This is a genomic window from Olsenella sp. An293 (assembly GCF_002159495.1).
Lineage (GTDB): Bacteria > Actinomycetota > Coriobacteriia > Coriobacteriales > Atopobiaceae > Thermophilibacter.
Window position 1 is genome coordinate 1 of sequence record NZ_NFIT01000013.1, and the last position, 56,145, is coordinate 56,145.

Sequence of the window (56,145 nt, forward strand, 5' to 3'; positions counted from 1 at the left end):
GAAGAGGTCGGCAGCCTTCCTTCTCAGGGCAACATCGTATTTGACCCTCATGTCCTGCGCCATGAAAAACCTCCCATTTCTCGTTGTCCAAGAAATGGGAGGCAGTTCAAAGAGCTCCGGGGCGGCGCCAAGACGAAGGTTCCTCTCGCCCGCTAGCAGACGCCCTGGGCCATCATGGCCTCGGCGACCTTGGTGAAGCCGGCGATGTTGGCGCCCATCACGAAGTTGCCCTCGTGGCCGTAGGCGCTCGCCGTGTCGGCGACGTTGTGGAACATGCCGCGCATGAGGCTCTCGAGCTTGCCGTCGACCTCCTCGAAAGTCCAGGAGAGGTGCTCGGCGTTCTGGCTCATCTCGAGGCCGGAGACGAGCACGCCGCCGGCGTTGGCAGCCTTGCCGGGCATGAAGGCCACGCCGTTCTCCATGAGGTAGGTGGTGGCGTCGGGCGTGGTGGGCATGTTCGCGCCCTCGCCGACGACCTTGCAGCCTCCCGCCACGAGCGCCTGGGCGTCCTCGAGGGTGAGCGTGTTCTCGCGGGCGCAGGGCAGCGCGATGTCGCAGGGGAGCTGCCAGACGCCGCGGCCGTCGCCCTCGTGCCAGGTGGCGTCGGGGCGCGCGTCGACGTACATCGCGAGACTCACGCCCTGGTCGTGGCCGGAGCGCTTCTTGTTGTAGATGTCCTCGAGCACCTTGTAGTCGATGCCGGCCTGGTCCTCGACCCAGCCCTTGGTGTCGGAGCAGGCGATGACGGTGCCACCGAGCTGCGCGACCTTCTGGATGGCGTAGATGGCGACGTTGCCGGAGCCGTGGACGACGACCTTCTTGCCCTCGAAGGAGTCGCCGACGCTCTTGAGGTACTCGTCGACGAAGTAGACCAGGCCGTAGCCGGTGGCCTCGGTGCGGGCGAGCGAGCCGCCGAAGGTGAGGCCCTTGCCCGTGAGGACGCCGGTCCACTCGTTCTTGAGGCGCTTGTACTGGCCGAACATGTAGGCGACCTCGCGGCCGCCGACGCCCAGGTCGCCGGCAGGGACGTCGGTGTTGGGGCCGATGTGGCGGAAGAGCTCGGTCATGAAGGACTGGCAGAAGGCCATGACCTCGCGGTTGGACTTGCCCTTGGGGTCGAAGTCGGCGCCACCCTTGCCGCCGCCCATGGGCAGCGTGGTCAGGCTGTTCTTGAAGATCTGCTCGAAGCCGAGGAACTTGAGCATGCCCAGCGTGACCGTGGGGTTGAAGCGCAGGCCGCCCTTGTAGGGGCCGATGGCGGAGTTGAACTCCACGCGGTAGCCGCGGTTGACCTGGACCTTGCCCTCGTCATCGACCCAGGGCACGCGGAACATGACCACGCGCTCGGGCTCAACGAGGCGCTCGAGCAGGGCGTTCTCCTCGTACTCGGGGTGGGCGTCGAGCGCGGGCTGCAGGGTCTCGAGGACCTCCTTGGCCGCCTGGATGAACTCGGCCTGCTCGGGGTAGCGAGCCTCGAGGTCGGCGATGATCTTCTCGGAATACGTCATGGGATCTCCCTCCTCCTGCGGCCGCGGCCGCGACGAAAGTTCCGGAAGAGAGAATACGTGCGAGAAACGCGTCTGTGCAAATTGAGCATGCGAAGCGTAACGGCATCGAACCTCGAACGAAATCAGCCGTACACACGAAACACAGGCGCAATCCACACGCGCTTTTCTGTTAATTGGGGACAGTCCCCAACGTGCAGGTAGCCTGTCCCCCATAACAGAAAGCCCGGGCGCGAGGCCCGGGCCTTGTCTCGAATGGAGCGGGTGACGGGAATCGAACCCGCGTCATCAGCTTGGAAGTGTGCGGATGTTTTGCGCTAGCGCGTCTAGCTGGAATTATGCAGACAATCTACCTGCGTCTAATTAGCCTATTGAGTCTATAAAGACCGTGATTTAACATGTAGTCAGGCCGATATTGCGCACGTATTGCGCACGCCATTGCGCATTTTTTGGAGGTGCAAAGATGCAGGTAGAGGACAAGTTTACGAGCGTATCGATAAGACAATACGGGGACGAAAAGTGGCGCGCTCAGCTCATGTACAAAGATGAAGAAGGAAACTGGAAGAAAACGAGCCGCGTTCTGGAGACCACGGGGCGCGACACCGGGCGCAGCAAGCAGGTCTGGAAGGCCGCGAGCTACGAGGCGGAGGAGCTGCGGCGTGCGCTAAACGAGGAGGCGCGAGCCGCGCAGGAATTGGCCGCGCTTGGCATCAGGCCGGGAGAGACCGTCTCCGACTACGTGAGCTTCTACATCGAGGGGAGGCGACCTCACGTCGAGCGCTCAACGGCTGCGGAGTACGACCGAATCCTCAGCAAGCTCATTGCTCCGGGCATTGGTTCGATTGGGCTAGACGCCCTCACACCGGACGATGTGCAGGGGTGGATTAACGCCCTTGCGAAGCAGTTCGCCCCCGTGACCGTTCGCAAGGCCCTCGTCCTTCTCCGCTCCGCCATGACTCAGGCAGTGGAGCGCGACAGGCTCGCGAAGAACCCGACCCGTACCGTCAAAGCGCCGAAGCTGGAGGCACCGAAGCCCAACGCGCTGGACGAGAAGGGCCGAGCCAAGGTCGCTCAGTTCATCGCGATAGACCCCGCCACAAAGACCAACATCGGGTTTGCGCTCGCCCTCTACATGGGTCTGCGCGAGGGCGAGGTCTGCGGCCTCAGGTGGCGCGCCGTTGACCTCGAAGACAAGACCCTCACCATACGCGAGACTATCGGCCACGAGGGAAGCAGGTGGTATCCCAAGGAGCCGAAGACGGACGGCAGCGCGCGGACGCTCCCCATCCCCGATGTTCTCGTCGCTGCCCTCAAAGCGCGGCGCGCTCAGATGAACGAGGAGCGAATGAGCACCGGGCGCGACCTCTCGATGCTGTACGTCATCGGCGGGGCCGACGGCTCCTTCATGCAGCCGCACTACCTATCTAACCGATGGAGAAGGACGGCGGACGCGCTGGAGCTAATCGGCACCGAGGGTAAGCGGCCGACCTTCCACGACCTGCGCCACACCTTCGCGACGGCTGCGATTGCTCACGGCGTGGACGTTAAGAGCGTGTCGAGCATGATGGGCCACGCAAACGCAGCAATGACCATGAACACCTACGCGAGCGCCGACCCCGACGCGAAGCGGCGCGCCTCCGACGCCGTGGCAAGGGCGATTGAGGCGGAGGTCTCCCGCCACGCAAACGACGGGCAGATTCTGACGCTGGGCAGGACGGGGACGGAGGACTAGCCATGACACGAGCAAGGGCAACGCGGAACTGGAGCGAGCGCGGAATCGAAATGGTGCGCTCGACGGACGAGGACGCGCGGATTGGCTTTCTGGTGAACGCCTACATGGCGAGTGACCCCAAAGACCGCAACGTGTTAATTGGAATGGCTAGCGACATGGCTCAGATGAACGCAGAGAGACAGGCGACAAACCCCGCCGCCGTCCTCCATTTCAGCGGGACGGAGGCGTAACCATGGCACAGACTCATTTGGTGCGCGAGGGCATGCGGCCGCTCACGCAGGGATTCGCCGACGCCTACCGCGCATGGCTGGACAACTGGACCAAACGGAACAAGAGATTCAATCCGCTTGGCAAGGACGTGACTCCCGAGCAGTTCGCCGAGGTGCTGGACGCGCTGGGAATCGAGCGGGAGGGCAGAGCGGAGTCTCTTGGCGAAGTTCTGGGCATCAGTAGTAGACAGGCGCGAAACATCTTGAGTGATCCATCCGTGTTGACAGAGGAGAGGCAGAGGATACTTCTCCGGCACGCTTCGCGGGCGTTCGCAGAGTCGTTTGGTGAATTCAGTTGTGCCAAGCAGGCTCTTGACGAAGACGAGCGATGCGGCGTGGATACGAGCGATAGCCAAGCGTGGGTTGATTGCTGCGACGAAAGGCTAAAAGCTATCGAGTCCGCAGCGGAACTCCTTGGCTGTGACCATCTCCGCACAAGGGCCCAGGAGCGCGCCCGCGCCGAGTTCGTCGGTCGCGCGACAATCGAGGCGATGCACACAATGGACGCCCGCGACCGGGCGACGCTGTTCCGCGTGATGATGGGGATGCTCGACTCGTACAAGGGCAGCTCGGAGCGCGACCGCCGCGCGCGCCAGATAGCCGACGCACTGCGAAAGACAGCATACGGCACGCATGCGACGCTTGGCGACCTTGCCGACCTAATCGCATACGACTATGACGGCTACCTCGACCATCTGGAGAGAGTGGAGCAGCAGTTGGATGAGGAAACCGGCGCGAACCTGATTGGCAGTCCATCACTCTTCGATTACTACGGGGCGGCAGACTCCGCAATCGAGACAACGGTCCTTAGCGAGTACTTGGGGCTGGACGGCTAACATTTCGACAACGTAAAACGTTGGTTGAGGCAGAGACTTATTTTCAAGCGCGGAGGCGGAAGCGAGAGCCTGAGAATGCGGGCAAGTCGCTTCCGCCTCTCTCAATGTGTGGGCGAGTGTGGCCAACTGACGGAAATATGCATCAGCGAACGGACCAACATCGTTTCCGAATTGGCGATTTCATGCCTATCTACCTGCGTCTTTACAGTCCTCAACAACCGCTAAGCTCCAACTAGTCGCGACAAATCAAACATGGCGGCGAGGCCGGACGCGGCCAGACCGCAACGACTAGTTAGGAGTATCACCATGAGCGTTTCCACCGTGACAAACGACGTTGAGTCCAAGTCCCCTGTCCGCAACGACACGAGCCTCCGCAGCACCCTCCCCGACCTCCTCGACACCAACCAGGCGGCGGCGATTCTCAACGTCACGCCCCGCACCGTCACCCGCATGTGCGAGCAGGGCAAGCTCAAGGCCGTGCGCGTCATGAGCCTGTGGCGCATCAACCGCGACCGCCTTCTCGATTTCGCGGGCCTCAACTAAGGGCGGGATATGACAGGACGCGAGAACAAACACGCGGACCTTCCTAAGCTTCTCGCCGCTATCGACCCCCAAACGCTCACCTATGACGAATGGCTCAAGATTGGGATGGGGCTGAAGTCGGCAGGGTTTGGCGTCGAGGAGTGGGATGAGTTCAGCTCCCGCGACCCCGACCGCTACGAGCCCGGAGTGTGCGCGAGCAAGTGGGAGACCTTCACCGCCGACGGAGGCATCAAGGGGGCAACCGTCGCTAAGATCTGCGCGGAGCGCGGCGTCAGCATCGGGAGCGCAGCAATCGCCCCGGTCAAAAAGCCCGAGCTGAACAAGTACGGTTTCACCGCAGAGGAAAGCCGGGCGCACCATCGCACGCTTATCGAGGAGTCGCGGCGCACTCTCCGGGACAGCGACGAGGCCAAGCGCCTTGCCGCACCCTACCTCTCCGCCCATTGTGGGATGACCGTCGAGGAGGCTATCGACGCGGGCCTTGGAGTGGTTGACGCCGACACCATCCGCCGCGCGGGATCATATAGCGACTTTACCGGGATGTATCGGGACGGCTACACCCGCCTTGTCTTCCCGGCGCGGGGCAGCTTCGATTACTACCACATCGACCGCGACATATCCGAGGGCTACGAGGAACGCGGCACCGATGAATATAAGACGGCGCACCGTGGTTATCGCAAGTACTCCAAGCCGCCCGCAATGAAGCAACCCAACCCGCTGAACCCTGACGCAATCCACGGGAAAGACGGCGTTTGCTTCGTTGTCGAGGGGTGGCCCGACGCGCTCGCCGTCGAGGCCGCGGGCTACCGAGCGACCCCGGTCCTGTCGAGCAGCAGCAATGGCACGCTTCGGGCAATCGAGGCGCACAACGAAATCGAGCAGATGCGAGTTGTCCTCATGCTCGACAACGACGAGACGGGACGCCCCAGCACCGAGAAGGCCGTCGCTAGGCTGGAGAAGAAGGGCGTTATCGCAATCCCGTTCGCGTGGCCCGAGGGCGCGCCCAAGGACGCCGGGGAGTGGCGCGCCGAGGACCCGGCGGGCTTCGCCTCAGCGCTGGGGGTGGCGCACGCCCAAGCGCTCGCCGCGCAGCCCAAGCTCAGCGTCGAGCCGATAGACGGCTACTCGTTCTTTGACGAGGAGAGGCAGCCGCGAATCGAGGAGCTTGTCCAGTGGATGAAGGGAAGCACCGAGCTTGTGGCCGCCCTCAAGCTGAACGAGTGTGACGGAGAGTATTGGAAGCTCGCCCCAACGTCATGGGACCCCGACCCCACCCCACGCCCTTGGGACGATTCCCGCGACGGGGCGGCGGTCCGAATGGTGGTGGAGCACTACAGCACCAAGAAGGCGGACAGGCACAGCATACGGGACGCGATGGGCGTCTTCACGTCGGCGGTCGAGCATCGGTTCAACCCGCTTCGCGACGCAATTCTCAACCTCCCAAAAGTGGAGAAGAACACTGGCGGCGGGCTGAACGTGACCGAAACGGGAGAAGGGCCGTTCGGCATGGCCCCCCTCTACGATGGCGCTCCCACATGCCTTGGCAGCGTCTCACCCGCACCGCGCGGGATGGGCTACGCGCTCACCGACGAGGCGGGAAACATCATCGAGAACGTTACATGCGTGGCGGGGTGGACGCTCGCCCGATTCCTTGGCGCTACGCCGTGCCGATACACCTACGAGGTTGAGCGGGTGACGTTCCGAGCGATTATCGCCCGCGCGCTGTACCCGGGGTGCGACTTCCAGCTCATGCCGATACTCTACGGGGCACAGGGCATCGGGAAGGACACGTTCTGGAAGGCCTGTGCGCTCGCGCCGTCGCTGTTCGTCACGCTCGCGCGCGGCATGGACGAGAAGTCAATCTCGCAGGTCGCACCCGGACACTTGGTGGCCGATGTGGAGGAGCTAGCGGCGATGAAGGGGACCAAGAGCCTTGAGCAGCTCAAGTCCGCCGTCAGCCGCAACAGCGACGTTAGGCACGTCAATTACCGTGGCGACTTCGACCTCTCCCGCTCATTCGTCATGGTCGGCAGCACCAACAGCCGCGACGTTCTGAGCGACGAGACGGGAAACCGGCGCTTCCCCATCATCGAGTGCCACGCGACCAAGCGGCTTGCCGACAGTGAGCGCGAAGAGATGTTTAGGGCCGTGAGAATCGGAATCGCGGAGATGCTGGAGGAGCACGACCGCATCGGCAAGGATGGATTCCTCCGCCGACTCAGACTCCCGGACGCCGTTCTCCCAGACATGGCGGCCGCACAGGCCACATTCACCGAGGCCGACGAATGGGCAGAGAGCATACGCGAGTGGCTGGATAGGGCAAAGCCGGAGATCACTTGTCGCGAGATGGCGGCAAAAGAGGCGCTTGGTATCCTCGCAGATGACTTCAGGACGATGCGACGGCCTGAGCAGAACAGAATCTCGCGAGCGCTCGACTCCAGCCCATCCTATCGCCGAACGGGCAGGCAGAGGGTTCCCGGCTACGGAACCCTGACAGCGTGGAGGCGTAAGTCTTAACCTCAGAAAATACGCGAGCGCCGTTACAGTTGTTGCAGTTCCTGTTGCAGTTCTCAGCGAGGGAACTGCAACAGGTGTTTTTGCAGGTAAAGCACCGGATTTATCCCGCTTGTTACAGTTGTTGCAGTTCTTTTTCTAAAAAGAGGATAGGGATAGAAAACGACAGTGGAATACAAGGCAAAAGCATGTTGTTTCCGTATCTCATATGGTTTTCGAGAAAACAACTGCAACAACTGTAACAACTGCAACGCATGGTCAGCTACCTGCGCTTTTGTCGCTCAAGCTGTTACACACCTGTTGCAGTTCCTGTTGCAGTTCTCAGCACTTTGGGGATGAACCCACCCTGGGTGGACACGCGCGAAAGGCGGCAGATTGGACGGAGGTAATCGCTAAGCGGCGCAGAACGCCGAATGACGGCGGTTCCCGGCCCCTCGGGGCATCCGGTCGAGGTCGCCCGTTCTAGGGCCTCATACGGCGTTCTACGAGGCCGCTTTCTCGTTCGAGGCCGCCTTCTCGCGCTCGGCGGCGCGGCGCTCAAGTTTCAGGGCGTTGTTGAAGTTGATGCGGCAGTCACGCGAGCAGTAGTCGGCGCTTCTCTCGCGCTTGCGCACAGGCTTCGCGGGGCGAGGCGTCCCATCGTCCGCATACGGTTCGTAGCGCTGGTATTGGAACGGCTCATGGCAGAACTTGCACGGCTTCACCGGCTCGGGGTCTAGCGCCACGCGGCACAGGTCGCCGAGGGCGACGGCGAGCGCCGGGGCCGAGCCCTGCGAGTCGGACCAACCGCCGAGGGGCATTAGCGGCATGGCGTAGCGCGAGAGTGCGCGGCTAACGTAGCGGCACGCCTGCCCGAGCACATTCTCGCGGTAGCTGCCGGGTTTCGGGTAGCATCCCTCCATCTTCGCGTCTATCACGGTGCGCGCGGCCCATTGGCAATTCTCAAGGGCCGCGCGGGCCTCTCTCTCGGCGACGAACGAGCCGCCGAGCGCCGCCGTCTCCCCCACGGCCTCAGCCTCATACAGCGCGGGCTCATACATGACGAAAACCCCGGTCATAAGTGGATCGCAGAGGTCGAGGGCTAGGCACGGATCGCTGTTCGGGAAGAACGGCGACACGCGGGCAAGGGACGTGGCGAGGCCCCACGTCTCCATGAAGTCGAGGCACGCCCCGCGGTCGGAAACGTCGAGATGGTAGAGGTCGCTGAGGACGCCCGAGCGGAACAGGTCATATATCGGCGTCTCCTCGCGCTCCACCTCCTCGCGCCCGGTCACGCGAAAGGCGGCCACGCCCCCCACGTTGTCGGGCTCGAAGGTCAGCCGGAGCAGCTTCGTCGCGGCGTCAATGCCCACGGGGGAAGAGAAATGCGGCTCCTCGCGGTGGCGGTTTTCGTCCTTCTTGCTCACGTTTTGCCTCCTAGATACCTGTATTTGTAGACGCGCTACTGTGCGTGTACAAGTTCATTCTAGCATTAGTCATGGGCACGACCACGAGAGAACGGAGGCAGGGGCATTGGCAGCAACCACACGTTGCGGCGACTTCTTCGCGGATCGCGTAACGCGACTGAGGTTCGAGCGCGAGAGGCGCGGGCTCACGATCGCGGCGCTCGCCCGCGTGGCATGGATGAACAGCGCGGACGTTTCCAAGATGGAGCGCGGGCGCGTCCTCCCGTCGAGGGAGCAGGCGCAGCGCATCGCGGCGGCGCTTCGCTGGGAGGGGCCGCTCGAGGAGCTGTTTGAGCCCATCGGCGCCGGGGAGGCGAGCGCCTAGTGGCAGACCTTCGCGGCATCGGGGCCGAGGAGCGCCGGTTCATAGCCGAGTGGCTGCGCGTGAGCCTCAGGGGCTACCGCGTGGCCGAGGGCTTCGCGGACGGCGCTCCGTGCGTATACGTTCAGGTCATGCGCCCGGACGATTGCGGAAACGGCCTTGTCTGCTTCGAGGTCTACGTCTCGTGCTCCTACAGGCGCAAGGGGCGCAGGGAGGCGGCCACGCGCGAGGTTACGGCTGCGCTAAGGGCGCTCGCTCACGTCGGGCGCTATGAGGAGTGGGGAGTCTACGAGCCTACCGAGTTCGCGGGCGAGTCCTCAGTCCTCGCTATCGGACACCGCCGAATGGGCGGGCAGGACTTCTAGAGAAAGAGGCACGAATGAGCGTCAACAAGATCATGGGCGAGGTTCGCGGCAAGCTCGCGGAGGCCGAGAAGGGCGTCCGCCTCAGCCAGTGGCCGGACACGGACGAGGGCCGCGAGAGCGCCGTCTCGTTCCTTGAGGCCGTGGACGCGGACGTTCGCGGCGCTATCTCCGCGCTCAAGGGCGAGGAGGGCTAGGGATGTTCGACAAGGGGCGCACTAACGCGCGTCTCTCCATCATCGCCGAGCAGTGCGCGAGCGCCGCGCTCGAGGTCGCAAGGCAGGATTACAGGGAGTACATGGCCGCGCTCAAGCCGGGGCAGACGGTCGAGCCCATGGGCAAGCTCAAGGGCCGCGCGGGCCAGGAACGTCTCTACGCATCATGCGAGGAGTTCCGCGAGAAGGCCGCCGCCGTCCTCGCTCAGGCGGAGCGCGAGGCGGGCGACGAGATGGCCGAGGCGCCGAGCGCCGCCGCGCTCGCATACGTTCAGGCGCTCGGGGCGCGCTCGCGCGTCACAAAGACCGAGCTTGAGGCCGCGTTCCGCAACTATGGCGACAACTGGTCGATCTATAGGACGCTGCGCGACATCGAGGCGCGGCAGGCGCGCGAGGGACACCCGGCGTTCGTCACAGGCATCAGCAGCACGCTCGACGGGGCCATGGAGTACGTGGAGGACGCCAAGAAGGCGATTGACCGGTTCATCGACGGCGTTCGCTTTCAGGAGTACAAGGACGAGAACGACCTCAAGAGCCGCCTCTCGTTCCTCCAAATGGCGCTCAACGGCATCGCGGACGGCAACGCCTTCGCCGGAATCGTCGGCGGCATCACGGGCGGCCACGAGGGCGGCGAGCCTTCGGGCGACGGCGCTTCTCAGGGGGAGTAGCGCATGGAGTTCGAGGACTTCGAGGAGAGCGAGTTCAAGGAGGTCGCGGAGGCCATGTTCTACTGCATGGCCGCCGGTGGCCGAGGCGAGGACGGCGAGTCGTGGAGTCCGTGGCGCGGCAAGGCCATTGAGGCGTGCGACAGGGCGCTAGAGCGCATCGGCAACGACATGGTTAGGCCCATGAGCGCCAACGCCGAGCGCTACGTGGCGCTTCTCAGGGAGCGCGAGAACGTGACGCCCGACGAGGTTTCGCGCGCGCTCGCGTCGTGGGGCAAGAACCATCAGGCCGCGCGCGCCATTATCGACCGGGCGCACGAGCTGGGCTTCAAGGGCTTCGATGCGACGCGCGACGAGCAGCTTTACCACGCCTTCGAGATCATCAAGACCGATTGCAAGACCATGAGGTTCAAGGAGGAGTCCGGCAAGGTCGAGGACCGCGAGGGATACAAGCGGCTGGGCGTCGCGCTCAGGGACTGGGCGAACTACCTAAAGGGCTACGAGTCCATTCTCGGCAACGCCGTGGAGCCGCTGCGCGTGCCGCGCGAGGAGGTGGGCGCGTGACGCTGCCGCCCGTAGCCGCCGAGCTAGAGCCGGACTTCAAGGCCGCTTGTATGCACATGTTCGAGGCCGCCCGCGCGGCGTGCCGTGGCGAGGCTGCGGACAGGCTCAGGGCCGCCGCCGTCGAGACGTGCGAGGCGGCCGCCGAGTACGCCGAGGGGCAGGGCGACCACGCGACCGCCGGGGCGTTCCGGCGCATCGCCGGTGAGTGCGGGAGCCTGCCGCTAGATCGCGGGGAGCTTGCTACCTACGCGCTCCTCAAGACGGCTGCCCACGACTGGGCGAACTACCTCACGGGGCGAGACAGCTTCATGGGCCGCGCGTGCGGCCCCATCGGGAAGGGGGCGGACAATGGCTAGGAGCGTTGAGCACGAGTGCGGCGGGAACTGGGAAGCCGCAAGGCGCGCCCTCTCGCTGGTGAAGCGCGCCCTAACGGACTTCGCCGCGAGCTTCGACGCGCTGGGCGAGCGGCACGAGGAGGAGCGCGCCGCCGTGGCTCAGGTCGCCTACGGTCGCCTTGACACCGCGTGCCGCCTGCTCAGGGAGGAGGGCGGCGAGGACTTCGACGCCGAGGCGGTGACCGAACCCGCGCGGCGCTTCGTGGGCGACGTGGAGGGCTACGCGATGGGCGCGCCGTACAGCGTGGAGGGCGCGGCCCTGCTCGCGCTGGCAAAGACGGACGCGCTTCTCCACGAGGCGTGGAGGTTCGTCCCCTACAGGTTCAGCCCTGAGCCGTGCCCGACGCCTAGCGAGGTCGCCTAGCATGGGCGGCCACAACCCGCGCGTATCCAACGGCACGAGGCGGCGCGACCTGAGAAGGCGCGTCGCTTCAATGGGTCTGCCCTGCGCCCTGTGCGGCGCGCCCATAGACTACTCGCTTCCCGCCGGTCATCCCATGAGCTTCGAGCTTGACGAGATCGTTCCGGTCAGCCGCTTCGAGGAGGGCGGCTACGCATCGGCCACGGCCTGCGCGCTCGACCCGCGCAACGTGCGTCCGGTGCATCGACAACGAATCTGCAACCAGAAGCGGGGCAACGGGCTTCGCAAGAGCAAGGGCGAGAAGCGAGAGCAAAAGCCATTGAAGCACTCGCGGGCTTGGTGAGGGTGTGGGGGGCTTGCCCTCCCAAGGCCGACGGCACGCCCGGCGGCGCATAGCGCTGCCCCCCCGCTAGTTCCGTTTCCGTCAGTGATAGGAGGTTTTTCCCACCATGGGAAAGCTTGTTTCAGCAGCTAAGAGGGGCAGAAAGCGCGACATGCTGGTTGCCCTGCGCGACGAGATCGCGGAGCAGATAGAGGCCACGAGCAGCGGGCGCGACATGGCGGCCCTGAGCAAGCGCCTTATCGAGGTCGTGGAGCAGATAGAGGACATGGACGCCGCCACGGCGCAGACGGCGAACCCGCTGCAAGCCGCCCGGAAGGCCGTGGCCGATGGCGACTAGGTACGGCAGGCAGGAGCCTACGTTCGAGGTCGTGGGCGGCTTCTCCTCCTCTAGGGGAGGCGAGGCCGTGGGGCTGTTCGAGAGCTACGGCGTGCGCTTCATGCCGTGGCAGGCGCGCCAGTTGGAGCTTTACCTAGCCCGCGACGGCGCGGGGCGCGCGGCCTCTAAGACCATCGGCCTGAGCGTCCCGAGGCAGAACGGGAAGAGCTACGCCGCCCGCTTTTACGCGGTCTGGTGCGCCGCCGTCGAGGGCAGGGCCGTGCTCTACACGGCCCACCACGGCGTCACCACGCGGGAGATGTTCAAGCGCATCAAGAGCTTCGCGGAGGGTACGCCGGACTTCGCCGCCGAGCTTGCGCACAACGGCGTGAAGCAGGCGCAGGGGAACGAGGCGGTCTACTTCGCAAACGGTGGGTTCATCGAGTTCAACACGCGCACGACCTCCGTTTCGAGGGGCAAGACGTATGACGTTATCGTGGTTGACGAGGCGCAGACGTTGGACGATTTGGAGGCGTCCGCCTTGCAGCCCACGACGCTCGCCACGGACAGCGGCGACCCCCAGATGATCTACATAGGCACGCCCCCAGACCCCAAGTGCAAGGGAACCGTTTTCCGCGACCTCCACAGGAAGGCCCACGCGGGGGAGCTGGGCGGCGGCTGGTGGCTCGAATGGGCGGCCACGGAGATAGGCGACCCCCACGACGCGGGGCGCTGGTACGAGTGCTGCCCCGCCATGGGGTACCGAATCAGGGAGGACGTTATGGCCGACGCGGCGGACAAGACGGCGGCGGACAGCTTCGCGCGGGAGTACCTAGGCTGGTGGGGCGCGGAGGTCGGCGTCCTACAGCACGTCATAGACCGCAGGTCGTGGGACCTGTGCGAGACGGACGAGCCGCCGGAGGGCGGGCTTCTCACGGTCGGCGTGAAGTTCAGCCCGGACGGCACGCGCGGGGCGCTGGCCGTGTGCCTGCGGCCCATGGACGAGCGCTTCAGGGCGACCGGTGAGCCGCCATACGTCGAGGTCATAGACGTTAGGCCGCTATCCCACGGCGTCTCATGGTTCGCCAAGTGGGTTCTAGACCGGAAAGACAAGGTCGCCGCCGTCGCCGTTGACGGCAAGGCGGGTTCCGGCGTCCTCATTCAAAAGCTGGTGGACGGCGGCCTCGCCAAGGGGAAGATAGTCACGCCGAGCGCCGGGGACGCCGCCACGGCGAACGCCATGATCGTTGACGCCGTGAGGGAGAGCGCCCTAACGCACTACGGGCAGGAGCAGCTAACCGAGTCCGCAACCGAGACGGTCAGGCGAAAGCTGGGTAAGGACGGCTTCGGCTTCGAGGACACCGAGAAGGCGGACGCGACCCTCATTGAGGCGTGCGCCCTCGCGTACTGGCAGGCCATGACAACCAAGAGGCGACCGGGGCGAAAGGCCGTCGTGTACTAGCGACCATCGGGCGAGCAGACGCCGCATAACGGCTCAGGGCCGCCGTGGGGCGTCCTTCTCTCGTTCCCGGCACTTCGGGTACCGAGGCGCTGGGAACGGGCCTAGAAACGGCGCTCAGAGGCTCAGAGAGGGGCGAGGCGTGGGCAAGGACTACGCGACCATGAGCACGGAGGCGCTGCAACGCCGCAACTGCTTCCTCATAGGCAAGCTGGGCAGGGCGCGTCGCGGCAAGCTCGAAGCACCGCCAGAGAAGGTGGAGGCGTGGCGGCGCGAGTTTGACGAGGTGACGGAGGAGCTGTTGCGCAGGGCGCGCAGGGGATAGGGGGAGTCTAAAAGTCCGGGCCATGCCCGCGTGCGAGTCCGCCCCGTCTGCAATATCTCCCTCTCCCCTGACGCGACGGGGGGAGGTGCGAACGGGCGACGTGCGTCTATCGCTGAGGTCAATCACGCCTATATTGCGCATTTTTTGCGCATCGTCATTGCGCATAAAATTGATAAAAGAAAACAGGTCAAACCATTTTGTAGGTTTGACCTGCCGTTTTGTCTGGAGCGGGTGACGGGAATCGAACCCGCGTCATCAGCTTGGAAGGCTGAGGTTCTACCATTGAACCACACCCGCGTGCGTGGTCGGGGCGACTGGATTCGAACCAGCGACCCTCTGCTCCCAAAGCAGATGCGCTACCAAGCTGCGCCACGCCCCGGTCGCAAGTGCTAAGTATAGGCGAGCGTCGCCGGTCGGGCAATCTGTTAATTGGGGACTGTCCCCAATTTACAGACGCAAGACAAGGCGTCTGAGCCTCCCGCACAAGGGTATAAAGCACAGTAACCGCAGGAAGGAGGCAAGATGGACGGCCAGTTTCTCGTCGACTCCCTTGCGATGCTGTGGGTCCCGGCGATCGTCATCCTCATGCTGAGCACGATCGCCGGCAGGTGGGTCGTCCTCGGGAAGATGGGCAGGCGGCGCTGGGCCGCCATCATCCCGGTCTTCTCGACCTGGGAGGTCTGCTCGGGCGACTCAGGCAATCGCGCCCTGTGCGTGGTCGCGTCCATCGCGAGCGCCGCCCAGCTCCTCTCGGTCCTTCTCGGCCTGGGGCGCTACTACGAGTCGCAGTGGCTCGCGGCGCTTTTCCTCGCGCTCTGGTTCGTGACGCAGCTCGTGGTGAGCGAGCGTCTGGCGCGCGCCTTTGGAGCGGCGCCAAGCTATGCCTATGCGGTCGGCCTCGTCCTTCTCCCCTACGTGGGCTATCCCCTCCTCGTCGCGGAGAACAAGGTCTATCTTGGGCCAGTTGACGGCGCTTCGGCCTAGTGCCGGACTCGACGCCGCGTGACGTACAATCGAGGCGAGAAGAACCTCGAGAAGGGTCCCGCATGGCCGAATCGCCGCTCGGACGCACGCTCCTGATCGCCAACCCCGCCGCCCACAGCGGCAAGGGCGCCGCGGGTGCCGACTTTGCGCGGCATTTTCTCAACAGCTTTTCCTCCGCGACGCGCGGCTACGAGGTTCGCCTCACCGAGGGGCCCGGGGACGCCGTCGACATCGCCGCGGGGGCGGCGGGGTTTGACACGGTCCTCGCGCTCGGCGGCGACGGCGTCATCCACGAGGTCGTGAACGGCCTCATGGGGCTGCCCACCCAGAGGCGCCCTCAGCTCGGCGTCATCCCGCTCGGCTCCGGCAACGACTACGCGCGGACGCTCGACATGCCCAAAAACGACGTCGAGGGCGCCTTCGTGCGTCTCGTCCGCGGGCGGGCGCGCGAGCTGGAGGTCGGGCGCGTCAACGGCACTCACTTCATGGAGACGCTCTCCTTTGGCCTCGACGCCGCGATCGCGATCGACACGACCGAGCGGCGCGCCGCCGAGACCTCACAAGAGGGCGAGGCGCTCTTCATCACCTCCGGCCTCAAGGTCATCTCTCGCGCGCACGCGGGCTATCCCTGCACCGCGCGCTTTGACGATGACGAGCCACTCGCCCTCAGCGCGCTCATCTTCGCCGTGCAGGTGGGGCCGACCTATGGCGGCGGATTCAGGGTCTGCCCCGACGCAGATCCCCGTGACGGCCTGCTCGACGTGTGCTACAACGTGCGGCGCCCCTCGATCCCCCACTTCCTGGCGCTCTTTGGGCTGGCTCGCTGGGGCAGGCACGCGCTCACCGGTGCGGTCAGGATGCGGCGCTTCCGTCACGCGACCGTCGACTTCTCAGCAGAGCCGCCCTGTCAGGTCGACGGCGAGCGGCTCGTGGGCACGCATTTCGAGATCGACGTCATCCCCCACGCCCTCCGCGTCGTCTGCTAATCCGACCAGCACGTTGGGGACAGTCCCCAATTTGCTGCACGTTGGGGACTGTCCCCAATTCACACACAATTTTGATGTATTGCCTTTTCGATGACATAGCGGCCGAGCCCCGTTAGCCTCCCAATCTGCTTCAGAGAGAGGCCCGCCTCGGCGAGACGGTGCAGATGGGTCGCACGCCTCTGCGGTTCCATCGTCTTCAGGCTATCGAGAGACTCCGGCCAGATCGCAGCGGCTGCCGCTTCGATCGCGTCCTCGTCCGGAACTCTCACCGAAGTCCTCGGGTAATAAGGGGCGGCTTCAGGGTCATCGATAAACCGGCAGAATCCGGGCACGCCTCCGACCATTTCCAGAATCAGGCCCGTCTCGGATATATCTGGGGTTCCGAGGTACTCGGAATAGCTGCTCCACCTATATGCGCCGGGTTCCGACAGCCCCGCCTTGCTCGGATTGCAGATGATGTACCTCATCGTCACGAGCAGCTGTTCGTCTGACTGAACGGCGACGCTCGTGAAGCGCGACGAAAACACATGGCCCACGTGCCCCCAACGATCATTGAAATGACGCGCGTACGTTGTCGTCACGAGGTGCACGAAAGAACTCAGCTCCCCCTTTGAATCGTCCACAAGAAGGTGCACGTGGTTGCTCATGAGGCACCATGCCAAGACAGAAACCGAGTACTTCTCCCGCGCGCGTCTCAGCACCTGAAGGAACGCCTCATAGTCGGCGTCGTCCTCGAAGATGACCTGGTTTCCCGCGCCTTTCATGATGATGTGGTAAAACCCCAGCTCCGACAGCTTCCTCGGTCCCCTCGGCATGTCTCCCCCAATCGACAGCGTGCGGAGATTCATACCCAACCCGGCGAGCACAAAACGATGCCGCCCGCCGGCGGTTCGGCGAGCGGCATCAAACTTTTGTGTTAATTGGGGACTGTCCCCAACGTGCAGCAAATTGGGGACTGTCCCCAACGTGCAGTTAGCGGGCGGCGGCCTGGAGCATGGCCTTGACCTCGGTGACGGTCTTGAGCTTCATGACCTTCTCGGTCAGGGCGTCGGCCTCGGCCTTGGTCCACTCGGAGATGATGCGGCGCGTGCGCAGGATCGACGGGGCGGACACGGAGAACTCGCCCAGGCCAAACGAGATCAGCACCGGGATCAGCAGCGGGTCGGCCGCGGCCTCGCCGCACATGCCGACCATGATGCCGGCCTTGTTACCCTCCTCGATGATGCGCTTGAGCGAGCGCAGAACGGCGGGCTGGTAGACCTCGTAGAGGTAGCCGACCTTGTCGTTGCCGCGGTCGGCACACATCGTGTAGCCGATGAGGTCGTTGGTGCCGATGGAGAAGAAGTCGCACTCGGCGGCGAGGTCGTCGGCGATCAGCGACGCGGCGGGCGTCTCGATCATGGTGCCGATCTCGATCTCCTTGTTGTAGGCCACGCCGCGGGCGTCAAGATCGGCCTTGCACTCCTCGACGAGCGCCTTGACCTGGCGAATCTCGTCAATGTTGGTGACCAGCGGCACCATGATCTTGATGTCGCCAAAGGCGGAGGCGCGCAGCAGCGCCGTGAGCTGGACCTTGTACTGGTCGGGGTTGTTCAGGCAGTAGCGCACCGCACGGTACCCCATGAAGGGGTTCTCCTCCTTCTGGAGATTCATGTACGGGATCTCCTTGTCGCCGCCCACGTCGAGCGTGCGGATGATGACCGGCTGGTCCTTCATGCGCAGCGCGACCTTCTGGTACGCGGCGAACTGCTCGTCCTCGCTCGGGAGCTCCTTGGCGTCCATGAACAGGAACTCGGAGCGGAAGAGGCCGACGCCCTCGCAGTCGTGCTCGGACGCGACGTTGGCGTCTTCCGGGTTGCCGATGTTGGCGACGAGAAGGACCTTCTCGCCGTCGCCGGTGATCGTGGGCTTGCCGCGATAGGCCTCGAGCGCCTGCTTCTCCTCGGCGAACTGCTTGGCCTTGGTGCGATAGTGCGCGAGGTCGTTGTCGGCGGGGTTGACGAGCACGCGGCCGCGGGAGCCGTCGACGATGACCATGTCGCCGCTCTTGATGTTCTTCGTGACGTCGGCCACGGAGAGCACGGCGGGAATCTCGAGGGCGCGCGCGATGATCGCGGAGTGGGAGGTGCGGCCGCCGGTCTCGGTGACGATGGCGGCGACGTTGTCCTTGTCGATGTCCGCGGTCATGGACGGCGTGAGCTCGTGCACGACGACGACGGAGTTCTCGGGCAGCGTGGAGAGGTCGACGACCTCCTTGCCCAGCAGGTCGGCGAGAAGACCGGTCTTGACGTCGGCGACGTCGGCGGCGCGCTCGCGGAACAGCTCGTCCTCCATGTTGGAGAACATGTTGTAGTACATGTCATAGGCCTCGGAGACGGCCTGCTCGGCGCACATGCCGGACTCGATGGAGCCGTTGACCATCTCCTGGATGCCCTCGTCCTCGGCAAACTCGATGTGGGCGCCCATGATGGCGGCGGCCTCCTCGCCCACGGTCTGCGTCATGCGCTCGATCTGGGCGTTGGTCTGCTCGATGAACTTGGCGACGGCGGCGGCATAGCGCTGCTTCTCGTCACCCGCATCGTCGGGCTTGTGCGGCGTGAAGCTCAGGTCGGGCTCGACGGCGACGCGCGCGACGCCGATGCCGATGCCGTCAGATGCGTTGACTCCCTCGTACATGTTACCCCCTACCTTCGGGCCGCCGGGGCGGCCGTATCCCAACATCGCTCACGTCCCACGGCGGACCGGGGACGGGAAGCCCGAACGACCCAGGCGCTACTTCCCCTCGGCGGCCGCGGCTGCGGCCTCTCGGTCCTTGTTGGCCTGGATGTCACGCGCGATGGTGCCGGGGATCGCGCGACCCATCTTCTTGTAGAGCGCCGTGACGACGCGGTCGATCGTGGAACGCTTGGCGATTCCCTTGCTCGCCGCCGTGGCGGTGCCACAGGCGGAGGCAAAGATGAGCGCCGTCTCGTAGTCGACGCCGCGGGTGACCTGGGAGAGGAAGCCGCCGACCATGGAGTCGCCGGCGCCCGTGGCGTTGACGAGCTTGATGCGCGCGGTGGGGACCACGTGCTCGGCGCCGTTCTCGTCGAGCAGCAGCGACCCGTGCCCGCCGCAGGAGATGATGACGTTGCGCGCGCCGGCCTCCTGGAGCTTGTGCGCGTAGGGCATGCACTCCTCGGGCTCCTCGATGTTGACGCCGTAGATGCGGCCGACCTCGTGGTTGTTGGGCTTGATGAGGAACGGGTGCATCTCGAGGGCCTCCATGAGCAGCTGGCCCGGGGCGTCGACGACGAACTGGATGCCGCGCCCGCCGAGGCGGCGCATGATCTGGGAGTACATGTCCTCGGGAAGGGTGTTGGGGATGGAGCCCGTGAGGACGAGCGTGTCCCCGGCGGTGACGACGTCCATGCGCTCGAGGAGCTCGTCGACCTTCTTCTCGGGGATCTTGGGGCCCATGCCGTTGACCATCGTCATGACGATGCCGTTGAGCTTGACGTTGATGCGCGTGTAGCCGCGGTCGAGAAGGACGAAGTTGCTCGCGATGCCCTTCTCCTGCAGGCGGCGAAGGAGGTAGTCCCCCGTGAAGCCAGCGGCGATGCCCATGGCGATGCTCGGGGTCTCGAGCTCGTTCAGGATCGTGGCGATGTTGATGCCGTTGCCTCCGCAGTGCAGCTCCTCGTTGGAGGAGCGGTTGGTGAAGCCCATGTCGAGCGTCAGGGGGTGCATGACATAGTCGAGGGCGGGGTTCAACGTCATGGTGTAAATCAACGTGCGCTCCTTCCAACGGCAAGGACACTTGTCAAGTATGCCGCATGTGGCTGGCGCTACGCGCAGAAATACGCGAGCGCACACGTCTCTGCGGCCAGAGGCACGAATCGGGCCGGACACCGAGCTGCCGGTGCCCGGCCCGCATGCTTCTTGGTGCGCCCTGAGGGATTCGAACCCCCGACCTTCGGATTAGAAGTCCGCGGCTCTATCCAACTGAGCTAAGGGCGCGGCAGACGTGCGCTAAGCATTTTAGAGCATACCAAAGGCCTTGGCGGCGAGAATGCCCTCGACGGTCTTGGCGTCCTGGATGAGCCCCTGGCGGATGGCCTCGACGGCGTCGGCCACCGGCACCCACACCACGTTCAGGAACTCGCCCTCGTCGAGGCGGGCGCTGCCCTGGGTGAGCCCGTGGGCGAAGTAGACCGAGGTGTGCTCGTTGGTGAATCCCGGGGCCCCGTAGGACTCCGTGAGCAGCTCGAGCCGCTCGGCGACAAGGCCGGTCTCCTCGGTGAGCTCGCGGGCGGCGCAGACGTCGCGCGCCTCGTCGGGGTCCACCTTGCCGGCCGGGATCTCGAGCGTCATGCAGCCCAGCGCCACGCGATGCTGCCGCACCAGGCACACGCGGCCGCCCATCACGGCCACCACGCCCGCCCCGCCGTGATGGCGGACGACCTCGCGCCAGTCGAGCGAGCCGTCGGAGAGCTCCACCCGCAGGTGCTCGACGGCAAAGATCTTGCCCTCCCACTCGCGCTCAGAGCTCACGACGCGCTCCACGAGCGCCGGGTCGAGCTCGAGCGCGCGCCGGACCTTCTCGAGCCCCTCGCTCTTCTCGGCCATGTCCCTCACTCCCCCACGACGGAAAACTCGCCCGTCGCGTAGTCGATGTCGAACCCGTATGCGGTGTTGAAGACCTCGACCTCGAGGTCGAGCTCGCCGTCGGAGGAGCGGACGTCGACGATGACGCTGCGGGCGAGCAGCTCGTCGCCCTCGTAGACGGGCGTCGCGGAGTAGAATACCGTGCCGTCGGGGTTGTCCCAGAGCCAGTCGCGCGCGATGCCCTCGGTGTAGGCCATGCCGCCGTCCTGGCCGCGGTTGTCGCCCACGTTCTGCGGACGGGTGCCGGTGATAAGGTTGTACGCGGCGTCGTCGCCGCCGAGGGACTTGGCGAGCAGGTGGCTGCGGTTGAAGAGGGCGCCGTGATAGGTCTTCTCGCCGGGCATCTTGATGTCGACCTCGCGGTTGTGGCCCCAGCCGGAGGGATGGATCTCGTGGATGTCCTCGCGCTCGCGGTCGCTGCCCTCGCGCATCATGTCGTAGGTGACGAGCGCGACGGCGCGGCCGGTGCGACCGAGCGCGTCGAGCCCCTCGTAGCGCGCCTCGCCAGGCTCGAGCTCCACGTCCACGACGGCGGACCCGACGACGCGATAGTACTCGGGGTACTCCTCGAAGCTCCACTCGCTGTAGGCGTCCTGGCGCTGCGAGAGGCGCTGCGGCTCGGGCGAGAGCGCGCGCTGGATGCTCGGCAGCGCCCCGGAGAGCCCTGCGACGATGAGCGCCGCGACGAGTGCGCCGAGAAGCGCGGCAGGCTTGCTGCGCGGACGTCGGGCGCCCTCGTTGCCGCCCCTGCCCTTGACGTAGGCCATGAGTCCTCCTGCGTAAGAAAAACGGCCGGACGCCCAACAGGTGCCCGGCCGAAGCTATCGTGGTGGATCGTCAGGGGTTCGAACCCTGGACCTTGGGATTAAGAGTCCCCTGCTCTACCAGCTGAGCTAACGATCCAAAATGGTGGATCGTCAGGGGTTCGAACCCTGGACCTTGGGATTAAGAGTCCCCTGCTCTACCAGCTGAGCTAACGATCCGTATTCGATTAAATGGGGTGGGCGAAGGGTCTCGAACCCTCGACCTACGGAGCCACAGTCCGTCGCTCTACCAACTGAGCTACACCCACCATTTCGCGAACCTCTTCAGGCAGCTCGATTATTATGCACGCCCGTCCGAGTCGATGCAAGGACTTTTTTGGACGGATTCGGATTCTCTCCACGCGCCGGGCGCACGCGGGCCGCCTACCCCGCGGAGCACGAGAGGAGCGCCCGGAAGATCAAGAACAGGGCGCCGAGAAAAACGAGCGACCCGGCACACCCGGCAAGGCACGACCCTCCCCCGCCGCCTGGGCCAGAGCCCCGAATCTCGTCCGCGCGGCGCAGCTCCCCGTGGATGCCGTAGTGCGTGAAGGCGCGCTCCGGCGTCGACCAGCGTCCGTCGCGGTTGAAGTCGTAGGGGTTTCCCGCCATGGCTAGTCCAGCAGGCCCTCCCAGGTGAGCAGCGTCTCGTTTCTCAGGAAGCGCCGGAAGGGGCTGAGGTCGCCCTCCAGGTGGAAGAGGTCGAGCGCGGCGTGGTAGGTCGCGTGGTCCTGCGCGCGGATCACGATGGGCGGCATGCCCATGGCGAGCAGCACCCCGTTCATGAGCAGCCGCGCGGTGCGGCCGTTGCCGTCCGCGAAGGGGTGGATCTCGAAGAGGCGGGCGTGGAGGTATGCCGCGATCGTGAGCGAGCGCTTGCCCTTCTCGAGCTCCGTGTTGACGTCGTCGGCCAGGATGCCCACCGCGCGCGGCACCTCGACGGAGGGAAGCCCGACCTGAGCGGGGCCGCCCACGTAGTTTTCGAGCTTGAAGGTGCCGGGGCGCTCGCCGGCGAGCAGGAGCCTCTCGCCGTAGGCCCCCATGGTGACGAGCTCCTGGGCCTGCTGGATGAGCTCCTCGGAGAGGCAGGGGTCCTCGACGAGCTTGACGCGGGCGAGGTCCCAGGACAGCTTGAGGTTGCGGGTCTCCACGAGCACGTCCAGCTCTCCGGAGTAGCCGCTCACCTGGTCCATCTCGACGATGTCCCTCACGACCGAGAACTCGAGGCTCTCGTTCTCGATCTTCTCGGAGTTATAGACGTAGTCAACGACGAACTCGCGCAGAAGCGCCTCGCGCCGCTCCTCCGGAAGTGCCACCCAGGTGGCGACGAGCGCGTCGTAGCGCTCCTTCAGAACGTTGGCCATGAGCCACCTCCCGTCTCGGTTGCCTGACAACATCGTAGCCACCGCGCCGGTGCCGGGCGAGCTCGGCTCCGCCATCGGCACGCCCTGTTCGGCGGAGGGGCAATGACTCATTGGCCCCTTCTATCGTCATTGACATTCTCGCCATCGTCGAAGAGCCCGCGAAAGATGATCTCCCGATCGCGCTCGTCCGTCGAGCCGGACTCAAGGACTCCGTGGTCGATGGCGTCGAGCATGACCTGCTCCTTCTCGCCAAGACGCTCATAGATGTTGCGATCGAGCGACCAGCCCTCGCCCTCGCCTCCCGGGAAGACGCTCTGCATGAAGTGATACTGGGTGTATTGGTCATCGGGCAGGCCCAAACGGCTGATTCTGTCCTTTGACTGGAGCAGGTGGACCAAGTTATAGCTGTACTCAAAGTAAACCGCATCGTGACATGACATGTGAAGCGAGACCGACTCGGCAAGCGTGTGCGGATTGGTCACGAGAACCTCGAGGGTTCCGACCCTGAAGTCCCGGAGAATGCGTGTGCGCTCCTCCATGGGAGCGTCGATGAGTTCGAGAAGGAGCTGGCCATCATCGTATGAGACCCTTGCCCGCATGCCGGCTACCCCTCCGCTCGCCTGATGGCACGGTCAATCTGATCGAACCGTGCACCGAGCCTCATGAGCGCCGCCCTGACGTCGCGGATCTCCTCCGCCCCAAGCTCTCCAAAGATTCCCTCTTCGACCTGGTCGAGATCCTTGAGCGCCTTTTTGATGGCCTCGGCAGGAGAGCCGATGGCGCGCTGCCTCTTCGCCTCCCTCGTGGCGGAATCCATCGTCTGTTGCAGCTGCCGAGCCAACTCCTCGTCTGCCCTGATCTCGCGGATTGCGTCCTCGACGTTTCCCTCGTGGGTCGCCAGGCGCTCGCAGACCTCTGCGGTCAGGTCTCTCTCGCGATCGATGAAGTCCTCCGCGCTGTCACTCTCGAGCACGAGCTTCATCGGTCGGACAAAGCGCACTCGATCCCCTTGCTGCTGCATGAGGATATTGGTGAAGAGGATGTTCTTGACCTGTTCCTCTTGCTCCTCGCTCGAGCACTTCTTGAGAATGGCCGGCATTTCCTTGAACGAGCTGCTCCTCAGCGAGGCTTCCCCACGCCGCCCACTCGGACATGACGTTGCGCATAAAGCATCATCTCCCCATCACGTCAGGGTCATGATCTCAATGAGGGGACTATACCCAAGCTGGTCGGGTGAGAATTCGATAAGGCAGCAACGTAGGGTCTATACTGTCGGGTCGGCAAGACCGACAGAAGGGATTCCCATGAACGTCACCAACGACGAGATCGCCGCGCTTCTTGGCGCGCTCTCGAACGCGAAGGCGCCCTCCGGCTTCGAGGAGGAGACGCTCGCCGTGGCGCGCGAGTTCTGCGCGGGCTGGGCGAGCCTCGAGGAGAACACGCTGCGCGACGGGCTCATCACGCCCAACAACTTCACCGGCGAGAAGCCCGTGCTCATGCTCGACGCCCACGGAGACGAGGTCGGCGGCATGGTCAAGGCCGTCCTCTCAAACGGCACCATGAGCTTCGTCGAGCTCGGGCGCTTCTCTCCGGGCACGCTCGCAGGCCAGGGCGTGTGGGTGCGCGCCACGGACGGCTCCTGGGTGCGCGGCGTCATTGGCGTCAAGCCGCCCCACTTCTGGACCGAGGCGGAGCGGGCCGCGGGCAAGGCCGGCATGATCCTCGACGTGGGGGCCCGCTCGCGCGAGGAGGCGCTCGAGCGCTTCCGCATGGGGATGGGAGAGCCCTTCGTTCCGGACACCACCTTCTCCTATGACGTCGAGACCGGCGTGGCCTTTGGCAAGGCGTTCGACTGCCGCGCTGGCGTGTGCGCGATGCTTCTCGCCCTGCGCGAGCTCGCTGGCCGCGACGACCTCCCGGTGGACGTCGTCGCGTCAGTCTCCTCCCAGGAGGAGGTCGGCGAGCGCGGCGTGGCGGCTGCGGTGAGGCACTTCTCGCCCGCGGCGGCCTATCTCTTCGAGGGCTGCCCGGCCGACGACACCTTCACGCCAGCCGACGAGGTGGGAGCGGCGCTGGGCAGCGGGCCGATGTTTCGCTACTACGACTGCTGCATGATCACGCACCCCCGCTACCAGCGCTTCGTCCTGGGCGCGGCGGCCGAGGAGGGCCTGCCCGCGCAGACCTCCGTGCGCGAGGGCGGCGGAACCAACGGCGGCGTCATCCACCAGCTCGACGTCCCGAGCGTGGTCGCCGGCATCCCCTGCCGCTACATCCACGCGGGGACCTCGGTCTGCCGCCTCGAGGACGTGCGCGCCGCGGCGCAGATCGCCGTGGCAGTGGCCGAGCGGATGACCGGCGAGGTGCTGGCGAGCCTCTAGGGGAGGTTCTTCTCGACAAGGCGTCCGGACCCCGCACGTGCCCAGAGCAGGTGCGGGGTCCGGACGTTTTTCCTCCCCAAACCGTCCGGAATCCGCACCTTCAAGAACCACATGCGGCTACCGGACGTTTTTCGATCTCAGACCGTCCTAAACCCGCACGTACGAGAAGGACGTGCGGAATCCGGACACCCCACAACGAGAAACCGTCCTAAACCCGCACGCCCCCAAGAGGACAGGCGTTCCGGACGGTTCCAAGGTACCGAGAAGAACCTCGGCCCACGCCCCTACACCAGGTACTCGGCGATCTGGACGGCGTTGGTCGCCGCGCCCTTGCGGATCTGGTCGCCGCAGCACCAGAACGTGAGCGAGCTCACGCCGTCGGGGGCCGAGAGGTCACGCCTCAGGCGGCCCACCCACACGAGGTCCTGGTCGGAGGTCTCGAGCGGCATGGGGTAGCGGCTCGCGGCGGGGTCGTCGACGACCTTCACGCCCGGGGCGGCCTCGAGCAGGGCGCGCGCCTCCTCGACCGAGAGCGGGCGCTCGAACTCGGCGGTGATGGACTCGGAGTGGGAGCGGACCACCGGCACGCGCACGCACGTGCAGTTCACGCGCAGCTCGGGCAGGTGCATGATCTTGCGCCCCTCGTTTTGCATCTTCATCTCCTCGGAGGTGTAGCCCACCTCATTGAAGCCGCCGATCTGCGGGATGAGGTTCTCGGCGAGCTGGTACTGGAAGGGCTTGCTCTCCCCCACCTCCTCGCCGGCGGCGACGCAGCGGATCTCGCGCTCGAGCTCGAGCAGGCCCGGCAGGCCCGCGCCCGAGGCGGCCTGGTAGGTGGAGACGACGAGGCGCGTAAGGCCCGCGGCCTGGTGAAGCGGCCACACCGGCACGAGGCCGATGATCGTGGCGCAGTTGGGGTTGGCGATGATGCCGTTGTGCGCAGCGATGTCGCCGGCGTTGACCTCGGGCACCACGAGCGGCACGTCGGGCTCGAGGCGGAAGGCATGGGAGTTGTCCACGCACACGGCGCCTCGGCGGACGGCCTCGGGCAGAAGGGCGCGGGCCGTGGCGTCGTCGGCAGCGCCGAGGACGATGTCGACGCCCTCGAAGGCGTCCGGCTCGGCAAGACGCACGGGGACCTCCTCGCCGCGGAAGGTCACGGTGCGGCCGGCCGCCACGGAGCGCTCGCTCGCGAGCGGCACGAGGCTCGAGACGGGGAAGTCGCGCTCCTCGAGGCACTGGAGCATCTGCTGGCCGACGACGCCGGTGGCGCCGAGGATGGCAACGTTCTTCTCGCTCATTGGCGTTTCCTCTCTGTCTCCGCCCTGGGGCGGCCTGTTAATTGGGGACTGTCCCCAATTAACAGAATCAGCTGGCGGTGACCATCTCGTCGCGGACGAAGCGGTCGTAGATCACCTGGATGGCGCGCTCGAAGTCGTCGTTGTTGACGCCCATGATGATCGAGATCTCCTGAGAGCTCTGGGTGATCATGCGGATGTTGACGCCCGCGTCGCCGAGCGCCCCGAAGATCTTCCCGGAGGTGCCCGAGCGCTTGGACATGTTGCGGCCGACGACGGAGATCAGCGCGAGCTTGTCCACCATCGTGATGTCGTCGGGCTCGAGCTCGCGGCGGATGTCGGTCACGATCGAGTAGATGGAGTCGCGCACGTCGGCTCCGTTGACCACCACGGAGAACGAGTCGACGCCCGTGGGGATGTGCTCCACCGAGATGCCGTAGCGCTCGAAGACGGAGAGCGCCCGCCGCACGAAGCCGACCTCGCCCGACATGTGAGCCTTCTTCACGTGCACGGAGATGAAGTCGCGCTTGCCGGCGATGCCGGTGATGAGGTGCTCGTCCTCGCCGATGCGCGCCTTCTCGCGGATGATCGTGCCCTCGTCCTGGGGACGGTTGGTGTTCTTGATCTGGATGGGGATGTTGACCTCGCGCACCGGGAAGATGGCCTCCTCCTGGAGGACCGACGCCCCCATGTAGGAGAGCTCGCGCATCTCGTCGAAGGTGATGCGGCGGATCGAGCGCGGGTGCTCGACGATGCGCGGGTCGGCGGAGAGGAAGCCGGACACGTCGGTCCAGTTCTCATAGAGGCCGGCGTCGATGCAGCGGGCGAGGATGGCGCCCGTGATGTCGCCGCCGCCGCGCTGGAAGAGCTTGATCTGGCCGTCGACGGTCGCGCCGTAGAAGCCGGGGAGCACGAAGGAGCCCTGGCGCACCATCACGTCCTTGAGGCGAGACGCGGTGCGCTCCATGTCGACCTCGCCGTTGTGGTGGAAGACAATGACGTCGGCGGCGTCCACGAAGGGCATGCCGAGATACTCGGCCATGAGGTGGGCGGTGAACCACTCGCCGCGCGCGACGACGTACTCGGGCGAGTGCTTCTTGATGTTCTTGGCGAAGAGCTCGAACTTCTCGTGGACGGGCCACTTGAGCCCGAGCTCCTCGGCGATGTCGAGGAAGCGCTGCTCGATGTCGGCGAGAAGCGACGTGCAGTCGACGTGATACTGTACGTGCGCGTTCACGAGCAGCAGAAGGTCGGTGATCTTGTTGTCGGCCGAGAAGCGCTTGCCCGCCGCGGACACCACGACGAAGCGGCGGTCGGGGTCGGCCTCGACGATGGCCTTGACCTTGCGGAACTGCTCCGCCGAGGCGACCGAGGAGCCGCCGAACTTTGCGATCTTGATCATGCGAGAAATCCTTCCTGAGGGCAAGCTGTCAAGGTTGACAAGGTAACCTGACGTCATTGTCAAGGTTGACAATGTAACCTGACGTCATTGTCAAGGTTGACAATGTAACCTGACGTCATTGTCAACTAAGGGCCGCCATGAACGTGGTGGGGTCGGACTCGAGCGCCTGGTCGAGAAGGGCGCGCGCCGCCTCGGCGGTGAGCCCGCGCACGAGCACGGCGCCCTCGGCGTAGGACTCGCCGCCGACCTGCGCCGCGGTGCGGTAGACGTAGTCGGCGCGCAGGAGCGACGGCTCGTAGGCCAGGCCGCGGGAGAAGTCGTAGACGGGCCGGCGGGCGCCCGTGGCGCAGTCGAGCACGTCCTGGACGATCGCGTTGCCGGTGGGGAGGCTGCCCGCCCCCTGGCCGTAGAACTTGAGCTCGCCCACCGTCGTGGCGTCGAGCGTCACGAGGTTGAAGTTCGAGGGGACGTTGGCCTCGAGCGAGTCGGTCGCCACGGCGACCGGCTCAACGGCGGCCGCGTAGCCGCCGTCGCGAGACACCCCGCGGCCGAGGAGCTTGACCGTGCGGCCGTGAGCGGCGAACAGCTCGAGGTCGGAGAGGCGCAGGTTGCGGATGCCCGTCGCGGGGAGGTTCTTCTCGCACGCGACGTCAAAGGCCACGGAGGCCGTGATGATGGTCTTGTTGAGGACGTCGATGCCGTCGACGTCGGCCGAGGGGTCGCGCTCGGCGTAGCCGAGCTCCTGGGCGCGCGCGAGCACCTCGTCGAAGTCGGCGCCGTCACGGCGCATGGCGTCGACGATGTAGTTGGTCGTGCCGTTCATGATGCCCATGAACGACGTGACCTCGTCGACGCGGCGCGCCTTCTCGATGCCGGCGATCCAGGGGATGCCGCCGCCCACGGAGGCCTCGATGTAAAGCCCCGCGCCCGCGACCTGCGCGGCGGCAGCGAACTCGGAGAGGTGCGCGGCGACGACGGCCTTGTTGGAGGTGACCACGTGCTTGCCCGCCGCGAGCGCCGCCATGAGATAGGTGTGCGCGGGCTCGACGCCGCCCATGCACTCGACGACGAGCTCGACGTCGGGGTCGGAGACGATGTCCTCGAAGCTCGAGGTCATGCGGGGGTCGCTCAGGCGGTCGGGCAGCTCGAGGATGCGGGAGACCTCGACCTGAGGCACGCGCGAGGAGATGATCTCGTCCACGCCGCGGCCGACCGTGCCGTAGCCGAGAAGGGCGATCTTCATGTGCGTCCAATCTTTCGAGTCTGTGTCAGGCAACCGCGGACGGGCGGCATGCGGCTATCATACTTGCATCGAGGGGGACAAGAGCCCCTGGGCCCGACGCAAGGAGCAACCGTGACCACGTTCTACCACAGCACGCGCTCGGCTGATGATTCCGTAACAAGCAAGCAAGCAATTCTCACCGGCATCGCACCGGACGGCGGCCTCTACGTGAGCGACGGGCTCGGCGAGAAGACCCTGGACCTCGCGGGCGTGTGCGAGCAGGGCTTCCACGACACCGCGCGCCTCGTGCTCGGCACGCTCCTTCCCGACTACGCGGCCGACGAGCTCGCCGGCTGCGTCGACGCGGCCTACGGCGCGCAGTGGGACTGCGAGGCGGTCTGCCCGCTCACCCCGCTCGGCACCGACTGGCTGCTCGAGCTCTACCACGGCCCCACCTGCGCCTTCAAGGACGTCGCGCTGCAGATGTTGCCCCGCCTCATGAGCGTGGCGCGCGCGGGCGACGGGCGCAAGATCATGATCGTCACCGCCACCTCCGGCGACACCGGCAAGGCGGCCCTCGACGGCTTCGCGGGCGTGGAGGGCACCGGCGTCACCGTCTTCTACCCCGACGGCAAGGTCTCCGACATCCAGCGCCTGCAGATGGTGACCCAGCTCGGGGGCAACGTGGCCGTGTGCGCGGTGCGCGGCACCTTCGACGACTGCCAGGGCGAGGTCAAGCGCATCTTCGCCGACCGCGCGCTCGCCGGCCGGCTCGCCGAGCGCGACGTGGTCCTCTCGAGCGCCAACTCCATCAACGTGGGCCGCCTCGCCCCGCAGGTCACCTACTACTTTGACTCCTACGCCCAGCTCGTGCGCCGGGGCGCCGTCGCGATGGGCGACGAGGTGACCTTCTGCGTCCCCACCGGCAACTTCGGCGACGTGCTCGCCGGCTACTACGCCAAGCGGCTGGGGCTGCCCGTGCGGCGCCTCGTCGTGGCGTCCAACGCCAACGACGTCCTCACGGACTTCCTCACCACCGGCACCTACGACCGCCGGCGTGACTTCCACAAGACGATCTCGCCCTCGATGGACATCCTCGTGTCCTCCAACCTCGAGCGCCTGCTCTACTTTGCCTCCGACGGAGACTGCGAGCTCGTGGCGTCGCTCATGGGCGAGCTCGCCGAGAAGGGCGCATACACCGTTCCCGCGGCCGTGATGGACGAGATCCGCTCGACCTTCTCGTGCGGCCGCGCCGACGACGAGGACACGCGCGAGACCATCCGCGACACCTGGCGCGAGCTCGACGTCCTCATCGACCCGCACACCGCCGTGGCAAAGCACGTGCTCGACTCCGTCCCCGCCGACGGCACCGAGCGCGTGTGCCTCTCTACCGCGAGCCCCTACAAGTTCTCCTCCGACGTCCTCGCCGCGCTCGGCGAGGTGACCGACGGCATGAACGGCTTCGCCTGCATGGACGCCCTCGAGCGACTGACGGGCACGACCGCCCCGACGCAGCTCTCGGGCCTGCGCGCCGGGGAGGTGCTCCACGACGACGTCTGTGACCGCGAGCGCATGGGCGCCTTTGTTGAGTCCGCCTGTGCGAGGGTGTTCCTGTGATCGGAGCGGACGGCCGCGAGCGGCCCATGGTCATCGTCCGCGTCCCGGCGACGAGTGCCAACGTCGGCGTGGGCTTCGACTGCCTGGGCATCGCGCTCGACCTCACGGCGACGTTTCTCATGACGCCCTCCGACCGTCTCGAGATCGAAGGCTGCGAGCAGCGCTTTCGCGGCGAGGACAACCTCGTCTGGCAGAGCTACCTCGACGCCTGCGAGCGCCTGGGCACGCAGGCGCGGCCGCTCCACATCACGATCCTCTCGCCCATCCCGCTCTCGGGCGGCCTCGGCTCGAGCTCGGCCTGCGTCATCGCCGGCATCGGGGCCGCCATGGCGCTCTCGCCCGAGGGTTTCGACCGCGCCCGGGCGCTCGAGCTCGCCGTGGCCATCGAGGGGCACCCCGACAACGTGGCGCCCGCCCTTCTCGGCGGTCTTGTGAGCTCGTTTGTGGACGAGCGGGGGCAGACCACCTCGACGCGCATGGACGTCGCGGGCAACCTGCGCTTCGTCGCCGTGGCGCCCCCTTACGAGGTGCGCACCGCCGAGGCGCGTCGGGTCCTGCCGACCGAGGTGACGCGCGAGACGGCCGTGTGGCAGATGGGCCGCTGCGTGGCCGTGGTCCGGGCGCTTGAGCTCGGCGACGCGGCGCTGCTCGCAGCCGCCTGCCACGACCGGCTCCACGAGCCCTACCGAGCCAAGCTCATCCCCGACTACGAGCCGCTGCGCGAGGCGGCCCTCGCCGCGGGAGCCTGCGCGTACATGATCTCGGGCTCCGGCTCCACGATGCTTGCCGTCGCCGACGTCGACGAGACGGCCGCGCGGGTCGCCGACGCCCTGCGCGCCGAGCGACCCGACTTCTGGCTGCAGACCCTTCCGGCCAACACCCTGGGCACCACCGTCGAGGTGCACTAGCGAGGTCCTTCTCGCCCAACCCGTTGTTTTCCGCACCCAATCAATCGACGTGCGGATTCCGGACGATTTCAGCTGCCAGACCGTCCGGTTCTCGCATCCATTCAACCAACGTGTGGATTCCGGACGGTTTGTGCTCGTAAAGCGTCCGATAGCCGCACATTAACCGGGACAAGAGAGGCGGCGGGCCCGGGAGGGTGGCCCGCCGCCTGAGACGAGGGCGACGGCGAGCCGCCGCCCAGGTACACGATGTTTGACGCCCGCGGCTCCCCTACCCGCCGAGATAGGCCTTGCGGACGTCGTCGTCGACGAGAAGCTCGGCGCCCGTGCCGGTCTTCTTGATCGTTCCGATCTCGAGGACGTAGGCGCGGTCCGCAACGGAGAGCGCCATGTTGGCGTTCTGCTCCACGAGAAGAATCGTGGTGCCCGCGGCGTTGAGCTGCTTGACGATGTCGAAGATCTCCTGGACCAGGATCGGCGCGAGGCCCATGGAGGGCTCGTCGAGCATGAGCAGGCGCGGCTTGCTCATGAGGGCGCGGCCCATCGCGAGCATCTGCTGCTCGCCGCCGGAGAGGGTGCCCGCAACCTGGTTGCGACGCTCCTTGAGGCGCGGGAAGTGCGCGTAGACCTTCTCGAGCGTTTCGCGGTTCTCGGCGTCGGAGCGGGTGTAGCCGCCCATCTCGAGATTCTCGGCGACGCTCATCTGCGTGAACACGCGCCTGCCCTCGGGGCACAGCGCAAGCCCGCGCTGGACGACCTTGTGGGCGTGCAGCCCGACGATCGACTGGCCCTCGAGCTCGATCGAGCCGCTCTCGGGCTTGATCAGCCCCGCGACGGTGTTGAGCGTCGTGGACTTGCCGGCGCCGTTGGCGCCGATGAGCGTGACGATCTCGCCCTCGTTGATGTCAAACGAGATGCCGCGGACCGCCTTGATGGCACCGTAGGAGACGTGCAGGTCGCGCACGGAGAGAAGCGCCATGTTACTTCACCTCCTGCTTGCCGAGATACGCCTCGATGACGCGCGAGTCGTTCTGGATCTGCTCGGGCGTGCCCTTGGCGATGATCTTGCCGTAGTCCAGCACGCCCACGACCTCACAGACGCCCATGACGAGCGACATGTCGTGCTCGATGAGCAGGATGGCGATCTTGAGCTCGTCGCGGATCTTCTGGATGTTCTCCATGAGCTCCTCGGTCTCGGCCGGGTTCATGCCGGCCGCGGGCTCGTCGAGCAGCAGCACCTTGGGCCCCGTCGCGAGGGCGCGCAGGATCTCGAGGCGCCTCTGGGCGCCATACGGGAGGTTGCCGGCGAGCGTGTCCGCGTACTTGCGCATGTCGAAGATGTCGAGCAGCTCGAGCGCCCGATCGCGGAACTCGGCCTCCTGCTTCCAATGGCCCGGCAGGCGCAGCATGTCGGTGATCAGGTGCGTCCTCATGGTGTTGCCAAAGCCCACGAGCACGTTCTCCTCGACCGTCATCTTGGAGAAGAGGCGGATGTTCTGGAACGTGCGCGCGATGCCCATGCGGTTGACCTCGGCGACGGACTTGCCGGCCGTGTCGTAGCCGTCGATGAGCACGGTGCCGCGCGTCGGCTTGTAGACGTTTGTCAGCAGGTTGAAGATCGTGGTCTTGCCGGCGCCGTTGGGGCCGATCAGGCCGGAGATCTCCGTGCGACCCATGGCGATGTTGAAGTCGTCCACGGCGGTGAGGCCGCCGAAGTCGATGCCCAGGTGCTCGGCCTGCAGCACCGGGATGGTGCCGAGGTCGCGCTCGGGGATGAGGTTGGGGGTCTCGACCTGGACGAGGACCGGGCGGCGCTTCTTCGCGCCCCTCTCGTTCTTCTCGCTAGGCATCGGCGCTCACCTCCTTAGCGGCAGGCTCGTCCTTCTCGGCGCGACGCGCCCACGGGAAGTCGCGGTTCATGACGCGCTCGATGATGCGAGAGAGCGAGAAGTCATAGGAGCCGAGAAGACCCTGGGGACGGAAGATCATCACGAGGATGAGGACGATGGCGTAGGCGATCATGCGGTACTCGGAGAAGGCGCGCAGCGCCTCGGGCAGGATCGTGAGCACGGTGGCGGAGAGCGCTGAGCCGAGCATCGATCCCATGCCGCCGAGAACCACCATGACGAGGATCTCGATGGACTTCATGAAGCCGAAGACGGCGGGCTGCAGGACGCCGACGCACCCGGCATAGAGGCCGCCCGCGACGCCGGCGAAAAACGCCGACACGACGAAGGCGAGCGTCTTGTAATAGGTGGTGTTGACGCCCGAGGCCTCGGCCGCGATCTCGTTGTCGCGGATGGCCAGGATGGCGCGGCCGTGGCGGGACTTCATCATCGTGTGCGTGAGGAAGCACACCACCGCGACGCAGCCAAAGACGAGCAGGAAGCTCGAGTAGCCGGGGATGCCCGTGAGGCCCGCGGCGCCGCCCGTGAGGTCAAAGCCCACGACGTCGTCGATGTTGAGCATGACCACGCGGATGATCTCGGCGAAGGCGAGCGTGATGATGGCGAGGTAGTCGCCCTTGAGGCGAAGCGCCGGGATGCCGATGACGATGCCGGCGACGGCGGCGCAGACGCCACCGACCACCAGGCCGCCGAGTACGAGGACGAGCGCCATCGGCGTGCCGGTCACGAAGTCGCGGGCGCCGACGCCGAGGGCCTCGCTCATGCGGATGATGAAGATCGAGCAGCCGTAGGCGCCCATCGACATGAAGCCCGCGTGGCCGAGCGGCAGCTGGCCCAGGTAGCCCGTGGCGATGTTGAGCGAGACGGCGAGGATGATGTAGATGCCCACCTGCTCGAGCACCGTGGACTGATAGCGGTTGATGGCCCCGCCGTCGATCATGAGCTCGCCCAAGACGAGAAGGACGAGAACGACCACGGCGTTGATGGCGTAGCGGACCGGCATCGGAAGCGTCTTGCGCGCCGCGCCCTCGCGGCGCGGGCCGCCCCCGGCGGAGATGATGGGGCGCTTCTCGGTCATGACCTCTTCTTCCATGATTGCACCCCCTAGACCTTCTCGTTCATCGTGCGGCCGAAGATGCCGGTCGGGCGCACGACGAGGACGATGATGAGCAGGAGGAAGACCACGGCGTCCTTCCACACGGAGAGGCCGATGGCGGTAACGAAGACCTCGGCAAAGCCCACGAGCAGGCCGCCCACCACGGCGCCGGGAATCGACCCGATGCCGCCGAGGACCGCGGCCACGAAGGCCTTGGTGCCGAGCATCATGCCCATGGTCGGGTTGGCCTGGGTGTAGGCCATCGCGTAGAGCACCGCACCGATGCCGGCGAGCGCGGAGCCCACGGCAAAGGTGAACGAGATCGTGGTGTTGACGTTGATGCCCATGAGGCGCGCGGCGCCCATGTCCTCGGACACGGCGCGCATGGCCTTGCCGAGCTTGGTCTTCTGGACCACCACGGTGAGCGCCACGGTTGCCACGACCGTCACCAGGACGGTAAGGATGGACGGGAACGAGAGGCTGAGCCCGCCGAGCTGCACGGTGGTGAGCTCGGTGTAGGCCGGGACCACCTTGGCGTCGGCGCCAAAGACGAGCTGCGCGCCGTTCTCGAGGAAGTACGAGACGCCGATGGCCGTGATGAGGATAGAGAGCCTCGGGGCGTTTCTGAGCGGCGCGTACGCCACCTTGTCGATGAGCACGCCCATGAGCGTGCACGCCGCGACCGAAAGGATGATCGCGAGCACGGGGGGAAGCCCCAGCTGGGCCATGACCAGCCACGACACGTACGCGCCCACCATGATGATGTCGCCGTGGGCGAAGTTGAGCAGCAAGATGATGCCGTACACCATCGTGTAGCCCAGGGCCACGAGCGCGTAGATGCTGCCGAGCTGCAGGCCGTTGAGCACCTGCGTGAAGAACAAGGGAGAACTCCTCTCAGGGACAGCGCGCACGGAGCGCGCCTAGCAAAAGCGGGGCATCGGGCGAACCCGATGCCCCGAGACGAGGCGAGAATGCGAGCGACTAAGCCTCGAGCACCTCGAAGGTCTCCTCGGTGCCGTCCTCGGCGAAGGTGATGATCAGCGAGGACTTGATCGGGTCGCCGGTGCCCTCGTAGGAGATGGAGCCCGTGACGCCCTCGACGGTGCCGGAGGCGATGCCGTCGATCACGGCCTGCTTGTAGTCCTCGGAGCCGGGCTCGAGGCCGGCCTCCTCGGCGGCGGCGAGGCCGTTTGCGAGCACCATGGCGGCGTCATAGCCAAGCGCGCAGAAGTTCGTGGGGGTTTCGTTGTACTCGGCCTCATAGTCCTCGATGAACTGCGCGGCGACCTCGGAGTCGTTGGAGGAGCTGAACGCGCAGCAGTAGTAGCAGTCGTGGAGGTCGGCGGCGTCGGCGTAGTTCTCGGAGCCGCCGTAGATGCCGGACCAGCCGTCGACGCCAAGGAAGACCTTGTCGTAACCCTGGGCGCGAGCCTGGGTAACGATCATGCCGTCGTCCTGGTAGTAGTTGGGAACGAGGATGGCGTCGGGGTTGGTGTTGATGATGTTGGTGAGCTGCGTGTTGAAGTCGACGTCGCCCTCGGAGTAGGACTCCTGGGCGGTGATGGTGATGCCCTTGGCCTCGGCCTCCTCGCAGAAGGCGGCGTTGACGCCCTCGGAGTAGTCGGAGCCTGAGAGGTAGAGCGTGGCGACGTTCTTGTAACCCTGCTCCGCGGCGAAGTTGGCCATGACGCGGCCCTGCTCCGGGTCGGTCACGCAGGCGCGGAAGTAGTTGGAGCCGTAGGTGACGACGTCGGCCGCGGTGGCGGACGGGGTCACGCAGGGCATGTTGTCGGCAACGGAGGCCTGGGCCACGGCGATCGTGGGGCCGGTGGTGACGTCGCCGACGATGCCGGTCACGCCGTCCTCCTGGACGAGGCGGTTGTAGGCGTTGACAGCCTCGGTGGCGTCGCCCTTCTCGTCATAGACGACCGGCTCGATCTGCTTGCCGTTGACGCCGCCGTCCTCGTTGAGCTGCTTGAAGTAGAGCTGGGCGCCGTTCAGGCAGGCGAGGCCGTACGAAGAGTTGTCGCCGGTGTGCGGGCCCATGATGCCGACCTTGATGGAGCCGGAGGCGTCGCCGCCCTCGCCGGAGTCGCTGCTGCCGTTGCAGCCCGCGAGGCCGAGAAGGGCCACGCTCGCGGCAGAGACCTGCAGGAAGTTGCGCCTAGAAACGTTCTCGAACATGTCTTTCTCCTCCCGTCGCTTCTTTCTGAAGCAAAAAGCGTGGGGCTAACGTACGCCGACGTTCTGCTTTCATTGGTGATGTGGAGGATTTGTTAACCGAGCCGTGACGCTGCTAACACGTCCGAAACAATGCCACGCGCACATGTTTCTTGATCGCAAGGCGACTTGTTTCAGATAGGTTAACTCCACACCTGGCATGATCTCAGGAAATAAATTAAGGGGGCTCAAATAGCCGTTAATGTTGAAGTTGCGATAAGAACCACCAGGTGTGGCGTCTTAGCAAAAAAAACGCGGCGACCCCATGGGGCCGCCGCGCCGAGTCGCGTGCGAGAAGCCCTTAGCCCTGGGCCGCCATCGGGACGGCGAAGTGCTTGGCAACGTGCTCGGAGGCCTCCTCGTTGTCAAGGTCGAGGCGCTTGGAGGAGGAGGTGCCCCCCTCGAGCACGCGCAGGAAGCGGTTGTAGCTGCGCCGGGCGACAGGAGAGGAGCTCTTGGCGAACTCGTCCTCGATGAGGTAGTCGACGTAGGACTCCGTGTCGACGACCTCGGGGTGCCCCGCGGGGGTCTTGAACGGGATGAACGACGTCTGGAGCTCGAGGTTGTCGGGCTCGTCGAGGGTGTCGACGCCGCCGACGAGGTCCACGAAGGGCGTAGGGATCTGCGAGGCGGACTCGATGGCGATCCGCTCGTCGAGCGAGCGCAGCGCGAGGTCCCACTCGTCGGACTGGTTGAGGTCGTCGACGGTGCGGCGCTCGGGATAGGCGCCCTCGTCGATGCGCGCGACGCGCATCGAGATGCCCCCGGCCCTCGGTGCGGGGGCGAGAAGGGCGGCGGAGGCGCCGGTGAAGTCGGAGGGGATGGCGAGCGCGTCAGAGTCGTCGGCAAAGCCCGAGTCGGCGATGATCGTCTGCTCCCCCACCGCGCGCTTCCACCATGCGGTGCCGACGTCGCCGACAGACCCGTCGGCCCGCTCGATCACGGGGACGCCGTCCATCATGTTCGAGCCGAGGCGTTCCCTTAGGGTCGCCGCCACGCCCTCTGCGCGGCGCGCCATGCGCGCGCGGAACGTCGCACGGCGGGCGTAGTTCTCGGCGATGTCCTCGTAGTCGCTCGCGGCGTGGCTGGGAGCGGGCTCAGAGACGGCGGGAGCCTCGTCCTTCTCTGCGGCGACGGGCGCGTCGACGCGCAGATGGCGCGGACGATACCCGGACGGCTCCTCGCCCGCGGCCTCCTGCACGACAAGCGGCTCGGACGCGGCCGTCGGGTCGGTCTGGTCCTGGGACGCCTCTGCGGTGCAGCGCGCGCGGCGACGCGAGACGAGCGCGGCGGAGCCAACGACGATGCCGGTGAGCAGCGCCCCGCCTGCAAGTCCGGCGGCAAACGCGACGGACGGCGAGACGAACGTCCCGTCAAGGGCGTCGATGGCGTCTGTGAGGGAGAGGGCGGCCGCGGGGGCTGGGGCGCCCAGCGCGAGGCTGCCGACAAGGCCTGCGTATACGGCGGCGTTTCTGCTCACGCCCATGTGCTCCCGCTCCCCCCAAGATGGGAAGACGAGACGAGCTGCAAACCTATGGTCCCCGCCCTTCTGGGGCGGGCGCGACGTCAACGGTTTGGGCTGCGTTTCATCTTCGTGTACCGTGACTGGCCCGCAATGCGGACAAACAAGAATATAACCATTTCACCAGCGGGAGCGCAAGTAAGGAAACGACGTTTGAGTGCGTCGTTTAGGGTCGCGCGAAGGCGCCCGCGCGCATGGGCGCGGGCGCGCCCGCCGGCTACCCGACGTAGCCGGACTGGGCAGCCTTCTTTGCGCTCTTGATGAGGAACTCGCTGTTGGACTCGGTCTCCTTGAGGCCGCGCACGAGGGCATTCGCCGCGCGCTCGATGTTGTTCATGTTCGCGAGGATGCGACGGATGCCCCAGACGAGCGGCTGATACTCGGGCTCGATGAGCAGGTCCTCGTTGCGCGTTCCCGAGGAGACGGGGTCGATGGCCGGGAAGATGCGCTTGTCGGCGAGGTCGCGGTCGAGCTTGAGCTCCATGTTGCCGGTGCCCTTGAACTCCTCGAAGATGACCTCGTCCATCTTGGATCCCGTGTCGACGAGCGCCGAGGCGATGATCGTGAGCGAGCCGCCGTTCTCGATGTTGCGCGCGGCGCCGAGGAACTTCTTGGGCGGGTAGAGCGCCGCGGAGTCGACGCCGCCGGAGAGAATGCGCCCGCTCGCGGGCTGCGCCAGGTTGTAGGCGCGCGCGAGGCGCGTGATGGAGTCGAGGACCACCACGACGTCCTCCCCCATCTCGACGAGGCGCTTGGCGTGCTCGATCACGAGCTCGGAGACGTGGGTGTGGTTGTCCGCGGGCATGTCGAAGGTCGAGGCCACGACCTCGCCCTTGATGGAGCGCTCCATGTCGGTGACCTCCTCCGGGCGCTCGTCGACGAGCAGGCAGAAGAGATGGACCTCGGGGTTGTTCGCGGCGATGGACTGGCAGATCTTCTTGAGGACCGTCGTCTTGCCGGCCTTGGGCGGGGACACGATAAGCCCGCGCTGGCCCTTGCCGATCGGCGAGACGAGGTCGATGGCACGGCCGGTGATGGAGTCGCGGCCGCACTCCATGACGAGGCGCTCGTTGGGGAAGACCGGGGTCAGGTCACGGAAGCGCGGGCGCGACCTCATGGCCTCGGGAGGCATGCCGTTGACCGAGGTAACGCGCTGAAGCGGCGGGTACTTGCTGTTGGATCGGCCGGGGCCGACGGTGCCCGCCACGCGGTCGCCCGGGCGAAGGCCCAGCGAGCGGATGAGCTGCTGATGGACGAAGGCGTCGTCATCGCCCTCCATGTAGTTGCCGGTCCTCACCCAGCCGTAGCCCTCGTTGCCGATCTCGAGGATGCCCTCGACCGGGCGGAAGCCCTCGGCGCGGGCCGCGGCCTCGTAAACCGCCTCGACAAGCTCGGGCTTGCGGACGCCCACGTACTCGACGCCGAGCTCGGCCGCCTTGGAGCGCAGCTCGGCCACCTTCATGGCGGCGAGCTCCTCGCGCGTGAGGGAGGGCTCGGCGGCCTCCTGCTGGCGACGGTTGCGCCGGCGACCCTGGCCCTGACCGCCCTTCCGACGGTCAGGGAAGCCGGCCTCGGCGCCGCCCTTACCGTTGGCGTGATCGGCGCCGTTGCCGTGACGGCGCTTGCGGCCGGGGCGCGCGTCCTCCTCGCGGGCGGGGGGCTCGGACTCGGAGGGGGCCTCGGCGACCTCCGGCGCGGGCGCGGAGGCCGGGGCCTCGGCAGCGGGGACGTCCGTCACCTCGGAGCGCGCCTCGGCGTCGGCGGCCTCCTGCTTCCTCGGCCTGCCCCTCCTGCGCTTGGGCTGCGCGACGGGGGCGTCAGCGGCGCGCTCGGGGCCCTCCAGGACGCTCGCCTCGGCGGCGGGGGCGACGGTCTGCGCCTTGGCGGCGACGGTCTCGGCGGCCTCGGACTCGCTCTTCTTGGGCCTGCCGCGACGGCGCTTGGGAGGCCAGGGCTCGCCGGCTGCCTCCGCGGCCGCCTTCGCGGCGGCCTCAGCCGCGCGGGCGGCCTCCATCTCGGCCTTGGTCCTGCGACGGCGGCGAGGCTTGGGCTGCGCGGCCTCGGCGCCGGGCTCGACCTGCGCGGACCCGGAAACGGGAGTCTCGGCTTCCGACATATGTCAACCTCTCTTGCTGATGGGCGGCGACACATGCAGAAGGTCGCCTCGCCCGTGGCGAAAAGTGTTCGCGCTATGACAGTTGGTGGGGACGCGCGCGACGGGCGACAGAGCACGCCGACGTCTCACGCATCCCGAGCAGTATACCAGAGCGCGGTCCTTCTCGCCACGCAGAGGGGCTACGCCCGCGAGGAGCGCAGCTTCCGGCGGACGACGATCCCCTCGATGCCCTCCTCGAGCTCCTCGGCGGCCTCGGCGCCCCGGGCCGTCAAGGAGACGCTCGTCGTGCGCAGGCTCGAGACGCCGCGGGCGCGCGTGACGTAGCCGGCCTCGGCGAGCGCCGCGACCGACATCGAGACCGTGGGCTGAAGCAGGCCGAGGGCGTCGACGAGCTGCATGACGGTCAGCGGGCCGCCGCCCGCCGCCCTGAGGCCGAGAAGCACGATGTCGCCGGCCTGGCAGAAGAACGACCCCATGGCGTCGACGTAGCGGCAGATGCGCTCGGGCGAGGTCCTCCCGAGCGAACGGCCGCTCGGGATGCGGGAGCAGGTGAGCTCCGAGAGCTCTCGGACGCGCCGCGCGCCGAGCTCGGAGATGGAGCAGACGACGTTGCGACGGTCGCGCTCCCCCTCGACGCGGTCGATGAGCCCGAGGCGCGCGAGGTGGTTGGTGCGATGGGTCATCGTGGGCCTGAGCGCGCCCTGATAGTCGGCTATCGCAGAGGTCTTCATCGGCTCGTTGGAGATGAGCAGGCGGCAGAGGATGGCAAACTCCTCGAACGTCAGGCGATCGTCGGGCGTCTGGTCCTGCCTGACGATGTTGTATGCCCTTCTGACGGACATATACTCCCTGAGGTCCACGCATCAACCTCCCCCGCGTCGTGACAAGCGGCGGACGTCAACGTCGCCCGCGCAGGCGCCAGTATACCCCCTTTGACCGCCCGCGACCCAAAACGTGACATCAAAGTTAACGGGCGACCGGTCACGACCGGTCGCCCGCCGCCTACATGCTCTGGGGAGCGCTCACGCCGATGAGCTCGAGGGTGAGCGCGAGCACGCGCCGCGTCGCGTCGACGGCCGCCAGGCGCGCGTGGGAGAGCGCGTCGTCGAGCGGGCGGCCCTTGCCGGGGAGGACCTGGCAGGCGGCGTAGAAGGAGTGGAACTCCGCCGCGAGCTCCTCCGCGTAGTGCGTGAGGCGGAAGGGCGCCCGGTCGCGCGCGCAGCTCTCGACGAGCCCCGGGAGCTCGGAGAGCTTGCGGGCGAGGGCCGCCTCGGCGGGCTGGGTGAGAAGCCCCAGGTCGTAGCCGTCGCCCACCGCGCGGCGCGCGACCTCGTCCATGCCCAGCCCCGCGGCCTCCTCGAGGGTCACGTCGGCGCCTCGGCGCAGGATGGAGCAGATGCGCGCATGCGCGTACTGCACGTAGTAGACCGGGTTGGTGTTGTCCTGCTTCTTCACGCGCTCGATGTCGAAGTCGATCATCTGGTTGGAGGACTTCGAGATGAGCGTGTAGCGCGTGGCGTCGGCGCCCACCTCGGCGAGCAGCTCGTCAAAGGTGACCATCGTGCCCTTGCGCTTGGACATGCGCACGGGGTTGCCGTCGCGCAGCAGGTTCACGAGCTGGCCGAGAAGGACCTCGAACTGCGTGGGGTAGCCGAGCGCCTCGCAGGCGGACTGGACGCGCTGGATGTAGCCGTGGTGGTCGGCGCCCCAGATGTCGATCACGTGGTCGACACGCTGGAACTTGTTCCAGTGGTAGGCGACATCGGAGGCGAAGTAGGTGTACTCGCCGTTGGTCTTGATGAGCACGCGGTCCTTGTCGTCCCCAAAGGTCGTCGAGCGGAACCACAGCGCGCCCGCCTCGTCGTGATAGAGGTGGCCGAGCTCGCCCAGGGCCGAGAGGGCGCGGTCGACGGCGGAGGTGCCGGACGCGTCCTTCTCGTAGAGGCTGCGCTCGGAGAACCAAACGTCGAAGTCGCAGCGAGCCTCGTGGCAGGTCTGGCGGATGGAGTCGAGCATCCAGCGGTAGCCGCGCTCGCGGAACTCAGCCATGCGCTCGTCCTCGGGGACGCCCGCCCAGCGGTCGCCGTCCTCGCGCACGAAGCGGCAGGCGATGTCGACGATGTAGTCTCCGCCGTAGGCGTTGCCGCCGAGGGCCTCGTTGAAGGCGTCGGTGAGCGGGTGGGTCTCGGGGCGGGAGTCGTCCTCGTCGGCGACGTAGGCCTCGCGGTCGGCGAGAAGCGCCGCGCGGGCGGCGTCGAGGTCCTTCTCGCCCTGGGCCATCACGTCGAGGAGCTGGCGGTAGCGCATCGAGACGGAGTGGCCGAAGACGTCCATCTGGGAGCCGTGGTCGTTGATGTAGTACTCGCGCTGGACCTCGTAGCCGGCGTGCTCGAGCACGCGGCACAGCGAGTCGCCCAGCGCCGCCCAGCGGCCGTGGCCGATGTGCAGCGGCCCCACGGGGTTGGCCGAGACAAACTCCACCTGGACCTTGGTCCCCGCGCCCAGCTGCGAGCGGGCATAGTCGCGACCCTGCTCGCGCACGGTGCGGAAGACCTCGTTGGCCGATGCCGCGGCGAGGTAGAAGTTGATGAAGCCGGGGCCGGCCACCTCGACGCGCTCGACGGACGCGTCCTCGGCGATGTGAGAGACGATCGCCTCGGCGATCTGGCGCGGGGCGCGGCGGGCGAGCTTGGCGGAGCGCATCGCGACCGTCGAGCTCCAGTCGCCGTTGGCCGAGTCGGCGGGCCGCTCGAAGCCGAGCTCGGTCACCTCGAACTCCGGGAGCTCCCCGGACTGCTGGGCGGCGGCGATGGCGGCTCGAACGAGCTCCTCGATCTTCTCGGGCATGGGTTCTCCCCCGTGACTTGGGATTGTTCGCAACTTTTTGAGTGTAGCAGAGGCGCGACGCATCAGGAGACGTCCTCGAGCGGCACGAGCACAAATCCGCATTTGCGTGCTCGTGGGCTTCCACGCACTCGACGACGTCCGCCGGGACCGTGCCCGCACTTCTCGCCCGGCGCATCCGGTGCGGGCCGGGGCGCACTCGATCCGCGCACTTGGCAGCGTTCGCCGAGAAGGGCCGCGCACTCGATGCGTCACGAGCCCAAATCCGCCCGCACTTGATGAACGCACTCACGAGTGCGGGCAAGGCGCGCCGTCCTTCTCGACATTCTGGGGCGCAATCTCCGTGCGAGAAGGACGCGGGCGGCAGCGGTTAGTCGGCCGTGGGACGGCCGGACTCCTCGCGCTCCTCGCGCGCCAGGCGGCTGCGGAGCGCCTCGAGGCCCTCCTCGAGGCCCACCGGATAGGTCTGCGGGTTCAGGAAGCGCGCGACCGCGGGGTCGAGGCGCATAAGGGCGTCCTTGCAGCGCTCGCGGGCGACCTCGATCCCCTCGGGCTCGCAGGCGCGCCGCCCGTGCTCGACGAGCTTGACGAGCAGCTCCTGCGGCTCGCCCTCGAGCGCGTAGGAGGTGTACGGGTCGAGGATGTCGTACATCTTGCGAGCCACGCCGGGACGGGCGACCTCGTCGACGACGAGCATGTCGGCGGTGGGTCGGCCGGCGGGGTCGTAGTAGCGCAGGACGCGCTGGACGCCCGGGACCGTGCGCTTGTAGGACTGCTCGGAGAGCTTGATGACCGGCGTCCAGGGCTCGGACTCGTCGGAGCGCACGGCCGAGAGCTTGTACACGCCGCCGAGCGAGGGCTGGGGGTCGCACGTGGCGAGCTTGGTGCCCACGCCGAAGGAGTCGATCGGCGCGCCCTGGGCGAAGAGCGACTGGATGGTGTACTCGTCGAGGTCGTTGGAGACCGAGATCTTGACGTAGGGCAGCCCCGCCTCGTCAAAGGCGGCGCGGGCCTCCTTGGAGAGGCGCGCGAGGTCGCCCGAGTCGAGCCGCACGGCGGAGAGCCGCTCGCCGGCCTCCTCCATCTCCTTGGCCACGGTGATGGCGTTGCGGATGCCCTGGTGGACGTCGTAGGTGTCGAGGAGCAGCACGCAGTTCTTGGGGCTCGACTTCGCGAAGGCGCGGAAGGCCTCGAGCTCGCTCGGGAAGGCCATGACCCAGGAGTGGGCGTGCGTGCCAAAGACGGGGATGCCGTAAATCTTGCCCGCGAGCACGTTGGAGGTCGAGGACGCGCCGGCGATGTAGGAGGCGCGCGCGACGGCCAGGCCGCCGTCGGGGCCCTGGGCGCGGCGCAGGCCGAAGTCGGAGACCGGGTGACCCTCGGCAGCGCGGACGACGCGCGCGGTCTTGGTGGCCACGAGCGTCTGGAAGTTCACGAGGTTGAGCAGGGCCGTCTCGATGAGCTGGCAGTCGATGACCGGGCCCTCCACGCGCACCATGGGCTCGCGCCCGAAGACGATCTGCCCCTCGGGCACCGCGTGGATCGTGAGGTCGAGCCGGTGGTTTCGCAGATACTCGAGGAAGTCGGGCTTGAACATGGGGCCGCCGCCGGGGGCCGGCAGCGAGGCGAGAAACTCGATGGCGTCGTCCTCGAAGACGAAGTTCTCCACGAGCTCGGCGAGCTGGCCCGTGCCGCAGCACACCGCGTAGCCGCCGTCGAAGGGGTTGTCGCGGAAGAAGGCGTTGAAGCACGCCTGCCCGTTCGCGAGGCCCGACTCCCAGAACCCCTGGGCCATCGTGAGCTCGTAGAGGTCGGTGTTGAGCGAGACGTCCGTGGGCTTGGTGCGGTCAGTGAGCGACATGGCTTCTCCTATCCGAGGACCGTGAGGGCGAGCCACACGAGGGCGACGCCCACGACGGCGAGGATCACGATCTTCTGGCCGGACGACATCTTGAGGTCGTCCTCGTCGGGCTCCATGAGGGCGCGACCGCGCTCGCGCGCCTCGGCGTCGCGGGCCTCGCGGGCGCGCTCCGCCTCGGTCTGGGCGCGCTGGGCGCGCAGGCGCTCGAGCTCGGCGCGCTCCGCGGCGTCTCGCTGGGCCTGCTCGCGCGCGGCCTTCTCCGCGCGCAGCTGCTCGAGCTCGGCGCGCTCCTCGTCGGTGAGACCGTTGTTGTCCGCCATGGTAGCCCCCTGTCTGCAGGATGTGTTCAGTTTATACCCCTTGCGCGGGCGCGGGTGCCCCAAGCTCGGGACCGCGCACCCCGGTGGCGTCGAACGCCGGGACGAAGCTCTCGGAGACCGTGCCGCCCTCCTGCCACCAGATTCGCTCGAAGCCGAGGTCGTCGGCGTGGCAGAGCGAAAGCTCGTACTCCTCCTCGGTCACGCCCCGGGAGAGCTCTCCCCCGGCCCGTCGGCACGCCTCGTTGGGCGTGTACTGGTTCATCAGCGAGAGGTCCGCCTCGTTGCCGGCGAGCTCCCAGACGCGGTCGAGGACCGCGCACGTGTCGTCGACGTGGCCCGGCAGCACGAGGTGTCGCACGATGACGCCCCTGAGCATCCGCCCGTCGGCGCCGAGCGCGCGTCCGCCGGCGGCGCGCACGCCCTCGAGCATCGCCTCGAGCGCCTCCGAGGCGACCTCGGGATAGTCCGGGGCCGCGGAGAGCTCCCCGGCGAGCGCCGCGTCCGCGTACTTGAAGTCGGCGAGCCACACGTCGACCGTCCCCGAGAGCGCGCGCACCACCTCGGCGAGCTCGTAGCCGGAGGTGTTGCACACTATGGGAATCTCGAGCCCCGCCTCGCGGGCGAGAAGGACCGCGTCGCGCACCTGCGGCGCGAAGTGAAGCGCGGTCACGAGGTTGACGTTGAGCGCGCCCGCCGCCTGGAGCTCGAGCATCATCTCGGCGAGGCGAGCCGTGGTGACCGTAAGGCCGAAGCCCCCGCCCGAGATCTCGTGGTTCTGGCAGAAGACGCAGCGAAGCGGGCAGCCCGAGAAGAAGATCGCGCCCGAGCCGGCGTCCCCGGATATGGGCGGCTCCTCCCAGAAGTGCAGGGCGCTGCGCGCGACGCGCAGCTCGGAGGTCATGCCGCAGCGTCCGGGACGGCCCTGGGAGCGGCGGGCGCCGCAGCGGCGCGGGCAGAGCGCGCAGGCGTCATAGGCCCCCGGCGCCAGAAGGTCGGGCTCAGCCATCGTCACGCTCGCCCTTCTCGGCCGCGCCCTTCTCGCCCGAGACCCGCTCGGCCAGAGAGCGGTGACGGTGCAGCTGCTCCGCCTCCTCGTCGAAGGCCGCGTCGCCGGGCGCCACGAGCTCGTCGGAGCCCGTCTTGGGGTTGTAGTGGTGCAGCAGCACCGGCTCGAAGAGGTGGAGGTGGCGCGCGAAGGCCATGGAACAGAGCAGCAACAGGCAGAAGATGACGATGCGCGGCACAGTCTCAACCTGAGTCATCACGAGCGAGCCAACGCAGAGCAGCCCGGTCCAGGAGTACATGACCAGGACCGCCTGGCGCTGGTCGTACCCCTCGTCGATGAGGCGGTGGTGGATGTGGCCGCGGTCGGCGTGGCTGATGCTCACGTGCCCACGCAGGCGGCGCACGATCGCGGAGAAGGTGTCGATGATGGGGACGGCGGCGATCACGAGCGGGACGATGATCGTGGTGAGGCCCGCGAAGCGCGTGACCGAGAGCAGCGAGACCGCGCCGAGGGCAAAGCCCAGCGTGAGCGCCCCGGAGTCGCCCATGAAGACGGAGGCGGGGTGGAAGTTGTAGCGCAGGAAGCCGAGGGAGGAGCCCGCGACCGCCACCGAGAGCGCGGCCGCGTCGAGCCGTCCCGCCCAGACGGACAGGACGAACATCGTGAAGCTCGCGATGGCGGAGATGCCCGCGGCGAGGCCGTCGAGGCCGTCGATGAGGTTGATGATGTTGGTGTAGGCCACGAGGTAGAGCACCGTGGCGGGATAGGCCACCCAGCCGAGCTGGATGAAGCCGCCCGGCTCGAAGGGGTTGGAGATGTCCCCGATCACCAGCCCGCCCGCGACGGCGATCGTGGCGGCGAGGACCTGCCCGAGGAGCTTCTGTCGGGGCCTGAGGGAGAAGCGGTCGTCCAAAAGGCCCGTGGCAAAGATGACGACGAAAGCGGCCACGAGCATGGCGTAGTTGACGTCGAGCTTGGGCGAGGGGACGAGCACGACGGGCCAGCCCAGGCTCATGGTGCCAACGTACTGCACCGCGAAGGCGGCGACGATGCCCAGGAAGATGGCTATTCCGCCCATGCGCGGGATGGGAGACTTGTTGATCCTGCGAGCGTTGGGGTAGTCGACCGCGCCGCACCAGACGGCGACTTTGCGCGCGAGCGGCGTGGTGAGGATCGTCGTCAGGAGCGCGGCGAGAAAGAGGCACAGGTACGGAATCAGGTCTGGTACCACGTCTCCCCTCTCGTCGTTCCGTAGCTTGCTGCCCTGCCATGATAGCCGAAGCGCCGCGCCAGACAAACGGAGCGAGAAAAACGCACGTACATCTCTACTCTTGCCGAGAAGGACCACCAAGTCAAGACTGGTATCGCCCTGCGGGCCCCGTATAGTAGGAGGTGTCGTCCCCCTGCGGTCAAACTGGGTGAACCGACAAGCGTTACGAGGGAGTCCGATATCTCGTGTTCAGTACGGGTATCCTCCGTTGATGAGGAAGCCGGAACGCGCGATGGGGACGCCCACCTTCTGAGAGGTGGGTTCATTATTCGCCGCAGGGGGCGTCTTGCTGTCGCGCGGCCCCTCTCGCCATGGCGGGGACCCAAAATCCCCGCTTGACACCCGAGGGCGAAACCGCCACAATAACCAACGCGCGATGCGCCTGGGGACGTAGCTCAGCTGGGAGAGCGCTGCCTTCGCAAGGCAGAGGCCGGGGGTTCGAATCCCCTCGTCTCCACCATGAGATGCCAAGGGCCCGGATGACTCCATCCGGGCCCTTCCTTTTTGCGCTAGGCCCCGTAGGACCCGCGAAGCGAGTACCACCCGCCGGACTCCCCCACCACGAGTGGGACGTCAAAGAGCTCGCTCATGACCTCGCCGCGCAAAAGCTCCGCCTTGGGGCCGTCGGCGAAGACCTCGGCGTCCTTGATGAGAAGGACGCGGTCGATGGCGGGGATGATGTCCTCCGGATAGTGCGTCACGAGCACGACCGAGCGCCCCTCCGCGGCGAGCGTGCCCATCGTCTCGCGGACGTGGTACATCCCCTCGGGGTCAAGGCCCGTGCAGGGCTCGTCGAAGATGAGGACCTGCGGGTCGCGCACGAGCTCGCGCGCCACGAGCACGCGGCGCACCTGGCCGGTCGAGAGCGTCATCACGTCGCGCGCGGCGAGCTCGGCGATGCCCAGGCGCTCGAGCGCGCTTCTCGCGAGCGCGCGATCCCTCTCGCCCACGTTTCCGCGCAGCGGCAGACCGAGCGTGCCGAAGAGCCCTCCCGTGACGATGTCGATGACCGGCAGGTGCACGCGCACCTGGTCGTGCATCGTGGAGCTCACGATGCCCAGCGTCCGCTTGATGTCCTCCAGGCGCGGGCGCTCCTGACCTCGAAAGCGCACGGGGGGCTCCTCGCGCCAGACCGGGAACACCTCGCGGGTGAGCAGCTGGATGAAGGTCGACTTGCCCGCGCCGTTGGGGCCCAGAAGCGCCACGTGCTCGCCCTCGCCGAGCGTGAAGTCGCCCACGTGCAGGATGGTCTTGCCGCCGCGAACCACGCTCGCGTCGTGGATCTGGAAGAGCGGGGTCGCGGACGTCCGTGCGGCCGTCCCGTCCTTCTCGATGGTTTCCATTTGATGCCCCTTCGCCTCGAGTCGGGACGTCCGCGTCCCGGCAGGACTACTATAGACAAACGAAAATCCGCGGAGACGGCCCCGTAACGAGCCGTCTACTTTTGTTGGGGGGAGTCGTCATGGCCGAGATGCTCACGCTCGAGGCGTTCGAGGAGGCCTCGGAGAAGGTCAAGGAGGTCACGCAGGAGACCAAGCTCGTGGAGAGCCCGTCGTTCTCAGCGCAGTGCGGCAACCGCGTCTGGCTCAAGCCCGAGAACATGCAGCGCACCGGCGCCTACAAGGTGCGCGGCGCCTACTACAAGATCTCGACCCTCTCGCCCGAGGAGCTCTCGCGCGGCCTCATCACCGCGAGCGCGGGAAACCACGCCCAGGGCGTCGCCTACGCCGCGTCGCGAGCGGGCGCCCGCTCCGTCGTGGTGATGCCCACGACCACCCCGCTGATCAAGGTCGAGCGCACCAAGGGCTACGGCGCCGAGGTCGTCCTGCACGGCGACGTCTACGACGAGGCCTGCGACTACGCCCTCGAGCTCGCCGAGCGCGAGGGGCTCACCTTCATCCACCCGTTCAACGACCCCACCGTCGCCACGGGCCAGGGTACCATCGCCATGGAGGTCGTCCAGGAGCTGCCGCTCGTCGACACCATCCTCGTGCCCGTGGGCGGGGGCGGCTTGGCCTGCGGCGTGGCGACCTTCGCCAAGCTCCACAACCCCAAGATCCGCGTCATCGGCGTGGAGCCCGAGGGGGCGCCCTCGCTCACCGCGGCGCTCGAGGCGGGGCACCCCGTCCGCCTGCCCTCCGCCAACACCATCGCCGACGGCACCGCCGTGCTCGAGGTGGGAGACCAGGTCCTCCCCTACCTGCGCGACAACCTCGACGACGTCATGACCGTGCCCGACGACGAGCTCGTCGTGGCCTTCCTCGACATGGTCGAGAACCACAAGATGATCGTCGAGAACTCGGGCCTTCTCACCGTCGCCGCCCTGAAGCACCTGCCCGCCGAGAACCGCCGCGTGGTCTCGATCCTCTCGGGCGGCAACATGGACGTCATCACGATGAGCTCCGTCGTCCAGCACGGCCTGATCATGCGCGACCGCATCTTCACCGTGAGCGTGCTTCTGCCCGACCGCCCCGGCATGCTCGTGCGCGTGGCGCAGGCCGTCGCCGAGCAGAACGGCAACGTCATCAAGCTCGAGCACAACCAGTTCGTCTCGACCAACCGCAACGCCGCCGTGGAGCTGCGCGTCACGATCGAGGCGTACGGGACCGACCACAAGCGGCAGATTGTCGCGGCGCTCGAGGCCGCGGGCTTCTCGCCCTCCCTCGTCCAGACCTCGCTCTAGGCCGCGGGCTCCGGCAGCCCCGGCGTCCGGGTGACTTGCCCCTCGCTCACCGTGTACGTGACGCCCTCGGGGTCCTCCGGCGATATGACCTGCACGTTGAGCACCACCGAGGACTGCATGGAGACGAGCACCACCGTGTCGTCGCCGCGCTCGACGGCGAGCTCGCGCGCGCCCTCGAGGGTCTGGAACTCGTAGACGCCCCGCCCGAAGAGCAGGTTGACGTAGCCCCTGACGCCGCGGTCGCAGGCGTAGAGGGCGTCGGGGTAGCGCTCGGTCACCTCGCGCGCGATCGCCGCGTCGTCGGAGCGGTGGGGGTTGTCCTTCACGTAGTGCTCGTCCGCGGCGTAGGAGGCGAAGTTCAGGGCCGAGGCGGCCACCGCGAGCGCCACGAAGGACGCGGCGCCCACGGTGCCGAGGCGCCGGTTTCGGGGCGCCTCGATCGCGTTTCTCGCGAGCTCGCACGCAAGCAGCACGAGCGGCACCGCCGCCTTCATCATGTCATAGCTGTACCGGCAGGCGTGCTGCTTCATGATGACGTTCTCCAGCACGGGGAAGGCCGAGACAAACAGCAGCGTCCCCATGACCGGAACGAGCGAGAGCCTCCCCCGCCGGGCCACGAGCGCGAGTGCGAGCAGGACCGCGAGCGCCGCGAGCAGCCAGCGAAGCGCCACGGGGTAGCCGGCGAGCAGGTCGAGGAAGGTGACGTCGGTGGAGGCTGCGTTGCGGGAGGTGAAGCTGAACAGCAGCGAACCCGCGAAGTCCGCCGCGCTCACGCGCATGAGGTAGTGCGCGCAGAACAGGGCAAACGACGCGAGCGTCAGCGCGCCGACCGCGCAGGCCCTGCCCAGGGCGCGCGCCCAGCCGTCGCGCCTTCCCCTTGCGAGCTCGGCGATGGCAAAGCCCACGTTGGCGACATATCCCGTCCACTCGACGTAGGGGTTGAGAAGCGCGAGGACGTAGAAGGCGACGCGCCAGGCGCGCGAGCCGCGCACGGCGTAGTGGTAGTAGGCGGCGACCTGAAGAAGCAGCGTCACCTGCATGAGCGACTGATGCCAGTAGACCAGGCCCATGCCGTGGAGGATCTCCGGCACAAAGACGTAGAGAACCGCCCCGCCCAGGGCGAGCGCCTCCCGATGCGGGCTGCGGTCGAAGGCCAGCAGAATCAGGTGCACGAGCACCGCCGCGGAGGCCGCGAGCAGCGTGGTTCCAAACAGGTAGAGGCTCGACTCGGCGACGGGCAGGCCGAGGGCCTTGATGAAGGCCCAGGCGGCCACAAACCCCGCGGGCGAGAAGGACGTGTAATAGTAGTTGCCCGCGTCGTCGGGGATGGTGTGGCCCCAGGGGATGTACTTGTCGGCCGGCTCGCCGAGGGAGACGAGCGGGAGGAACAGGTGCTCGGACGCCGGCGTCTCGTCATAGGCCTGGACCGTGAGCAGGGTGTGCCACGTGGCGTCCTCGTTTTGGTACGCGATGTCGCCGGTCCGGAAGCGAAGCGCCGCGCTCGCGACGACCAGCGCGACGACCGCCACGTAGACCAGCGCCCTCAGCAGGGGGCGGCCAGACGGCTCGCGCGCCCCTTCCGTCACGTCGCCTTTGGCAAAGTGTGCGCCACCCACGCGGACCCCTCCCCGGACTCGTTCTCGCGGACCGACACGCAAGACTTTAGCAGGAATCTCGCCCCGGGGCCCGCGCGCCCCCGCGGAGGGCTCCCAAGGGGGATGTGTCAGTCCCTCGCCGCAGCGGGCCGCTCGCAGACGAAACGCTGCCGTTCGCGGGCGGTCACGACCCCGAAACACGACGCGCGTAGAGTACCAACCACTGAGCAAATGCGATGACAGGGCCAGTACGGGCCGCATCCGTCCCACAGCGAGCGGGCAGCGTGAGAACCCGCGCCGGACGGCCCCGAAGACTCCCTCGAGCAGCTCGCGAGAACCTCCGCGCCGGACGGCGGGCCACCCCCGCCAACGCGCCGAGAAGTACCGCGCGCCGGCGGCCACCGTGACGGCTTCGAGGCTGCGCCTCGCATTTCTCACACACGACGAGGAAAGCGAGGTCAGCATGCAGCTGAGAAGCGACATGATCAAACGAGGGCTGGCGCGCGCGCCGCACCGCAGCCTCCTGGCGGCCGACGGCCTCACCGACGAGGAGCTCGACCGGCCGCTCGTGGCCGTGGTCTCTGCCCAGAACGAGGTCATCCCCGGGCACCTTCACCTCCAGCAGATCGCCGACGCCGTCAAGGCCGGCGTGCGCATGGCCGGCGGCACGCCGCTCCAGGTCAACACCATCGGCGTCTGCGACGGCATCGCCATGAACCACGAGGGCATGCACTACAGCCTCACGAGCCGCGAGGTCATCGCCGACAGCGTCGAGTGCGCGGTCCAGGGCCATCAGTTCGACGCGATGGTCCTGATCCCCAGCTGCGACAAGATCGTCCCTGGCATGCTCATCGCCGCCGCGCGCCTGGACATCCCCACCGTGCTCGTCTCCGGCGGCCCCATGCTCGCCGGCCGCGGGCGCCACGGCGAGCAGACCGACCTCAACTCCCTCTTCGACGCCGTGGGCCAGGTCACCGCCGGCACCATGACCGAGGAGGAGTGCTCCTGGCTCGAGAAGACCGCCTGCCCCACCTGCGGCAGCTGCTCCGGCATGTTCACCGCCAACTCGATCTGCTGCCTCGCCGAGGCCCTGGGCATCGCCCTTCCCGGCAACGGGACCGTGCCGGCCGTCTACTCCGAGCGCATCCGCCTCGCCAAGCGGGCCGGCATGAAGGTCATGGAGCTCGTCGAGAAGGGCGTCACCGCGCGGCAGATCCTCACCCCCGCGGCCATCCACAACGGCATGGTGCTCGACATGGCCTTCGGCGGCTCCACCAACACGATGCTCCACCTCACGGCCATCGCCCAGGCCGCCGGCTGCCCGGTCACGATGGACGACTGGGACCGCGCCTCCGCGGAGACCCCCAACATCGTGCGCATCGCGCCCGCGGGGCCGCTCCACATCCAGGACCTGAACGACGTCGGCGGCGTCTCCGCCATCATCGGCGAGCTCGGCCGCACCGGGCACCTCGACCTCACCGCCCTCACCTGCCACGGCACCATGGCCGAGTGGGTCGCCTCCTGCCCGCCCGTCGACGGCGAGGTCGTCCGCAGCGTGGAAAACGCCTACTCCCCCGACGGCGGACTCAAGGTCATGCGCGGCAGCCTCGCGCCCGACTGCGGCGTGGTCAAGAAGAGCGCCGTCGACCCGGGCATGTGGCGCCACTCCGGCCCGGCGCGCGTGTTCGACTCCGAGGAGGCGGCCTGCGAGGCCATCTTCGGCGGGGCGATCAACCCGGGCGACGTGGTGGTCATCCGCTACGAGGGCCCGGCGGGCGGACCCGGCATGCGCGAGATGCTCACGCCCACCTCGGCAATCTGCGGCATGGGGCTCGCGAGCACCGTGGCGCTGATCACTGACGGGCGCTTCTCGGGCGCCTCCAAGGGCCCGTGCATCGGCCACGTCTCCCCCGAGGCCGCGGCCGGAGGCCCGATCGCGCTTGTCCTCGAGGGCGACACGATCGACATCGACATCCAGGCCGGCACGCTCGAGCTGCGCGTCGCGGACGAGGTTCTCGCCGAGCGCCGCGCCCGGTGGGAGCCGCCCGCACCCAAGTACGCCACGGGAGTCCTCTCCCGCTACGCAAAGCTGGTCACGAGCGCAGACAAGGGGGCATACCTCTCATGATCACCGTTGAGGAGAAGATCGCCCGGCGACAGCGTGCCATCGAGGGGCGCCCGTTTGGCCCGGGCAGCCACACCGAGCACGAGGGCAAGACCATGACCGGGGCGCAGGCCATCATCGCCAGCCTCGAGGCCGAGGGCGTGGACACCATCTTTGGCTACCCCGGCGGCCAGGCCATCAAGATCTACGACGCCCTCTACGACTCCAAGAAGATCCATCACGTCCTCGCCCGCCACGAGCAGGGCGCCACGCACATGGCAGACGGCTACGCGCGCGCCACGGGCAAGGTCGGCGTGGTCCTCGTGACCTCGGGTCCCGGCGCCACCAACACCGTCACGGGCATCGCCACGGCCTACATGGACTCCGTGCCGCTCGTGGTCATCACGGGCCAAGTCACTCGCGGCGTCATCGGCACGGACGCCTTCCAGGAGTCCGACATCGTGGGCATCACCATGCCCATCGTAAAGCACAGCTTCCTGCTGCAGTCCACCGACGACCTCACGCGCACCTTCCGCGAGGCCTTCTACATCGCCTCGACCGGCCGCCCGGGACCGGTCCTCATCGACATCCCAAGCGACCTCTCCGGCTCCGAGATGGTCTTCCACTATCCCGACACCGTCAACATCCCGAGCTACCGCCCCACCTACAAGGGCAACGCCAAGCAGGTCAAGCAGGCCGCGCAGCTCATCTCCCAGGCGAGGCGGCCGCTGATCATGGCCGGCGGCGGCATCGTGGCCTCCCACGCCTGCCCCGAGCTCGTGGAGCTCGCCGAGCGCATGCAGATCCCCGTGGTCACCACCCTCATGGGCAAGGCGGCCATCCCCTGCTCCAACCCGCTCAACCTCGGGCCCGTGGGCATGCACGGCTCCAAGTACGCCAACATGGCCGTGACCGAGTCCGATCTCATCGTCGCCTGCGGCGCGCGCTTCTCGGACCGCGTGACCGGCAAGGTCTCCGAGTTCGCCCCGCACGCCAAGATCATCCACATCGACATCGACCCGGCCGAGATCGGCAAGATCGTCAACCCCGCCGTCCCCATCGTGGGCGACGTCAAGGTGGTCCTCGCCGCGATCAACGAGCGCCTCGAGAAGATGGGCGCCGCGCCGCTGGCCGAGGCCTGGCGCGACGAGGTCTTCGAGTGGCGCGAGCGCTGGCCGTTCTACACCACGGACTTCGCGGACTACCCCGACAAGATCGCCCCCGAGGTCCTTCTCGAGACGCTCTCCGCCAAGCTCGACCCGCACGCCTCCATCGTCACCACCGAGGTCGGCCAGCACCAGATGTGGGCCATGCAGAACATCCACCGCGAGCACGCGCGCACCTTCATCTCCTCCGGCGGCCTCGGCACGATGGGCTTTGGCTTCCCCGCCGCCATCGGCGCCAAGATCGGCTGCCCCGACGAGCAGGTCGTCTGCATCGCCGGCGACGGCTCGTTCCAGATGAACAGCCAGGAGATGGCAACTGCCAAGATCAACGGCGTCAACGTCAAGGTCGTCATCATCGACAACCGCGCGCTCGGCATGGTCCACCAGTGGCAGCACCTCTTCTACAACGACCGCTTCTCGTTCACCGAGCTCGCGGACAACCCCGACTTCGTCAAGCTCGCCGACGCCTACGGCTGGCAGGCCGCGCGCATCTCGCGGCCCGAGGAGATCGACGCCGCGCTCGACGAGATGCTCGCCGCGGACGGCCCGTACCTGCTCGACGTGCTCATCCCCGCCGCGCAGACGGTCTACCCGATGGTCGCCCCCGGCGCCCCGATCGACGATATCATCGGCGCGCTCGACGTGACCCTCGGCGGCG

53 protein-coding genes and 7 tRNA genes (1 of these 60 only partly in view) are annotated in these 56,145 nt (G+C 67.0%); 25 read left to right on the top strand and 35 right to left on the bottom strand.

The features are described from left to right. Positions 1-152: 152 nt before the first annotated feature. Complete coding sequence (gene gdhA, locus B5F85_RS08525) at positions 153-1,508, bottom strand: NADP-specific glutamate dehydrogenase (protein WP_087316341.1); 1,356 nt, start codon at positions 1,506-1,508, stop codon at positions 153-155. A gap of 460 nt (positions 1,509-1,968) precedes the next feature. Here gdhA and B5F85_RS08530 point away from each other — a divergent pair, with 460 nt between their 5' ends. From B5F85_RS08530 to B5F85_RS08550, 5 genes are all read left to right on the top strand, one after another. Then, a complete protein-coding gene (locus B5F85_RS08530; protein ID WP_087316343.1) occupies positions 1,969-3,237 on the top strand; it encodes a site-specific integrase in 1,269 nt (422 codons plus the stop codon). A 2-nt stretch (positions 3,238-3,239) separates the two neighbouring features. Next, on the top strand, positions 3,240-3,467 hold the full coding sequence (locus B5F85_RS08535) for a hypothetical protein (protein ID WP_087316345.1): 228 nt from the start codon (positions 3,240-3,242) through the stop codon (positions 3,465-3,467). 2 nt (positions 3,468-3,469) lie between these two features. Next, positions 3,470-4,342 (top strand): hypothetical protein, encoded by an 873-nt coding sequence (locus tag B5F85_RS08540; RefSeq protein ID WP_087316347.1) that lies wholly within the window; start codon positions 3,470-3,472, stop codon positions 4,340-4,342. Between the two features lie 306 nt (positions 4,343-4,648). Next, a complete protein-coding gene (locus B5F85_RS08545) occupies positions 4,649-4,885 on the top strand; it encodes a helix-turn-helix domain-containing protein (RefSeq protein ID WP_158094473.1) in 237 nt (78 codons plus the stop codon). A 9-nt stretch (positions 4,886-4,894) separates the two neighbouring features. Next, positions 4,895-7,402 carry a VapE domain-containing protein gene (locus tag B5F85_RS08550; protein ID WP_087316351.1) on the top strand — a complete coding sequence of 836 codons (2,508 nt, stop codon included), beginning with the start codon at positions 4,895-4,897 and terminating at the stop codon, positions 7,400-7,402. 479 nt (positions 7,403-7,881) lie between these two features. Here the strand turns inward: B5F85_RS08550 and B5F85_RS08555 are convergent, their stop codons facing one another. Continuing rightward, a complete protein-coding gene (locus tag B5F85_RS08555) occupies positions 7,882-8,805 on the bottom strand; it encodes a hypothetical protein (RefSeq protein WP_143786161.1) in 924 nt (307 codons plus the stop codon). 106 nt (positions 8,806-8,911) lie between these two features. Between B5F85_RS08555 and B5F85_RS10690 the strand changes: the two genes are divergently transcribed. The 11 genes from B5F85_RS10690 (at position 8,912) to B5F85_RS08610 (ending at position 14,171) form a co-directional block, all read left to right on the top strand. After that, complete coding sequence (locus B5F85_RS10690; RefSeq protein WP_158094588.1) at positions 8,912-9,169, top strand: helix-turn-helix transcriptional regulator; 258 nt, start codon at positions 8,912-8,914, stop codon at positions 9,167-9,169. Next, positions 9,169-9,531, top strand: coding sequence for a hypothetical protein (locus B5F85_RS08565; RefSeq protein WP_087316357.1), 363 nt, complete (start codon positions 9,169-9,171; stop codon positions 9,529-9,531). Before B5F85_RS10690 ends, B5F85_RS08565 begins: the two co-directional genes overlap by 1 nt. A gap of 14 nt (positions 9,532-9,545) precedes the next feature. After that, positions 9,546-9,725 (top strand): hypothetical protein, encoded by a 180-nt coding sequence (locus tag B5F85_RS08570; protein WP_087316359.1) that lies wholly within the window; start codon positions 9,546-9,548, stop codon positions 9,723-9,725. A gap of 2 nt (positions 9,726-9,727) precedes the next feature. Next, positions 9,728-10,411 (top strand): hypothetical protein, encoded by a 684-nt coding sequence (locus B5F85_RS08575; RefSeq protein WP_087316361.1) that lies wholly within the window; start codon positions 9,728-9,730, stop codon positions 10,409-10,411. 3 nt (positions 10,412-10,414) lie between these two features. Then, positions 10,415-10,972 carry a hypothetical protein gene (locus tag B5F85_RS08580; protein ID WP_087316363.1) on the top strand — a complete coding sequence of 186 codons (558 nt, stop codon included), beginning with the start codon at positions 10,415-10,417 and terminating at the stop codon, positions 10,970-10,972. Beyond that, positions 10,969-11,328: a hypothetical protein gene (locus tag B5F85_RS08585; RefSeq protein ID WP_087316365.1), complete on the top strand. Its 360-nt coding sequence runs from the start codon at positions 10,969-10,971 to the stop codon at positions 11,326-11,328. The genes B5F85_RS08580 and B5F85_RS08585 overlap by 4 nt, the downstream gene beginning before the upstream one ends. Further along, positions 11,321-11,731, top strand: coding sequence for a hypothetical protein (locus B5F85_RS08590; protein ID WP_087316367.1), 411 nt, complete (start codon positions 11,321-11,323; stop codon positions 11,729-11,731). The genes B5F85_RS08585 and B5F85_RS08590 overlap by 8 nt, the downstream gene beginning before the upstream one ends. 70 nt (positions 11,732-11,801) lie before the next feature. Then, on the top strand, positions 11,802-12,071 hold the full coding sequence (locus tag B5F85_RS08595) for an HNH endonuclease (RefSeq protein ID WP_239386814.1): 270 nt from the start codon (positions 11,802-11,804) through the stop codon (positions 12,069-12,071). 106 nt (positions 12,072-12,177) lie between these two features. After that, positions 12,178-12,408 carry a hypothetical protein gene (locus B5F85_RS08600; RefSeq protein ID WP_143786163.1) on the top strand — a complete coding sequence of 77 codons (231 nt, stop codon included), beginning with the start codon at positions 12,178-12,180 and terminating at the stop codon, positions 12,406-12,408. Continuing rightward, entirely contained in the window at positions 12,398-13,849 is a 1,452-nt protein-coding gene (locus tag B5F85_RS08605) for a terminase family protein (protein WP_087316373.1), read from the top strand. The genes B5F85_RS08600 and B5F85_RS08605 overlap by 11 nt, the downstream gene beginning before the upstream one ends. 139 nt (positions 13,850-13,988) lie before the next feature. After that, a complete protein-coding gene (locus B5F85_RS08610) occupies positions 13,989-14,171 on the top strand; it encodes a hypothetical protein (protein WP_087316375.1) in 183 nt (60 codons plus the stop codon). A 223-nt stretch (positions 14,172-14,394) separates the two neighbouring features. On the opposite strand, the gene B5F85_RS08615 is transcribed toward B5F85_RS08610, so the two are convergent. Together B5F85_RS08615 and B5F85_RS08620 are read right to left on the bottom strand one after the other, a co-directional pair. Further along, positions 14,395-14,468: transfer RNA gene (locus tag B5F85_RS08615), tRNA-Gly, on the bottom strand. 5 nt (positions 14,469-14,473) lie between these two features. Next, positions 14,474-14,550: transfer RNA gene (locus B5F85_RS08620), tRNA-Pro, on the bottom strand. Positions 14,551-14,693: 143 nt separating this feature from the next. Between B5F85_RS08620 and B5F85_RS08625 the strand changes: the two genes are divergently transcribed. Both B5F85_RS08625 and B5F85_RS08630 read left to right on the top strand, forming a co-directional pair. Next, positions 14,694-15,155: a hypothetical protein gene (locus tag B5F85_RS08625; RefSeq protein ID WP_087316377.1), complete on the top strand. Its 462-nt coding sequence runs from the start codon at positions 14,694-14,696 to the stop codon at positions 15,153-15,155. A gap of 62 nt (positions 15,156-15,217) precedes the next feature. Then, positions 15,218-16,141, top strand: coding sequence for a diacylglycerol kinase family protein (locus B5F85_RS08630; RefSeq protein WP_087316378.1), 924 nt, complete (start codon positions 15,218-15,220; stop codon positions 16,139-16,141). Positions 16,142-16,200: 59 nt separating this feature from the next. Here B5F85_RS08630 and B5F85_RS08635 read toward each other — a convergent pair whose 3' ends face one another. The 13 genes from B5F85_RS08635 to B5F85_RS10695 all read right to left on the bottom strand — a co-directional run bounded on the left by B5F85_RS08635 (position 16,201) and on the right by B5F85_RS10695 (position 24,054). Further along, positions 16,201-16,956 (bottom strand): transposase, encoded by a 756-nt coding sequence (locus B5F85_RS08635; protein ID WP_158094589.1) that lies wholly within the window; start codon positions 16,954-16,956, stop codon positions 16,201-16,203. A gap of 157 nt (positions 16,957-17,113) precedes the next feature. Beyond that, positions 17,114-18,817, bottom strand: coding sequence for a phosphoenolpyruvate--protein phosphotransferase (gene ptsP / locus B5F85_RS08640; protein WP_087316382.1), 1,704 nt, complete (start codon positions 18,815-18,817; stop codon positions 17,114-17,116). Between the two features lie 96 nt (positions 18,818-18,913). Beyond that, on the bottom strand, positions 18,914-19,912 hold the full coding sequence (locus tag B5F85_RS08645) for a 1-phosphofructokinase family hexose kinase (RefSeq protein WP_087316383.1): 999 nt from the start codon (positions 19,910-19,912) through the stop codon (positions 18,914-18,916). Between the two features lie 151 nt (positions 19,913-20,063). Next, positions 20,064-20,140: transfer RNA gene (locus B5F85_RS08650), tRNA-Arg, on the bottom strand. A gap of 21 nt (positions 20,141-20,161) precedes the next feature. After that, positions 20,162-20,749, bottom strand: coding sequence for an NUDIX hydrolase (locus B5F85_RS08655; RefSeq protein ID WP_087316385.1), 588 nt, complete (start codon positions 20,747-20,749; stop codon positions 20,162-20,164). Between the two features lie 5 nt (positions 20,750-20,754). Continuing rightward, complete coding sequence (locus B5F85_RS08660) at positions 20,755-21,555, bottom strand: DNA/RNA non-specific endonuclease (RefSeq protein WP_087316387.1); 801 nt, start codon at positions 21,553-21,555, stop codon at positions 20,755-20,757. A gap of 60 nt (positions 21,556-21,615) precedes the next feature. Next, positions 21,616-21,691: transfer RNA gene (locus B5F85_RS08665), tRNA-Lys, on the bottom strand. Positions 21,692-21,695: 4 nt separating this feature from the next. Continuing rightward, a tRNA-Lys gene (locus tag B5F85_RS08670) sits at positions 21,696-21,771 on the bottom strand. Positions 21,772-21,784: 13 nt separating this feature from the next. After that, positions 21,785-21,860 (bottom strand) — tRNA-His (locus tag B5F85_RS08675). A gap of 115 nt (positions 21,861-21,975) precedes the next feature. Further along, on the bottom strand, positions 21,976-22,203 hold the full coding sequence (locus tag B5F85_RS08680) for a hypothetical protein (protein WP_087316389.1): 228 nt from the start codon (positions 22,201-22,203) through the stop codon (positions 21,976-21,978). Positions 22,204-22,205: 2 nt separating this feature from the next. After that, complete coding sequence (locus B5F85_RS08685; protein ID WP_158094590.1) at positions 22,206-22,955, bottom strand: Fic family protein; 750 nt, start codon at positions 22,953-22,955, stop codon at positions 22,206-22,208. A 107-nt stretch (positions 22,956-23,062) separates the two neighbouring features. Then, positions 23,063-23,554, bottom strand: a complete 492-nt coding sequence (locus tag B5F85_RS08690; protein ID WP_087316392.1) for a hypothetical protein — start codon at positions 23,552-23,554, stop codon at positions 23,063-23,065. 5 nt (positions 23,555-23,559) lie between these two features. Next, the gene (locus B5F85_RS10695) at positions 23,560-24,054 is read right to left on the bottom strand and encodes a hypothetical protein (protein ID WP_158094591.1); all 495 of its coding nucleotides are present in this window, start codon (positions 24,052-24,054) and stop codon (positions 23,560-23,562) included. A 205-nt stretch (positions 24,055-24,259) separates the two neighbouring features. Here B5F85_RS10695 and B5F85_RS10700 point away from each other — a divergent pair, with 205 nt between their 5' ends. Further along, positions 24,260-25,333 carry a M20/M25/M40 family metallo-hydrolase gene (locus B5F85_RS10700; protein WP_158094592.1) on the top strand — a complete coding sequence of 358 codons (1,074 nt, stop codon included), beginning with the start codon at positions 24,260-24,262 and terminating at the stop codon, positions 25,331-25,333. Between the two features lie 284 nt (positions 25,334-25,617). On the opposite strand, the gene B5F85_RS08700 is transcribed toward B5F85_RS10700, so the two are convergent. From B5F85_RS08700 to B5F85_RS08710, 3 genes are all read right to left on the bottom strand, one after another. Further along, the gene (locus B5F85_RS08700; protein WP_087316396.1) at positions 25,618-26,634 is read right to left on the bottom strand and encodes an aspartate-semialdehyde dehydrogenase; all 1,017 of its coding nucleotides are present in this window, start codon (positions 26,632-26,634) and stop codon (positions 25,618-25,620) included. A gap of 67 nt (positions 26,635-26,701) precedes the next feature. Further along, a complete protein-coding gene (locus tag B5F85_RS08705) occupies positions 26,702-28,033 on the bottom strand; it encodes an aspartate kinase (protein WP_087316398.1) in 1,332 nt (443 codons plus the stop codon). A 121-nt stretch (positions 28,034-28,154) separates the two neighbouring features. Beyond that, positions 28,155-29,276 carry a homoserine dehydrogenase gene (locus tag B5F85_RS08710; RefSeq protein ID WP_087316399.1) on the bottom strand — a complete coding sequence of 374 codons (1,122 nt, stop codon included), beginning with the start codon at positions 29,274-29,276 and terminating at the stop codon, positions 28,155-28,157. Positions 29,277-29,387: 111 nt separating this feature from the next. On the opposite strand from B5F85_RS08710, the gene thrC reads away from it, so the two are divergent. Further along, positions 29,388-30,872, top strand: a complete 1,485-nt coding sequence (gene thrC, locus B5F85_RS08715) for a threonine synthase (protein WP_087316401.1) — start codon at positions 29,388-29,390, stop codon at positions 30,870-30,872. Then, positions 30,869-31,780 (top strand): homoserine kinase, encoded by a 912-nt coding sequence (gene thrB, locus B5F85_RS08720; protein WP_239386816.1) that lies wholly within the window; start codon positions 30,869-30,871, stop codon positions 31,778-31,780. The genes thrC and thrB overlap by 4 nt, the downstream gene beginning before the upstream one ends. A 268-nt stretch (positions 31,781-32,048) precedes the next feature. Here thrB and B5F85_RS08725 read toward each other — a convergent pair whose 3' ends face one another. The 13 genes from B5F85_RS08725 to B5F85_RS08785 form a co-directional block, all read right to left on the bottom strand. Then, positions 32,049-32,756 (bottom strand): ABC transporter ATP-binding protein, encoded by a 708-nt coding sequence (locus tag B5F85_RS08725; RefSeq protein WP_087316403.1) that lies wholly within the window; start codon positions 32,754-32,756, stop codon positions 32,049-32,051. 1 nt (position 32,757) lies between these two features. Then, the gene (locus tag B5F85_RS08730; RefSeq protein ID WP_087316406.1) at positions 32,758-33,627 is read right to left on the bottom strand and encodes an ABC transporter ATP-binding protein; all 870 of its coding nucleotides are present in this window, start codon (positions 33,625-33,627) and stop codon (positions 32,758-32,760) included. Then, positions 33,620-34,777, bottom strand: a complete 1,158-nt coding sequence (locus B5F85_RS08735; protein ID WP_087316408.1) for a branched-chain amino acid ABC transporter permease — start codon at positions 34,775-34,777, stop codon at positions 33,620-33,622. Before B5F85_RS08735 ends, B5F85_RS08730 begins: the two co-directional genes overlap by 8 nt. An 11-nt stretch (positions 34,778-34,788) precedes the next feature. Next, a complete protein-coding gene (locus tag B5F85_RS08740; RefSeq protein ID WP_087316410.1) occupies positions 34,789-35,661 on the bottom strand; it encodes a branched-chain amino acid ABC transporter permease in 873 nt (290 codons plus the stop codon). Positions 35,662-35,761: 100 nt separating this feature from the next. Next, positions 35,762-36,964: an ABC transporter substrate-binding protein gene (locus tag B5F85_RS08745; protein ID WP_087316412.1), complete on the bottom strand. Its 1,203-nt coding sequence runs from the start codon at positions 36,962-36,964 to the stop codon at positions 35,762-35,764. Positions 36,965-37,301: 337 nt separating this feature from the next. Then, positions 37,302-38,486: a hypothetical protein gene (locus tag B5F85_RS08750; RefSeq protein WP_087316414.1), complete on the bottom strand. Its 1,185-nt coding sequence runs from the start codon at positions 38,484-38,486 to the stop codon at positions 37,302-37,304. Positions 38,487-38,739: 253 nt separating this feature from the next. After that, the gene (gene rho / locus B5F85_RS08755; RefSeq protein ID WP_204204715.1) at positions 38,740-40,638 is read right to left on the bottom strand and encodes a transcription termination factor Rho; all 1,899 of its coding nucleotides are present in this window, start codon (positions 40,636-40,638) and stop codon (positions 38,740-38,742) included. Between the two features lie 179 nt (positions 40,639-40,817). Continuing rightward, complete coding sequence (locus B5F85_RS08760) at positions 40,818-41,498, bottom strand: MarR family transcriptional regulator (protein WP_087316416.1); 681 nt, start codon at positions 41,496-41,498, stop codon at positions 40,818-40,820. A 142-nt stretch (positions 41,499-41,640) separates the two neighbouring features. Next, positions 41,641-43,485 (bottom strand): arginine--tRNA ligase, encoded by a 1,845-nt coding sequence (gene argS / locus B5F85_RS08765; RefSeq protein WP_087316418.1) that lies wholly within the window; start codon positions 43,483-43,485, stop codon positions 41,641-41,643. Between the two features lie 367 nt (positions 43,486-43,852). Next, positions 43,853-45,343 (bottom strand): nicotinate phosphoribosyltransferase, encoded by a 1,491-nt coding sequence (locus tag B5F85_RS08770; RefSeq protein ID WP_087316420.1) that lies wholly within the window; start codon positions 45,341-45,343, stop codon positions 43,853-43,855. Positions 45,344-45,351: 8 nt separating this feature from the next. Then, positions 45,352-45,663, bottom strand: coding sequence for a hypothetical protein (locus tag B5F85_RS08775; RefSeq protein WP_087316422.1), 312 nt, complete (start codon positions 45,661-45,663; stop codon positions 45,352-45,354). 31 nt (positions 45,664-45,694) lie between these two features. Further along, the gene (locus B5F85_RS08780) at positions 45,695-46,669 is read right to left on the bottom strand and encodes a radical SAM protein (RefSeq protein ID WP_087316424.1); all 975 of its coding nucleotides are present in this window, start codon (positions 46,667-46,669) and stop codon (positions 45,695-45,697) included. Next, the gene (locus tag B5F85_RS08785) at positions 46,662-47,900 is read right to left on the bottom strand and encodes an MraY family glycosyltransferase (RefSeq protein ID WP_087316426.1); all 1,239 of its coding nucleotides are present in this window, start codon (positions 47,898-47,900) and stop codon (positions 46,662-46,664) included. Before B5F85_RS08785 ends, B5F85_RS08780 begins: the two co-directional genes overlap by 8 nt. Before the next feature lie 423 nt (positions 47,901-48,323). Between B5F85_RS08785 and B5F85_RS08790 the strand changes: the two genes are divergently transcribed. Further along, positions 48,324-48,399 (top strand) — tRNA-Ala (locus B5F85_RS08790). Between the two features lie 49 nt (positions 48,400-48,448). Here B5F85_RS08790 and B5F85_RS08795 read toward each other — a convergent pair. Beyond that, the gene (locus B5F85_RS08795) at positions 48,449-49,282 is read right to left on the bottom strand and encodes an ATP-binding cassette domain-containing protein (RefSeq protein ID WP_087316428.1); all 834 of its coding nucleotides are present in this window, start codon (positions 49,280-49,282) and stop codon (positions 48,449-48,451) included. A 119-nt stretch (positions 49,283-49,401) separates the two neighbouring features. On the opposite strand from B5F85_RS08795, the gene ilvA reads away from it, so the two are divergent. Next, a complete protein-coding gene (ilvA, locus tag B5F85_RS08800) occupies positions 49,402-50,622 on the top strand; it encodes a threonine ammonia-lyase (protein ID WP_087316430.1) in 1,221 nt (406 codons plus the stop codon). Here the strand turns inward: ilvA and B5F85_RS08805 are convergent. Further along, the gene (locus B5F85_RS08805) at positions 50,619-52,238 is read right to left on the bottom strand and encodes a hypothetical protein (protein WP_087316432.1); all 1,620 of its coding nucleotides are present in this window, start codon (positions 52,236-52,238) and stop codon (positions 50,619-50,621) included. The genes ilvA and B5F85_RS08805 overlap by 4 nt on opposite strands. 442 nt (positions 52,239-52,680) lie before the next feature. Here B5F85_RS08805 and ilvD point away from each other — a divergent pair, with 442 nt between their 5' ends. Together ilvD and ilvB are read left to right on the top strand one after the other, a co-directional pair. Then, entirely contained in the window at positions 52,681-54,345 is a 1,665-nt protein-coding gene (gene ilvD / locus B5F85_RS08810; RefSeq protein WP_087316433.1) for a dihydroxy-acid dehydratase, read from the top strand. Continuing rightward, on the top strand, positions 54,342-56,145 hold the 5' portion of the coding sequence (gene ilvB / locus B5F85_RS08815; protein ID WP_087316435.1) for a biosynthetic-type acetolactate synthase large subunit. The gene runs 71 nt beyond the window's last position; the window shows 1,804 of its 1,875 coding nt (coding positions 1-1,804); it begins with the start codon at positions 54,342-54,344; the stop codon falls past the right edge of the window. Before ilvD ends, ilvB begins: the two co-directional genes overlap by 4 nt.

Excerpts from the sequence above, each read along its gene's own strand:
- gdhA (WP_087316341.1), bottom strand. The coding sequence starts at position 1,508 with ATGACGTATTCCGAGAAGATCATCGCCGACCTCGAGGCTCGCTACCCC.
- B5F85_RS08530 (WP_087316343.1), top strand. The coding sequence starts at position 1,969 with ATGCAGGTAGAGGACAAGTTTACGAGCGTATCGATAAGACAATACGGG.
- B5F85_RS08535 (WP_087316345.1), top strand. The coding sequence starts at position 3,240 with ATGACACGAGCAAGGGCAACGCGGAACTGGAGCGAGCGCGGAATCGAA.
- B5F85_RS08540 (WP_087316347.1), top strand. The coding sequence starts at position 3,470 with ATGGCACAGACTCATTTGGTGCGCGAGGGCATGCGGCCGCTCACGCAG.
- B5F85_RS08545 (WP_158094473.1), top strand. The coding sequence starts at position 4,649 with ATGAGCGTTTCCACCGTGACAAACGACGTTGAGTCCAAGTCCCCTGTC.
- B5F85_RS08550 (WP_087316351.1), top strand. The coding sequence starts at position 4,895 with ATGACAGGACGCGAGAACAAACACGCGGACCTTCCTAAGCTTCTCGCC.
- B5F85_RS08570 (WP_087316359.1), top strand. The coding sequence starts at position 9,546 with ATGAGCGTCAACAAGATCATGGGCGAGGTTCGCGGCAAGCTCGCGGAG.
- B5F85_RS08575 (WP_087316361.1), top strand. The coding sequence starts at position 9,728 with ATGTTCGACAAGGGGCGCACTAACGCGCGTCTCTCCATCATCGCCGAG.
- B5F85_RS08580 (WP_087316363.1), top strand. The coding sequence starts at position 10,415 with ATGGAGTTCGAGGACTTCGAGGAGAGCGAGTTCAAGGAGGTCGCGGAG.
- B5F85_RS08590 (WP_087316367.1), top strand. The coding sequence starts at position 11,321 with ATGGCTAGGAGCGTTGAGCACGAGTGCGGCGGGAACTGGGAAGCCGCA.
- B5F85_RS08595 (WP_239386814.1), top strand. The coding sequence starts at position 11,802 with ATGGGTCTGCCCTGCGCCCTGTGCGGCGCGCCCATAGACTACTCGCTT.
- B5F85_RS08600 (WP_143786163.1), top strand. The coding sequence starts at position 12,178 with ATGGGAAAGCTTGTTTCAGCAGCTAAGAGGGGCAGAAAGCGCGACATG.
- B5F85_RS08605 (WP_087316373.1), top strand. The coding sequence starts at position 12,398 with ATGGCGACTAGGTACGGCAGGCAGGAGCCTACGTTCGAGGTCGTGGGC.
- B5F85_RS08625 (WP_087316377.1), top strand. The coding sequence starts at position 14,694 with ATGGACGGCCAGTTTCTCGTCGACTCCCTTGCGATGCTGTGGGTCCCG.
- B5F85_RS08630 (WP_087316378.1), top strand. The coding sequence starts at position 15,218 with ATGGCCGAATCGCCGCTCGGACGCACGCTCCTGATCGCCAACCCCGCC.
- B5F85_RS08635 (WP_158094589.1), bottom strand. The coding sequence starts at position 16,956 with ATGCCGAGGGGACCGAGGAAGCTGTCGGAGCTGGGGTTTTACCACATC.
- ptsP (WP_087316382.1), bottom strand. The coding sequence starts at position 18,817 with ATGTACGAGGGAGTCAACGCATCTGACGGCATCGGCATCGGCGTCGCG.
- B5F85_RS08655 (WP_087316385.1), bottom strand. The coding sequence starts at position 20,749 with ATGGCCGAGAAGAGCGAGGGGCTCGAGAAGGTCCGGCGCGCGCTCGAG.
- B5F85_RS08660 (WP_087316387.1), bottom strand. The coding sequence starts at position 21,555 with ATGGCCTACGTCAAGGGCAGGGGCGGCAACGAGGGCGCCCGACGTCCG.
- B5F85_RS08680 (WP_087316389.1), bottom strand. The coding sequence starts at position 22,203 with ATGGCGGGAAACCCCTACGACTTCAACCGCGACGGACGCTGGTCGACG.
- B5F85_RS08685 (WP_158094590.1), bottom strand. The coding sequence starts at position 22,955 with ATGGCCAACGTTCTGAAGGAGCGCTACGACGCGCTCGTCGCCACCTGG.
- B5F85_RS08690 (WP_087316392.1), bottom strand. The coding sequence starts at position 23,554 with ATGCGGGCAAGGGTCTCATACGATGATGGCCAGCTCCTTCTCGAACTC.
- B5F85_RS10695 (WP_158094591.1), bottom strand. The coding sequence starts at position 24,054 with ATGCCGGCCATTCTCAAGAAGTGCTCGAGCGAGGAGCAAGAGGAACAG.
- B5F85_RS10700 (WP_158094592.1), top strand. The coding sequence starts at position 24,260 with ATGAACGTCACCAACGACGAGATCGCCGCGCTTCTTGGCGCGCTCTCG.
- B5F85_RS08700 (WP_087316396.1), bottom strand. The coding sequence starts at position 26,634 with ATGAGCGAGAAGAACGTTGCCATCCTCGGCGCCACCGGCGTCGTCGGC.
- B5F85_RS08705 (WP_087316398.1), bottom strand. The coding sequence starts at position 28,033 with ATGATCAAGATCGCAAAGTTCGGCGGCTCCTCGGTCGCCTCGGCGGAG.
- B5F85_RS08710 (WP_087316399.1), bottom strand. The coding sequence starts at position 29,276 with ATGAAGATCGCCCTTCTCGGCTACGGCACGGTCGGCCGCGGCGTGGAC.
- B5F85_RS08725 (WP_087316403.1), bottom strand. The coding sequence starts at position 32,756 with ATGGCGCTTCTCTCCGTGCGCGACCTGCACGTCTCCTACGGTGCCATC.
- B5F85_RS08730 (WP_087316406.1), bottom strand. The coding sequence starts at position 33,627 with ATGCCTAGCGAGAAGAACGAGAGGGGCGCGAAGAAGCGCCGCCCGGTC.
- B5F85_RS08735 (WP_087316408.1), bottom strand. The coding sequence starts at position 34,777 with ATGGAAGAAGAGGTCATGACCGAGAAGCGCCCCATCATCTCCGCCGGG.
- B5F85_RS08745 (WP_087316412.1), bottom strand. The coding sequence starts at position 36,964 with ATGTTCGAGAACGTTTCTAGGCGCAACTTCCTGCAGGTCTCTGCCGCG.
- B5F85_RS08750 (WP_087316414.1), bottom strand. The coding sequence starts at position 38,486 with ATGGGCGTGAGCAGAAACGCCGCCGTATACGCAGGCCTTGTCGGCAGC.
- rho (WP_204204715.1), bottom strand. The coding sequence starts at position 40,638 with ATGTCGGAAGCCGAGACTCCCGTTTCCGGGTCCGCGCAGGTCGAGCCC.
- argS (WP_087316418.1), bottom strand. The coding sequence starts at position 43,485 with ATGCCCGAGAAGATCGAGGAGCTCGTTCGAGCCGCCATCGCCGCCGCC.
- B5F85_RS08770 (WP_087316420.1), bottom strand. The coding sequence starts at position 45,343 with ATGTCGCTCACTGACCGCACCAAGCCCACGGACGTCTCGCTCAACACC.
- B5F85_RS08775 (WP_087316422.1), bottom strand. The coding sequence starts at position 45,663 with ATGGCGGACAACAACGGTCTCACCGACGAGGAGCGCGCCGAGCTCGAG.
- B5F85_RS08780 (WP_087316424.1), bottom strand. The coding sequence starts at position 46,669 with ATGGCTGAGCCCGACCTTCTGGCGCCGGGGGCCTATGACGCCTGCGCG.
- B5F85_RS08795 (WP_087316428.1), bottom strand. The coding sequence starts at position 49,282 with ATGGAAACCATCGAGAAGGACGGGACGGCCGCACGGACGTCCGCGACC.
- ilvA (WP_087316430.1), top strand. The coding sequence starts at position 49,402 with ATGGCCGAGATGCTCACGCTCGAGGCGTTCGAGGAGGCCTCGGAGAAG.
- ilvD (WP_087316433.1), top strand. The coding sequence starts at position 52,681 with ATGCAGCTGAGAAGCGACATGATCAAACGAGGGCTGGCGCGCGCGCCG.